Origin of the sequence: Streptomyces sp. NPDC096013 (assembly GCF_044763565.1) — a bacterium.
Taxonomy (GTDB): domain Bacteria; phylum Actinomycetota; class Actinomycetes; order Streptomycetales; family Streptomycetaceae; genus Streptomyces.
Window position 1 is genome coordinate 1 of record NZ_JBIWGK010000026.1, and the last position, 56,383, is coordinate 56,383.

The following is a 56,383-nucleotide window of genomic DNA, read 5'->3' on the forward strand; positions in this document are numbered from 1 at the left end:
TTGCGCGACGCCCACTCGGAAAGCTTCACACGATCAAAATAACAGATCAGAAAAGCTGAGATTCACTGATGAATTACGCAACAGTTGAAAGCCCCCTCCGGTCCCAGGGCTTCTTCGGCCTGGTCGCATGACGTCCGGTTCGTGATCATCCGAGACCGAGGAGTACGAGGGGGAGGCGAGGGTCGCGGGCGTTGCGGCGGAGGCCGGCCGCGATGTTCTTCACTCCAGCGACGATCAGAGTGAGGGCAACCGAAGCATCAGTCGGGGATTGGGCCAGATCCCCGAGCGGTGCAGCCTCATCCCCACAGTCGGGAATCTTGGTCGGCGCCAGGTTGAAAGACCATCGAGCTGGACGGACGGTCGGTCAGGGGTGAGTGCCGCTGCCTGAAGTCCCGCTCGACGTAGTCCTGTTGGGCCTCTGCGGGGATGGATGAACCGGAATATCTCGTGCGGGCAAAGTGGTCTGCGCTCTAGGGACGAGTTCGGCGGAGACTGGGAGCTGGCAGGCGGAGGGCTGAGACAGTGGAGAGGCCACTGCCGCCCTCGTCGGTGGGGGCGGATGGGCAGGAGGACCCTGCGCGTTTCGTCGGCGCGGGGCTCCTGCTGGTCGGTCCTCGCGCCCGTGGGCGCCTCCGGCCCTCAGGAGATTGACGTCACCCGTGCCAGTCTCTTGGCTGGTGTGCAGCCGCGGGGGCTTGCATCCCAGCCCCACGGGGGCGAGTCACCACCTGCTACAGAACTCGGCGTTCCGTCGCCTGGATAGACTGCCCCGTCGGGTGGGGCTATTTCCTCTGCCCGCGCCAAGACGGTGGCAGGCGGTTTGATGTGGAGGAATCCGAGCGTGGATGGCCCACATGCGGTGGGCGGGCCCCGGGCGGCGCTGGGGAGGACCCGGTTGGAGGTGAGCCCGTTGCCCGGTCGTTCCGGGATACGTGCCTGCGGTGAGATCAGCGTCCTCACTCGCCCGTCGTGGGAGCAGGCCCTGTCCGAGCTGGCCCGGCGGCACGCGGATGTGTCGTACGTGGAGCTGTCGGATGTGGCGTTCGTCGACGTGGCCGGGGTAACCGCGCTGGCGGTCACCGCCACGAGCCTGCCGGAGGGGAGAATTGTGGTCGAGAATCCCCCGCCACAGCTGCCGCGGGTTTTGGAGATGTTCTGGCCGGGCCTGGACCGGATCGAGGTGGCTGCGTGATGAGCACGGCGACCACCTACGAAGAGTTCGTGCACCCTGCCCTGTTCTACCGCACCGAGCAGGAGTACACGCAGCAGACGGTGGCCTTCCTGCGTGAGGGGCTGACCAAGGGCGAGCCGATGGCCGTGGCGGTGCCCGGCCCCAACCTGGAACTGATCAAGGCAGGGCTGGGCGGGGACGGTGAGGGCATTCTGTTCCTGGACATGACCGAGGCCGGCCGCAACCCGGGGCGGATCATCCCCAAGGTGCTGCGCGGATTCGCCGACGCCCACTTGAAGGGGCGTGTGCGGATCATCGGCGAGCCGATCTGGGCCGGGCGCAGCGCGGTGGAGTACCCGGCGTGCGCGCAGCACGAGGCGCTGATCAACGCCGCGTTCGAGGGCCGGGCGGTGACGATCCTGTGCCCTTACGACGAGGTGCGGCTGGACCCTGACGTGATCGCCGATGCGCGGGTTACCCACCCGACCCTCATTAGCGGGGATGGACGTGAGTCGGTCAGCGGCGTCTACGACTGGCAGGCGGTCGTCGACCGCTACAACCAGGACCTTGTGCCTGCACCGGACGCCGCAGCCTTCTCCTACGGTGCTGAGGACCTTCCGGCGGCCCGCCACTTTGCTCTCGCTCAGGCGACGCGGCTGGGCCTGGCGGGGGAGCGGCTGATGGATGTGGAGCTGGCGGTCGCGGAACTGACGACCAACAGCGTGGTCCACGGCGGAGGCCGCGGGACCCTCGCCGTCTGGACCGAGCAGGGGCAGCTGGTGTGTGAGGTCCGCGATGCGGGTCGGCTGACCGATCCGCTGGCCGGCCGCCGACCGCCGGAGCGCGGTCAACTGGGCGGCCGGGGCCTGATGCTGGTCCACTACGTGACCGACCTGGTGCGCGTGCACACCGGTGACGACGGCACGACCCTGCGCTTCTACCTCGGCTTGTGACAACGCGCGGGCGGCCCCCTGTCCGGGTGGCCGCCCGCCCCGCTTCTGCCGCAAGCAGGACTGGTTTCGTAAGCGAGAGCGGGCAACGTTTGTCGACGGGTTTGGGCAGCACTTAGCGATCATTCGGCTCGGAAATGTCGATGAGAACTGGCAACGCTGATGGGTGGCTGACCCTAGTTGGGTGACCGTCCCGCGCTCAGGTCTGGCCCGGTCGGATCGGGCAGCCCGATGGGACTGAGTGTCGACGGTGGCGGAGGCCGCGATGGCAGGTTGACCACGTCCTCGGTGGATAATGATGATCATGGATCTTCTTCTTGACCAACGGGTCGTGCTCGTACTTGGCGGAACCGGATACGTCGGCTCAGCGATCGTGGACCACCTGCGTGCCGAGCAGGCAACGGTGGTCGTCGCATCCCGTCATCCAGGCGACGACGGGATCCTCCTCGACGCGCGCGATCCCGATTCAGTTGACGCCGCGGTGGGCCAGCTGGTGGAACAGCATGGACGCATCGATGGGCTTGTCGTTGCAGCTGCTCCGAGCGCGCTGACGCTTGATCCGGACCGCAGCGACGATCCAGCGCAGGTGCTCGACGCGATCGATGCGAAAGCGATGTCGTTCTTGCGGGTCGCGAACGCCGTCACCCCGCACATGCGCGCCGCAGGCTTCGGTCGCGTCGTGGGCATCAGTGGTCAAAACGCGTTCCAGACCGGCAACGTCACAGGCTCGCTCCGGAACGCGGCGATGATCCTCGCAGCGAAGAACATCGCTGACAGCCTGAGCGGCACTGGCGTCACGGTCAACGCTGTCAACCCCGGCATCGTCTCCGACCACCCGTCACCGGATGTCGAGATCGGTCGGGCCGGCGAATCCAGCCCGCAACAGATCGCCTCAGTGGTGACGTTCCTCCTGTCCCCGCTGGCCGTGATCTCCGGCGAGTCCATCGCCGTCGGGCAGCGTATGCATGGCGTCACATACCTGTAGCGGTCAGGGCATGGGCAGCGGCCCGGGTGCTGGCGAGCCGGTAGGACTCGGTGCCGGTCTCGATGATGGTGTCGCCGAAAGTGAGGCGGTCGACGATGGCCGCGCAGAGCCGGGGGTCGGTGAACGTCTTGGTCCACGCGCCGAACGACTCGTTCGAGGCGATCGCGACGCTGTTCTTCTCCTCGCGCTCCGTCAGCACCTGGAACAGCAGCTCAGCACCACTGCAGTCCAGCTCCATGTAGCCCAGCTCATCGATCAATTCCACGACCTCCCGGGGAGCGACAGCACGACAGGCCACAACTCCCACGGGATCGCCGATCCTATGCCCGACCAGCGGAAACGCACTCCTCAAGCCCGGAAAGACAGCAATGTCTCACACTCACCGACCAGCCGACAACAACCCCAAGAGCTCAGTAGTCGTTCTTGTGAACCGCGTCGGTTGAGACGTCAGCTGCAGCACTGATCAGCTGCTGGAGGTGATGAATGAAGTCCGGGTCGTCGAGACGGGAGTCGGTGACACGGTCGCGCACATCGGTGAGGAGCCATCCCACCAGCTCCGCCGTGGCGTGGTACTCACTGTGGAACCCCAGGCTCAGGTCGGTGATCTCGTACTCGAACAGCACGTCGACCATCAGGTCCGCCAAGTGCGCGTCGGCGGCCGGGGTCCGGGTGGCGGTCCATATGTCCAGCCAGGGGCGCAGGCTGTCGGTGGCGACGGTGATGAGGCCGAGGGTGTCCCTGATGGACACTGGGCTGGGGTGGGTGTGCAATGTGGCCTGCCACCATGCGGTCCAGACATTGCGAAGAGCGTCGGCCAGGGGCGCGTCCCAGGTGCTCCAGCCTGCCTCGACCAGGCGGGTGGCGATCAGCTCCTCGGAGACGTGGAACTCACCAGCGACAAGGGGGCGGATGATGCGCGGGACGAGACGGCGGTAGAGACGCGGGAAGTCGTCCCAGTGACTGGGCACCTCTCCGGCGGCCGCGGACACCATGTCGTCGGGTATGAGGTGCAGTGGCCTGGAGAGTTCGGCGAGTCCCTCCTCGCCGTAGCAGTACGTGCAACCGACGATAGGGAACGGCTCTTCAGAGGCAAAAGCGCGGTCCAGTGCATCGAGGGCTGTCATGAGCTGCTGATGGTGTGACATGGCGACCCGCCGGGGGACTCCGTCCGGGTGACCGGCGAAGATCGCAGGCTATCAGGCAGTGCCGGAGCTGATGTTGCGGACTGAACCGTCACTACCCGACTACAACTCGACATTCTCAGTAGTGCTACCGGCCTCAGGGCGGCCTGACGGTCAGGTAGACATCACGGACGGGCGGCTACCAGTAGATCAACGATGTAGATCTCTTCCACCACCTCAGCAGGGAAAGCCTCCCGCAGTCGCCTGCGCTCCTCGGCAAGAAAGGCACGGTTTGCGGCCTGGCCGAGGACAAGGAACGCCGAGCGACTGCTGATATTGGCGAGGTGTGTGTCGAGAGAGACACTGCGCTGCCAGCGGATCTGTTGGCGCGTGACCCGCAGTCCGCTCAGCCCCGCAAGCCGGATGGCTTCGTTGTCGTCGGGACGCACCGCAGAACGCCCGGGAACTCCACAGTGGTGCGCGATGCGCTCGTGCTGGGCACGGATCCACGGTACGTCGAAGGCGGTGGTGTTCCACCAGATTGCCAGCGCGCCACCCGAACACAGAACACGCTGCGCTTCCGGGACAGAACGGCTGGTATCGGTCCACTGCCATGACTGCGCGTACGTGATGAGGTCCTGCGAGGAATCGGCAAGCGGCAGGGCATTACCGTCACCCCGGACGACTGGCACATCCGGGAGCACCTGACGAAACCCGACGGCCATCGCGTCACCGGGCTCGACGGCGATCACGTCAGCTCCCCGCTCACACAGGAGCCTGGTCGCAATTCCGGTGCCCGCACCGATGTCCGCGACGCGGACACCCGCCAGCGGACGGCTCAGGAACTTCTCAACGGCGTCGAAAAGCGCGGCCGGATACGACGGGCGGCTCGCCTCGTACTGGACGGCCGCCGAGTTGAACGAATGAGCACGTGAGCTGGCAGTCATCTCCTCATCATGGTTCACAGACCAGGCGGTGGGCACCGAGTACTAACGAGGGGCCAACTCCGCGGGTGCGGGGAGCGGGACGTCGTCCAGGACTCGGCCGGTACATGGTGGGGACCAACCCCGCGCGTGCGGGGATAGTCCCCTCAAGCTTCCTGACAGAGTCCCTCGCTGACTAACCGCCGAAAGGTAGAAAGCGGACCAGGAGAAATTACACCGCCACGAGCCGGACGCGATCGCCGCACAGCTTGGCCATGTCGTCAATGTCGGAAGTCAGCATGACCACGGGCCGGTGCTGTCGCAGCGAGGCCTCGGCGACGGCTGCATCGATCGCGTACTTGTGTGCGTGCAACCCGGCATTCATCAGCAACTTCGAGGCCGCCCTCGCCTTCTCGTCACCGACCGGGACGACCCGCAGCCCTGAAAGCACCCAGTTCAGGCGGGACTTGTTCGTACGGACGTGGACGACTTCGATGATGGTGAGCGCACTGATCACGACCTCCATGCCACGCGAGCGCGCCCCGCGATCAAAGCCACCACCGCTCGTCGTCAACGAGCAGCTTCGAGAGCCCCTCACTGTCGAGGACCAGCGTCCCCTCGTGACTCAGCCTGCGGCGGGCCACTCGGCCTCCTCGGCGAACACCTCGTCGAAGACCTGCCGCGCCCGCTGACGAGCCGGCTCGGAAACCGGCCCTTTGCGGCTCTCATAGTCCGCCAGGTACTCGTCCAAGACCTGTCCCCGCAGCTCACGCTCGACCGCCTTGGCGATGAACGCCGAGAACTCCCGCTTTCCCACCCGCGCCCGAATCGCCTCCGCGGTCCCCTCCGGTAGCGACAGGCTCACCCGCGTCGCCGGGCCTTCCCCGATGCTGTACGTCGTCTCACCCATACCGCGAGTGTGTCAAACGAGTAGGAAAAACGCCGCGCATCGAATCTGCGGGGGTCCAGAGGCGTGAGGAAGTCGTACGGATGGAGCCCCATCGGAAGCTGTTCCTCAGGGTGTGAACGACGCAGGTCTGGACGATCATTGCTATTTGTGGCGGGAACGGAGTAAGGCCAACCCCTGTGGTGCGGGGAGCAGCTGAGGACGATAGGGATGCAGTTCTCGCGCAGGGGATCAACCCCGTGGGCGCGGGGACCACTGAGTCGCCCCGGAGGGGCGTCCTAATTTATGGGCCCGGTCCCGGTCCGGGACCGCGAGGTCGGCGCCTCGACTCAGGTCATTAGCAGTGCACGGGACTGCCGTTGCCGGGCAGGACCGAGTCGAGCACCCATCCGTGCTCGTTCTCCGAGGTGTGCAGGAACGTCCAGCTGCGACCGATGGCATCCCACACGTAGCAGTTGAAGTTGACGGCTTCGCCCACCCCGACGTTGCCGATGATGCTGCATGAGGAGGTTGTTCCCGTGCGGATGTTGACGGGGCCGGAGTCGCCGACGTGGGTGTAGGTCGGGGTGACCTGGTCGATGTCGGGCTCGGTGGTCCCGCACGGCAGGTTCGGCTCGCTGATGGCCGGCGCGGCGGCCGACGCCGGAACGGCGGACAGCCCTATCGCGCAGGGTGCAGCGATCAGGGAAGCGGAGAGCAGGACTATGGCACGGTTCATGGTCGTCCTCCTGGTGACGCATGGCTGGCGCGGGGCCTGAACCACCCCGCGTGCTGAGCGGCGCCGGGCCGCAGTGCCCCGACGCACACAGACAAGAGAGCCGGCCCCGATCCAGTCGTGACATCCACAGCGTGTGACGTGCGGCACACATGCTGCCCCGGCGTCACACTTCGGCCGGGTGCCGACCCAGCCGGGTCAGCCGCACCACTGTCCGCCACCGCGTCGTTTGCCGAGGACCGCCACACCTCGGGCCAGACCCGCGCGGGGGTGCGACGGCTTGGACGGTGGCCTGGAGCTGGACGGCGGCCGCGCCGTCGAGGGCGGCGATCATCTCCGTCTTCCAGGTTGCCCAGACCCGCCCCCTCGCCAGCGCCGGTCACCGCCGCTGACGTCGACGATGCCGCTGGCACCACGGTTCCGTCGACGATGAGCACAGCGTCCTTACGGAACCGCCGTCGCTGTCGCAGCGCCAACAGTGGACCGAGGTGATCGATGACCCGTCTGCGGCCGACATGGAAATCCCGAAAAACGGTGCCAGCTGTCGTCGTCAAGTTCGTGCGCCAGTACGCCGTGACCAGCAGGACTCGGTCGTCCAACGACAGACTCCAGGGACGCCCTCGCTGTTGATCTGCAGCTTGCTCTAGGTAGAGAAGTGACCAGGCCGCAGCTGCTGGCGCCGGACCAGACGGTTCGAGGGACGGATGGACCTCCGCGTCGTGCCCCGAGCCCTTCAGCCTATGAGCCGTCTCGCCGTCCGGCGCAGAACGATCCCTGTACGGTCCGTGCACGACGTTCCGCTTTTCTGGCGGGCGTCCAGAAAGAACCGCAGCCGCACCCCTGGTTCGCCGGCCTCGTGCGTCGTACGGTCCGCTGCGGCGGTTTCCCATCGTCCGGCGAGCAGCGCCTGGATGGCGAACGCGGTCTGGTCGTCGCAGGCCGCGACTTCCACCACGGCCAGTCCCGGCTCCGCCACGTGCGCCTCGTTGATCGGTCTCATGCCCAGCGCGACGTTCCCCAGCCCGAGGAAGTTCTCCCGTCTCCCCGCTTTCACCCGACCGGGTAGGACCCTGCGGCCGGACACCCCTGACCCGTTTGACTGCGCTACCGGTCCGCCCGGGTCCTGGAGGGCGAGGACGTGGGCGTCAGGTCCGCGTACTGACGAAGCGCACGACCGTGCCCCACCCCGCCTGCACCGGGGCCATGCACCACTGGCACAGCGGGTTCTCTGGGGTAAGTAGCGTGGCGTGAGGTGGAGTTCGACGACTCGGTGCAGCTCAGCGCCGGTGTGACTGACGCTATCGGACGCAACAGGTGTGGCGCCATCACTGAATCGAGCGACAGCGCCATCCCGGTGGTTACGTCTTCAGCCCTGGCAGCCGCAGCCTGCGGCGCTCTTGGCCTTGCTCACAGTGATGGACGGGTCGGTCGCCTGCTCGGCGGGGGTGCAGCAGTCAGTCACGCCGCAGCAGGAGTCGTCTGTCGCGGAGGCGTCCGGTCCGGTGACGGTGGTGGGCTTGGTGGCGCGGACGATGGCGGAGTGCATGCCGTCGGCGACCGGGTGGGTCGCAGTGATCTCGATGTCGGTGAACCCTGCCGCCTCCAGACCCGCGCGGTATTCGGCGAAGGAGAGGGCGCCGGAGATGCAGCCGACGTAGTCGCCGCGCTCGGCGCGCTGGTCGGGCGTGAGGGTGTCGTCGGCGACGACGTCGGAGACGCCGATCCGGCCGCCGGGCTTGAGGACGCGGAAGGTCTCGGCGAACACGGAGGGCTTGTCGGTGGACAGGTTGATCACGCAGTTGGAGATCACCACGTCGATGGTGTTCGCGGGCAGGGGGACGGCTTCGATGGTGCCCTTGAGGAACTCGACGTTCGTGGCGCCGGCCTTCGCTGTGTTGGCGAGGGCCAGGGCGAGCATCTCCTCGGTCATGTCCAGCCCGTACGCCTTGCCGGTGGGGCCGACGCGGCGGGCGGAGAGGAGGACGTCGATGCCGCCGCCGGATCCGAGGTCCAACACCCTTTCGCCCTCGCGGAGTTCGGCGACGGCGGTGGGGTTGCCGCAGCCGAGCGAGGCGGCGACGGCCTCGGCAGGCAGGGCGTCGCGGTCGTCGGCGGCGTAGAGGGTGGAGCCGAAGTTCTCGTCGACCTCGACCGGCTCGGGCCCGCAACAGGCGGTGCCGCCCGCGGTGACCTTCACGGCCGCCGCTGCGTACCGCTGGCGGACGGTTTCACGCAGGTCGGTGGTCTGCTCGTTCATGTCTCACTCCCAGGTGACGGGGCACGACAAACCCCGGAACGGCCTGTATTGACGTTCATTGATGCAACCTTGCGCCTTGAATCGAAAAACGTCAACATAGAGGCATGTCGAAACAAGAGCTTGAGGTGATCGGCCAGGACGCCACCTGCTGCCCCGGCCTGTCCGCCGCACCGCTGGATGAGGACCAGGCCGCGGATCTGGCGAAGGTCTTCAAGGCCCTGGGCGACCCGGTCCGGCTGCGCCTGATGTCGATGATCGCCTCCCGCGGGGAGGGCGGGGAGGTGTGCGTGTGCGAGCTGACCCCGTCCTTCGACCTGTCCCAACCGACGATCTCCCACCACCTCAAACTGCTGCGCCAGGCCGGCCTGATCGACTGCGAGCGCCGCGGCACCTGGGTCTACTACTGGGTGCTGCCCGGCGTCCTGGACCAGCTCGCCGCGTTCCTGACCACCACGCAGCCCGCCGGAGTCACCGCGTGAACGCACCGCTGGGCCGCCGCGTCGCCGCCGAGGCGATCGGCACCGGACTGCTGGTGGCGGTGGTGGTCGGATCCGGCATCCAGGCCACCGAGCTGTCCCGCGATGTCGGTGTGCAGCTGCTCGCCAACTCCCTCGCCACGGTCTTCGGCCTGGGCGTGCTCATCCTGCTGCTCGGGCCGGTGTCCGGTGCGCACTTCAACCCGGCCGTCACGCTCGCTGCTTGGTTCACCGGCCGTCGTGATCCGGACGGCCTGGCCCTGCGGGACGTCGCCGCGTACGTACCCGCCCAGATCGGGGGCGCGATCGGCGGGGCGGTCCTGGCCGACGCGATGTTCGCCAAGCCACTGGTCACGTTCTCCGCGCACGACCGGTTGGCCGGTCACCTGCTGCTGGGCGAGATCGTCGCGACGGCCGGGCTGATCCTGCTGATCTTCGGCCTCAGCCGGATCGGCCGCGCCGCGCTCGCCCCGGCCGCGGTGGCCTCCTACATCGGGGCCGCGTACTGGTTCACCTCCTCCACGTCCTTCGCGAACCCGGCGGTGACCATCGGCCGGACGTTCACCGACACCTTCACCGGCATCGCCCCTACGTCCGTCGCCCCCTTCATCGCGGCCCAGTTGCTGGGCACCGTGCTCGGGCTGGCGGCCGTCGCCCTGGTCCACGGCCGCCCTGCTCCCGTCCCGGATGAAGTCGTCGTCCCGCACGGCGAGCCGGAACCCGCCGTCTCCTGACCCATCCGCTCTCCCGAGAAAGCCCCGCTCATGAGCTCTTCCGCCACGCCGCGTCCGTCGGTGCTGTTCGTCTGCGTCCACAACGCCGGCCGCTCCCAGATGGCCGCCGCCTTCCTCACCCATCTCGCAGGAGACCGCATCGAGGTCCGCTCCGTCGGCTCCGCTCCCGCGGACGCCGTCAACCCTGCCGTCGTGGAGGCGATGACGGAGGTCGGCATCGACATCTCCGCCGAGACCCCGAAGATCCTCACGGTCGAGGCTGTCCAGGCATCCGACGTCGTGATCACCATGGGGTGCGGCGACACCTGCCCCGTCTTCCCCGGCAAGCGGTACCTCGACTGGCAGCTCGACGACCCCGCCGGGCAGGGCGTTGATGCCGTACGCCCTATCCGCGACGCGATCGAGACCCGTGTCCGGGTGCTGATCTCGGAAGTGGCTTCCGGCTGACGGCCAGGTCACTCGCGCTGGTTCAGGGCTCTCGTCAGCTGACGGTTGGCTTCCCGGGCCGCCGCCAGTTCGGCCTCGCGCTCCTCCAGGGCCGCCTTCAGATCAACGGACTGCTGTTCCAGGCGGGTGATCGTCCGCTGGAGTTCCTCGACGTCGGCGGGGGCACCCAGGCCGGCCTCTCGCCAGACTTGTTCCCCGAGCGCGACGGAGAGGCGCTTCTCCAGCTGCTGGATGCGGGTGACGAGCCGGGTGTTGCGTGCCTGCGCGTTGGCGAGATCGGCCTGGAGCGAGGCACGGCTGACGGTAGTGGTGCCCGCCGGATCCTGCGCGGCGGGCTCGCGTTCGGCAATGTGGATCAGGGCGAGCAGGTCGCGGTGGCGGTAGAGGAACGTGCGGTCCACGCCGGCCTGCCGGGCGATGCCGGACACGGTGATGGCCGAGCCGTTGCCGACCGCCGTGGTGAGGGCGTTGGTCACCCGCTGGCGTCGGCGGTCGGTACCCGACTTTCGGCCGTCGTTCATTGCGGTCGTCACGGGGCGGTCCTGGGGGGTCGAACGTCGGGCAGGGGCTGGCCGACGCGGGGCATGCCGAGCAGGACGGTGCGGCTGCGGCGTACGAGGCTGACGGCCTGCTCGATCTGAGTGCGCTCCGCGGGCGTGAGGTCGTCGAGGTCGGACTTGACGCGGTGGATGAGGCGGCGGACGCGTCGGATCTCTTCTTCGGAGGGCATGGCCTGGGTTCGTGCCCAGTCGTCGGCCTCGAAGGCGGACATCAGGCGTTCGCGGCTGCGGAGCAGGTCGGCGAGGTGGGCTTCGAGGTCGGGCAGGTAGGAGACGTCGGTGCTGAAGTGTTCGCAGCCCAGGCAGCGGAAGCGGAGCGGGCAGGCGTGGCCGCCGGCGGCCACGTTGGAGGGTTCCCGGCAGACGCCGTAGGCGGTGGCGACCTCGCCGATCGCCCGGCGGACGTGCTCGGAGTCCAGCAGGCTCTTCGCTGTGCGCCACACCCGCTGACCGTGCCGGTCGAACTGAAGGGCGGTCACGCGGTCGACGGCCTCCCGACGCCGTTCGGCGCCGACGCGGTAGTAGCCCTGGGTGGTGGTGATGAGCCGGTGGTCCATCAGCTCTTTGAGGACGTCCGGGGCGACACCGGCGTCGGCGTGCCGCTGGGCGTAGCAGTGCCGGTAGGCGTAAGGGAAGATCTTCGCCTTGTCGAACGACGCAGGGCGGGTGACGTGCTCTGCGGCATCGAGAGTGGTCGCCGGCAGGAGGAAGTCCGGCAGGGAGTCCACCCAGGCCCGGTGGGCACTGCTGATCTCCTTGAACGTTTTGGTGCCTTCCGGATTGGTCCTCGGCCTGGGCAGAAGTGCCAGCCGCCGTGGCTCGGTTCTCGGGAAACGCTCCCGGGCACGCTGTTGTTGACGGCGGATGGTTGCCGCGGTCTCGGTACCGATCGGCAGACGGCGGCCGAGGCGGTAGGCCTTGTGGTTGTCGTAGACCAGGACGAACGAACCGTCCGGGTCCTGCTGGAGGCAGTCGTAGCCGAGGGTGAGGACCTCGTCGGGACGGCGGCCGGTGTCGATCAGCAGCTCGACGGCGACCCTCGTCTCGACGTTGCTCATCACCTCCAGCTCGTCGAGATGCGCGCACAGTTGGCGCAGCACCTCCTCGGGCAGGTCCCGGCCGGCCTCGGTGTCCTCCGGCTCGTCAGGCATGTCCTCCGGAAGGATCGTGAAGTCCGCAGGCATCCCCTCCAGCAGCTGGCCGGGGCCGGTGAGCCCCAAGGTGTGAAAGCGTGCCAGGACCCGGCGGACGAACCGGGTGAAGGCCAGTCGCCGCCTGGCACTCAGCGTTCCGGTCGCGGTCATGTGGCCCAGGCGGTTGGAGAACGCGACGATGTCGCCCCGGCCCCATTCGGCAGGCACCATCCCCCGGTCCTGTCGCTGCACGCGCAGACTCTCGGACAGCAAGGCCACGGCCGAGATGACCGCGCGCATGTGATGCACGGCCTTCTTGTTCCGGCGCCGGGGCAGGTCGTCATACACCCACACCTTCACCGCCTCCCGCAGAGGCTCCTGAACGATGCTCGTGAAAGGCAGAGAACCGGGATGGCCGAAGACGGCCATGTCCCACACGTCCTTGAGACGTTCGGCCTCCGGCGTCGTGTCCAGCCGGCGCAGCGCCGTCTGCGCTGCCCGGATCATCATGACCTGCTCCCGGCTGAACCCCGCCCCGGCCGGATCGGTCACCGCGTCCAACGTCCGGGTCCGGTGCGCGCGCAGCCGGTCGTAGAGCGGGCGCAGGCACTCCGGGCGGGTCTTGTACCCCTGCTGAACACGCGCCCACAGTCCGTAGAGAACCTCCGCGACGAGCCGGTCCGGCAGCCCGCGCAAGCTCACCTCGCGGGTGGTGCAGATCGCCTTGTCCGTCCGGCGCCACCGCGCCTCATCGAACACGGGCCTCGCCCGCGCTCTGCGCAGCCGATTGAGGTGCGCTCGGCAGTACGGATCCTGGCGGCTGACCCGGTCCAGGTAGCACGCAGCGACCTTGCACTCCCCAAGGCCAGCCAGACCGATCACCTTCGGATGGGCCAGGAACGCCTCCATGCCCAACCCGCCCAGAACCAATGCGCGCTGCCGGTGATGGCTGTCGCACAGCAGCCTCGCGACGGTCACCCGAGGCCGCTCGCACCGGTCGACCACGCACGGCTGCTGACCGACCCCACGGCTGACGGCTTTCGGGATCTGCAGGAAATCGTCCAGCAGAAAGTCGGTCGTGCGCCACCGTTCCATGCAGCCCCCGCACATCGGCCGCGTCGCAACCGTGATCGCCAGCGGGCAGTTCGGCACCGGGCAGTCCGGCAGGCCGATCACCGGATCCTCGCGCGGGAAGGTGATCACCCTTTGCTCCCAGTCCCAGCCCAGCAGGTCCAGAAACCCCTCGTCCAGAGCGCGGACGATTTCCTCCAACCGCTCATCCCCAGCCTCCGCCACCGGGCCTGCGGAAAGGGCGGCGGCCGGCACGGCCATCACCGGCCGTCTTCCGGCCCGGCCAGGCGGGGTGAGGGCACCCGCTCCACGGCCGCTCGCACCCGAGCCGGATCCGTGAACCGATACGGACCGGACGAATCCGGGCTCCGATGCCCAAGCAGTGCCTGTACCTCGTCCTCGGAACCGCCGGCATCCGCAACATTCGAGCCGAACGCTCGCCGGGCCATATGAGGGCCCACTCGCCGCGACAAACCGGCCCGCGCACTGAGCCGTTCACACAGATCCCCGACTGCCTCCGGCGACATGGGTGCGCCCAAGGGCGCCCGGAACAAGTTCACCAACAGAAAGTCACATCCGCCGGTCCCGAGCAGGCGGTGCCGCTCGTCGTAGTACAGGTCGAACGCCCCCACCGTCAGAAAGTCCAGTGGCGCCACCCACGCGTGCCGCGACTTCGACCAGGCCCCGTTCCTGTTCTCCCGCCGCCGCATGTGCACATGGGCACCCGGGTAGTTGCAGCCCAGTGCCCGGGAGTCCGGCAGTAGATGGACGTCACTGCGCCGCAGGCCCGCCACCTGACCGCGGCGCAGTCCGACTCTGCCGACCAGCAGGAGGATCAACCGGTCACGCGCGTTGTGGCAGGCGATGAACATGGCCACCAGCTCGGCGTCAGCGGCCCGATCCACCTGCGTCTCCGGTTCACGAAGCGAATGCACCGGACGCAGTCGGTAGAACAGACCGCCGTCCTCGCCCTGCGCTTCCGCCGGAAGGTCCCGGCTGTCGGCGAGCTCGTAGATCTGCCCGAGCACCGACCGCGGTGCCTCGCGCACCGACACCGCGTACGACAAAAGACCCCGCACCGCGACGAGCACCCGGTTGATCCGACGCTCACCCCGAACCGGGGCGGCACCCGGCCCCGGCTGCACCATTGACTCCATGCCGTCCCGGGGCGCCGGGGTGTACTTCAGCCAGACCATGAACAGACCGAGGTCCCGGCCCCCTGTCGTCCACTCCCGGCGCGTCGACCGGCACCACCGCAGGTAGAGCGCGACACCGCCGGCGTACGCCTTCGTCGTCAGCTCTGCCCGGTCCCGCCCGAACCGCAGATTCCGAAGCCACTGATCAGCTACAGGGACGACCTCCAGGTTGTCATCGAGGACCGTCCAGTACTTCTGCCCCGACGGCATCACCACGGGAAATGCCCGCACCATCAACTCCTGCCACGAGTCGTGCAACGACCCGCCGCAGAGCCACACCCCCTGAGAACGAGTCCCAGGAGCTCAACGGACCCGCCTCACCCCACGTCACGCCACACTCAATCCACCCTGAGAGAAAGCGGGCTGCCGCCGGATCCGTACTTGTGGGTGTTGCGCTGGCATCCGGAGCAGAGGCCGACCCGGTCCCCGGGGCAGGTCAGCGCGGACGGGTCGGGTTCGGTGATCGGTGGCGGGGGAGTCGTGGTCATCGGAAGAGGTCCTGTTCTAGGCGGTCATCACAAGTCGCCTAATAGGCACGATAGCGGGCGTGATGGAACGGTCGTTCGAGGCGGGGCCGGGGCGGTTTCGCCGGGCGGTTAAGCCGCCGATGATGCGCAGCTGGGTGTCGGGCTGGCAGACCGGGCACGCCGGTACGGCGTCGGCGGTGAGGAGGCGGCGGGCTTCGTCGCGGCTGACTGCACGGTGGCGTTTGCCTTTCATACGGCACGCGCCGTCGTGGACCTGGAGTGGCCCGCTGGTGGCTCTGCTGAGTTCGACGACCCAGTCCGGGGGCTTCGGCCGGCTGCGGCGTCCGCGTTCCTCTTCGGCCTGCCGCTTCTGGACGTAGGCGATTCTGCGGTCGATGCGCTCGAGCCACATCGCGTGCCAGACGCGCAGGGTGTGCAGGCGCTCGAGGTCGGGCGGCAGGTCGTCGGGCATGTCGTGATCCAGATTCGTGGTCCGTGGTGCGCGCACTCGCGTGCTCGAATACTAGTTCGATAGCGTGGGGTGTGAGAGGTGGGTGTGGTGAACATGGACGGAGACAGGCGCCGGGTGCCGGTGGTGATGCATGTGCGGTGCCCGGAGCGGCTGCCGGAGGAGCTGTACCGGCGGGTCCTGGAGCAGCTGGGGGAGTTGTCACCGGTGGTGCAGGCTTTGCCGCCCACGGCGGTGCTGGTCGACCTGCGGGGCGCGCTGCGCTATCACGCCGCTACTGCCGCTCACCTCGGGGACGTGATGCGGCTGCGGACGGTCTCCCGGTACGGCATTGACGTGCGCGTCGGCATCGGCCCGACCATGAATCCAACCGGTTCGTAGATTCCCGCACGCCTCAGGCCGAGAACACACCGGCCGGTCCCGCCGGATGAGGCGACGGCCCGCCGGGTTCGCCGAGTGACTGGGGAGGTGATCAAGCGTGACCGAGACCGCGACGTTGGTTCATGTCCAGCTGCGGCAGCGTGGCGGGCTATCGGAGCGGGATGACAGTACGGTCGCGGTTCACTCCGAGCTTCTGCTGCCTATCCCGGCTCTGCGGTTCAGGCGCGGGGTGGGGTTCCCAGGAACTGGTGGAGGGAGGCCATCATGCTGGTGACGAATGTGTCGCGGGTCGGGTCGTCAAGGTGGTCCAGGGACAGGTAGGGGTTCAGGTCCTCCAGCTCGACCAGGAGCAGGTCACCCTTCTCGGTACGGCAGGCGTCCACACGCTGGATGCCGTGATCGAGGGTGTTCCAGTCAATGAAGCGACGCGCGAAGTCGAGGTCGGCCTCGGTGGGCCGGTAGGGCTCAAGGACCCAGCGCCGGTCGGGGTCGGGGGCGTGAAGGGCGTACTGGAAGGTGTCGTCCACGTAGTAGAAGGACACCTCGTAGCGGAAGTCGATGCGCGGCTGGACCAGGATGTCGCCGTAGGTGAGGCCGGCGAGCTGCTCCTGAGATACGAAGCTGAGGCCGATGGAGTCCGCCCCGGCTTTCGGCTTGACCACGTACTGGCCGGCCTCGGGCAGGCTGCCGAGGTCCTGGGGCCGGTCGATGGTGGGGATGACAGGGTATTCGGCTGCGGTCAGGGCCAGCAGGTATTGCTTACCGGCCATGTCGGCCCGGCCGGACAGCGGGTTGTAGACCCGGGTGCCGCGCGCTGCGGCCTGGTCGCGGAAGGCGTCGTACTCCTTCTGGTAGTGCAGCACGGGGCCGCTGTTGCGGACGACGACCGCGTCAAAGGCGTCCATCAGGGCCGCGGCGTCCAGCGGATGGCACAAAGCGACGTCGAAGTCGCTCCGTAGCCGCGACGACAGGAAGATGTCCTCGTCGCAGTAGCGCCGCCCTCGTGCCTCGTAGGCGAGATCGGTCACGAACAGAACGCTGGGGCGGTCGGGCACGGGTATCTCCTGGGTCGGTGGCCACCAACCTACCCAGACCGCCGGGCGGCGCCCGGCGCCCGGCGGTCCTGTCAACGGCCTATGGGCCAGACCCCCGAAAGAGTCTGCTGGAGGGCCCGCCCCATGAGGCGCGTTCCGGGGCATTCTCGACGCGGGCGGGACCACTCATGGTTCGGTGAGTCCTCTGTGTGGACCCAACTCGGCGGGATGGCAGAGGCGTTGCTGTTGTCGGCGACCAACGGCGGGTTTGGTCGTGGGCGGAGTTCAGTCGTGTGTTCCCGCGCCGATGACGAGGGTGGCGAGGGCGTCCGGGTCCTGGGCAGCCGGATTTTGGGCGGTGTCGGGCCGGTTGATGGGCGATGTACACCTGCCGCGTCCACTTGAGGTCCGCGTCCGAAGCGATAAGTCCCTCGCGCCTCGCCCGGGTGAGGAAACGCAGCCTGCGGGCGGGCGTTGATGTCCTCCCAGAGGGCGGCTGCTGTTTCGGTGAACAGGCATGCTCTTGAACCTCATGACGTTCGGGGTCACCCAGTGGAGCGCGACGAGGACGGGGGCGGCGTCGGACCGGGCCTCCTCGATGCGTCGATGCGTACCCCGCCGGGTTCCGTTCCGGCGGGGTAGGGCCACCGGTCGGCGGCCAACCGTGCCTGTCGCCGTGGGCGTTGGTGACCGTCTCGCGGCGGATGCGGTGTCAGCGGTCGAGGAAGGTGTTCACCTTGGTGCCGAACTTGACGGCGTACTGGTAGAGGAACCCGTGACCGGCGTCCGGGTAGATGTACAGCTGGGCATTGGGGAGGTACTTGGCCAGCAGGTGGGAGTTCTCGGCGGGCATCAGGATGTCGCTCTCGCCGTCAGCGACCAGGACCGGCTGGAAGAGGGACTTCAGGCGGACCATCTTGGCCTTGTCGGTGATGCCCCACTCGGACCACGCGGTGAGCTGGTGGTCGCGGGTGGCCAGGCTTGTCGGGGCGTCGGGGTCGGTGGTGCGCTGCCCGAGGCGCTGCAGGAACTCCGTTCCCGCGGCCTGGCTGGTGGGCGTGTTCTTGAAGAACAGGAAGAGGTAGTCCTCGGGGCCTGGGTTGTCCTTCAGGGTGTGCTGCAGGATGTTGGGGTCGCTTGCGCGCTGGTTCACTCCGCCCTGGGGGCCGGTGGCGGCCAGGACGACGCGGCGCACCTGCCAGGGGCGACGCAGCGCGACCTCCTGGGCGACCTCGCCACCGAGGGAGAAGCCGAACAGGTCGTAGCGGGGCAGCTTGAGAGCGTCGATGAAGTCGATGGCGTCCAGGGCCATCTGCTGGTTGGTGCTGGGGGTCGTGCCGGTGGAGCCCCCGACGCCGACGTTGTCCACGAGGATGACCTCGCGCTTGGCCGCGATGGTGTCGATGAGCTTGGGGTCCCAGCCGTCGATGTTGCCGCGGAAGTGCTGGAAGAACACCAGCGGCACGGTGCCGGCGCTGGGGTGGCCGAAGCGGCGGTACTGGTAGGTGACACCGTTGGCGGCCTTGATGCGCAGGTTGGGGGCGGTGCTGGCGGTCTCTGTCTTTGGTGTCTGGGTGACCGCCTGCCGCGTGGTGCTGGAGCTGCCGCTCACGGCATTGGCCACGCTCGGGGCCGTGGCGGCGACAGCCGCGACGACCGACATGCTGGCCAGCGCCATCGCGGTACGCCGGGAGATACGGGTACGTCGGTTGGTTGAGGACATTCGAATTCCTTGAGTCGGACCGGAGTTTTTCCCCGGCGCGTTGAACTTGCCGCGTGCTCCGCGTCCGCGTGTCTGTGGGGCGCGCGGATCGATGGAGCTGTTCCTGTCCCGGCGACCTCGTCAGGCCGGGCCGCCGCCGTATGGTCTGAAGGCCCCGATAGGTTCTGTGAGCGGTCACGGTGCAGACCGGAGGTCATGATCTGCGCGAGTGTGGGGGCTGGGAGCTACGGCGCCGGTAAGCCGGGGCGGCGAAGGAACTCCCGCATGATCGACATGCCCAGAAACTAAGGAACGGCTGTGTCGTCGGGCGTCATCCTGAGCGCCCGGCGGGGTCATCCGCCAGGGCGAACCAGTCCGCTTTCGTAGGCCAGGACGACAGCCTGGATCCGGTCGCGGATGTGCAGTTTGGCGAGGATGCGGGCCACGTGTGTCTTGACCGTGGTCTCGCCGAGGAACAACTTGTCGGCGATCTCCGCGTTGTTCAGCCCGCGGCCGACCAGACCCAGTACCTCCCGCTCGCGATCGGTCAGTACGTCGAGGCGTGCGTCGGCGACGGGAGTGACGGCGCCCGTGACATACCGGTCGATCAGCCGCCGCGTCACCGAAGGGGCAACCATCGTGTCGCCGCGCAGCACGCCACGCACGGCGACGAGCATCTCGGCGGCCGGGGCGTCCTTGACGAGGAAACCACTCGCTCCCGCACGGAGCGCGGCGTAGGCGTACTCATCGCGGTCGCAGGCGGTCAGGACGAGCACCCGCGTCTCGGGCAGTGCGGCGCGCAATTTTGCGGTGGCCGCGATGCCGTCCAGGCGCGGCAGCCGCGCCTCCATGAGGACGAGGCCCGGACGCAGCAGGAGTGCCTGGGCCACGGCCGTCTCGCCATCACCGGCCTCGCCGACGACCGTCAGGTCCGGCTGACCGTCCACCAGCGTGCGCAGTCCGGCCCGCATCAACTCCTGGGCGTCGCAGATCAGTACGCTCATTTCGGCTGTGATGTCCCCGCCCCCCGGCCGTGCGCCGGCCAGGCCGTGCCCGGGCGCCGCCTGGCCGGCGTCGCGGGCACCGGCGTGGACGGCGGCGCCGCGGCCAAACGGCTCAACAGCGAGCGCCCAGCCAAGGCCCCGGTCAGCTCCGGTGACGAGGACGGTACTGGCGGGCATGCCCATGAATCCTCCTGGTGACGGGGGTCAACGTGGTCAACGGGGTGCGGGGTAAATGAGAAGGGCACGCTGATCTCGCCGAAAGGCCTGCCGATGCTTTCCGCCGGCGGGCAGGCCGGCCACAGGCGCGGTAGGTCAGATGTTCCTGTCAGCGATCTGGGGGCCTGATGGGATCGGCTTCACAGGCGCGTCACCAGCCGGACGGCGTACTTCGAACACGGCCAGTGCGACGACGATCGCGGCGGCGATGATTGCCGCCAGGTAGGCCGGGGCCCTCAACGTGACCGTGCCCGCGATGACCAGAGCGAACAGCGCGAGCAGTCGTGACGAAAGCAGGTCGTCGAAGAGGGTTGCCCCGTGCCACACCTGAGGGACGAGGTAGAGGGCCGGCCCGCCGAAGAGCAGCAGGCTCGTGGTGATGCCGACGTGGTCCAGGGGGTGGACGATGACACGTTCATCGGCCACGGCGGCGGCGATCAGCCCGGCGACGGTGGCCATGAGGCTGATGACGGCGCTGCGCCCGGCCCGCATCGGGTCCTCGGTCCGCTGGAAATGGCGTACGACGCGCTGGGAACGACTGAAGTACAGCCAGAACAACGCAACGGTGCTGGCGAGCGCGGCACTGCCGGTCAGCAGGGTCATCGGCTTGTACGGTGCCGCGGTGAGCGCCGTGCCGGTGGTCATGACCGTCTCACCCAGCGCGATGATCACGAACAGGCGACCGCGTTCCAGCAGGTGTCCGCCGGCGAAGCTGACCTGCCGGGACTCCAGGCGGCGGCCGGGCAGGGCATGCGCTGTCCAGGTGCCCGTCAACTCGATCAGGATCGCAGCTGCCCACCATGCCAGCCGCGCGCCGCCGCCGACCGCCGCGCCGGTCAGCCACAGGGGAGCGGCCGCGACGAACCAGACCAGAACACGGACGAAATGCTCCTGGTTGACCGCATCGAGGCCGACGGTGAGCAGCCATACCGTCCGCCCGATGTGGATCAGCAGGAAGGTGGCGACGAAGAGCCACCCGGCGTCGCTGAAGGCTCGCGGGATCGCGGCGTTCATGAACAGGCCCACGAGCATGACCGCCAGCAGCATCCGCCGGGTCCGCGGGTCCTCGGCCGGCACGAGGGTGACCGCCCAGGTGGTGTAGGCCCACGCCGCGTAGACGGCGAGGTAGAGCACGAGGGTCTGGCCGGCGCCGGTCCACGTCGGGTGTGCGAGCAGCTGATGCGACAGCTGGCCGATCGCGAAGACGTAGACCAGGTCGAAGAACAGTTCCAGCGGCGTGACCTCCCGGCGCGCCGGTTCGCTGGTCGACTCCACGATGGGTCTCCTCGTTCGGGGAGGCGTTCCGACTCCCGTGTTGTGGGGCTTCGCTGAGTGGTCAGTCGGCGAGGAAGACCGTCACCTGGGCGGCGAAGTCCTTGGCGTGCTGGAAGAGGAAGGCGTGGCCGGCGTCGCTGTAGGCGACGAGGGTGGCGTCGGGCAGGTGCTGGACGGCGGTGTAGGCCGCCAGGGGGGTGATCATCGCGTCCTGCATACCGGTCGCGTACAGGACGGGCTGATGGATGCTTTCCAGGGTCGCTCGCACCTGCTCGAAGGGAATCGCCGCATCCTTTCCGATGGCGGTGATCTGGCCCAGGGCCGCCGCCTCGGACACACCGGGAACACCCGTGGCCAGCCGGGTGGCCACCCTGGCGAGGTGCTCATAGCCGGCGGCGCGGCCGGTGTCCGTCTGCGGGAAGAACAGCAACACCAGGTCGTCCCCAGTGACCTCGGGCTTGGTCATGGTGGCCCGTATCTTCGGGTCCGGGTCGGGCGCGCCGGGCACCGTGCCGCCGGGGTTGGCGGCCGCGACGACCAGCTTGCGGACCAGGTCGGGCCGGGTGCGGGTGATGTGCTGGGCGACGGTGCCGCCGAGCGTCCAGCCGAGCAGGTCGACCTGGGGCAGGCCGAGGGCCTCGATGAACTCGACGGTACCGTCGGCGAGTCCTTCGACGGAGTCGGCCGGGGTGCCGGTGGTGTAGCCGGTGCCGACGTTGTCGAACACGATCACGTCGCGCTCGAAGGCCAGGTGGTCCAGGAGCTCCGGGTCCCACCAGTCGAGGGTCCCCCGGACCCGGTTCAGCAGAACCAGCGGGATGCCGCCGCGCGGGCCGAGGCGCCGGTAGGTGAAGATCGCGGAGGGACCGTCCACGGAGAGGTCCTCGGCCGTATCTGCCAGATAGGTACTCATGACGAACTTCGCTTTCCGTGCGGGGACTGGGCGTCAGGCGGCGGGCAGCTGGTTGAGTTTGCGCAGCTGCTGGTCGAACATGCGGGCCGGGACGATGCGGCGCATGGTGCGGACGCGTCCCGTCATGGCGCCGGCGGTGTAGCGCACCTTCGGCTTGGCGTCGGTCGCCGCGGCGACGATCTCCTTGGCGACGACGGCGGGGTCGTCGCCGTCCTTGACCGCGCCGGCCATGTACTCCTCGAAGACGTGGCGCTGCTTGGCGTAGACATCCAGGGGGTGGTCGGGGCGGACGCTGGCCGCGTCGAACGCGGTGTTGGTCCAGGCGGGTTCGACGAGCAGGACCCGCACGCCGTGCTCGCGGACCTCGTGGTCGACGGACTCCGAGTAACCCTCGACGGCGTGCTTGGAGGCCGCGTAGACCGCCATGTAGGGCTGCGGCATGAACCCGACGATGGACGAGATGTTGATGACGCGCCCGCTGCGCTGGGCGCGCATGTACGGCAGGACGGCGTTGGTCATCCGGATGACGCCGAAGACGTTGATGTCGAACAGGCCCTGCGCCTGCACGGCGGAGCTCTCCTCGGCCGCGCCCGCCGAGCCGATGCCGGCGTTGTTGACCAGGACGTCGATCCGCCCGAACCGGTCGATCACCTCGCCGACCGCAGCGGCCACCGACGCGTCGCTGGTCACGTCGAGGTCGAGGAAGGTCACGCCCTTGAGCGGTGTGACATGCGCGGTGTTGCGGCTGGTGCCGACCACCTCGTAGCCAGCCGCTGCCAGGGCGAGGGCGGCCGCCTTTCCGATGCCGGAGGACGCGCCCGTCACGAGGGCTGTCGGTCGTGTTGTCGTCATCGTGGACTCCTGGTTCCGGGACCGGGAAGCCCCCGATCAGTTGCATCAATGTATCAGTTAACTCTATAGAAGCAACAACAGAGAATCCATTAATGGAAGACCCGTAGCGTTCACGTATCCTCTACGTAGGGTCAAGACGTAAGCCGACGACACAGGAGACAGACATGGGCCGAGCACTGCGGGCAGATGCCGAGCGCAGTGTGCGCGCGATTCTGGAGGCGGCCGAGCGGGTCCTCGCCCAGGACCAGGGGGCTTCGATGGAGCAGATCGCCGAGGCCGCGGGACTGACCAGGATCACGGTGCACCGGCGGTTCGCGAACAGGCAGGCACTCCTGGAAGCCCTCGCCGTATCCGCGAAGCAGCAGCTCATCGACGCCATCGAAGAGGCTCGCCCCGACGCCGCCCCCGCCCTCGTCGCCCTGTATCGGGTGACCGCGAACGTGCTGCGGGTCAAGAGCACCTGGCGCTTCACCCTCAGCCACGCCACGGCTCACACCGAAGCCGCCGCCGCCCTCTGGAGCGAGATCAACGCCCACACCGTCGAACTCCTGACCCGTGCTCAACGTGAGGGACTGCTCGCCCCGGACGCGGATCTGGAATGGACTCGGCAGGTGTACTACGCCCTGCTGAGTGAGGCCATTAACCGGCCCGGCGCGGACTGTGACCCCGCCGCGCAGGACCCGGACACGCTGTCGACACTCGTCATCGACACACTCCTGCATGGCGCAGGACCACACGACTGAACTCCGGCTGCTCGACCGAGCGACCTCGATGCCTCCAACCAACGCGGGCAGCGTGCCTCTATGCCGACAGCGGGTAGCCCCAGCCCGACCCGACTCAGTGACAAAGTCCCTGCCCGCCTCACGGGCTGATCGGATCGTGGCGGTATCGCTCGGGATGAGCCGCGCGCAGATACTTCATGGCGGTGACCGGTGCGATGCCGAAGAGCCGTATCAGGTGGATGGCATCGCTGGTGTGTTTGGCCTCGTCGAGGATGCGGTCGACCCGCAGACGGGTGACCTGCAGGCCCTGGTGGCACAGCGTCTTCGTGATGGCGTTCGGGCAGACCCGGGGATGGGCGTCGTCGACGGCGGTGCGGGCGGTCACCAGGAGGTAGGGGTTGGTGCTGGTCGGCCACCACCGGTACCGCTCGGCCAGCCACGCGCTGGCCAGCCGGGAGGTGAACTCGTCGAGATAGACGGTGTGGTCGATTTTTCCGCGACGGCGGACTCGGAGACGTCCACAGCTGCGATTCAAATCCTCGATCAGCAGGCCGCGTTGGTCTTCCACGCTCAGGGCGTGTACGGCGGCGAGGGCGAAGCTGAGTCGGCTGCGTACGCCGGTGATCCTCTCCAGAACGCCGTGGAGGCGGTCATCCGGCAACGCTGCGGGCAGCGGCCGGGCGGTGGTCAGCGAGACCCGGCGGGCCAGGTCCCGGAAGATCAGCTTCTCCCGTTTGAGAGCGCGGAACAGGGAACGCAGAGCGGTGGCGAGGGTCTTGGCCGCTTCTCCTTGCACCGGATCGAGGGCCTGTTCGATGTGGTCACGTGTGACGGCCCGCAGGGTGTCGACGCCGACGTCGTGCCAGGAACGCAGGCGGGGCGAGGTGATCCGGACGTAGGCGTAGACCGTTGCTGGAGCCAGTGGCCAGCTGGGCCGTGAGGCTCGGCCGGACAGGACATCGATCCATCGGTGAACCGAAGCCCGGAACGGGCTAGGCACCGCGTCGGCGATGCGACGAGCCCGGGCCATGGCCGCGTCCGCCCGCTGGTCGGGGATGAACTGCCCGACCAGACGAAGATAGTTGATCAGGCGGGCGCCACTGAGGTTGCCCCGGCGAGCGAGCAGCCGCACGTCCTCCTCAAGCAGTGGTGCCTCGGCGCCCAGATGGGCGACCAGGATCCGCAGGGTGCGGAGGCTCGGGCCCAGATCGTGCTTCGTCCAACCACGGCTGCGGACATGAGCGTCGAAGGCGTCCAGTAGTTGTTGGGCCGGTGCGGTCAGTGCCGGAAGCTGACTGTCGGCCCGGCCGTTGGGATCCGAACGGCCGGGCCACACCACTGCCTCTCAGCCCGCTCAGTTGTAGTGGTGCTCAGGCGGCGGCGTGGTCGTGCACGTCAGGGGTCCGTCCGCCGGGACGATCCGCTCCACCGAGCCGGGGTTCATATGGACCGAGGCCAACTGCGCGGCGTTGAGGTAGCCGATGAACAGCTGCTTCCCGGCTGGCATCGCGGCCGGAAAGAAGGTGAACGTCACTCTGCCGTCTTCGTCCTTCTCGCCCTTCATCACGTTCGTGACCCCGGGCCCGGACCCGCTGGGACTCAGCTTTCCGTCGTCGTGCGGCCCCTTGCAGAACACACCCTCCTTGATCAGGACCGGGAACCCGGCCTTGCGCAGCGCCTTCTCCAGACCCGTGTGGTCGCTGAAGTACGCGGCCTTGTCCCAGGTGGCGACGAGGGTGCCGTCCTTCTTTGTGTCGACGGTGTACGCGGCCGTCTGGACGTGCACCGACCCCGCGCCGTTGCTGTCGCCGGCCGACGGTGGAGCCGTCGAAGGGTGACTCAGCGCGGGCACCCCGATCGCGAGGGCCGCGGCGGCCGCGACCCCGGCTGTGCCGACGAGGCGGCGCCGATTGCGACGGGCACGGCCGGCTGCCTCGATCCGCTCCACCGCCGTGGTCATGGTGATGTCGTCGAAGGAATCCCTCAGCGCGTTGAGCACCTCGTGCTCGCTCATGGTCCGACCTCCTGGTCATTGGCGGTGCCGTCATCGACGGTGACGAGTTGGCTGCGCAACGTCGATACGGCTCGCGACAAATGGGCGGTGACGGTGCCCTCCGCGATCCCCAGCACCTTGGCCGTGGCCCTGGTGTCCAGGTCGAGGAAGACCCGTAGCGCGATCACTTCCCGCTGTCGCTGCGGCAGTTGACGCAGCACGGCGAGCAGACCGGGGTCCAGGCCGGGCTTGCCTTCCCGCGGATCGGGTACATCGGGCGTGCCGTCCTCCAGCCCGACTTCCTTCCGTTTCCGCCTCCACCAAGACACCCGGGTGTTCAGCGCCGTGCGCACGATCCATGCGCGCGGCGCCGGGTGCCGGCTGACCTTCGGCCAGGACACCCAGGCCCGGGTGAACGCCTCGGCGACCAGATCCTCGGCGAGTTGCCGATCGCCCACACTCGCCAGGACCGCCCGCAGGCAGACGTCCTGGCTGGCTTGGTAGAACTCCTTGAACTCCAACTGCTTCACACCCCCTATACGCCGCAGCGTCCCCACACACTTACCTCCCCCCTGTGAGTGATTGGCTGGGGGCCGTCCGGCCCCGCCAGGCGGTGGTTCCGGCGGGGTGTTAGGCGGGGTGTTAGTGGTGTGGCGGGGTCTGCTGTTGGAGGAGGGCGGTGATCTGGTTGACGTCGTTGAAGATGCTGAGGAAGGTCTGGAGGTCTGGGCTGCTGGCGCCGTTGACACCGATGAAGAAGGTCAGCAGGCGGCCGTCGTCGGTCTGCAGGTAGCCGGCTTCGTTCTGGGCTGCGACCGTGAGCTGCTGATTCAGCTGGTCGTCACCCAGAATGGTGCCGGGTTTGGCGAAGACCTTGCCCTTGGCGGGGCAGTTGGTTGTGCAGGAGATCCCGTTCGAGCCGTCGACGCCGAGGATGGGGAGCAGCGTGCGGAAGGCTTTGGCGTCGGGGGTGTGCAGCCAGTAGGTGAGGAGCTCGACGAGGCCGTTGGGGGTGACCCGTTCGGGCGGTGTGCCACCGCGTCCGTCGGAGAGCTGGAACTGGGTCGGATCGATGTGCGCGGTGTTGGTGAGGAAGTCGTGCTCGATCGGGAACGCGTCGAAGCAGTTCTTGCTGCCGCGTGCGACGGCCATGTTGCACAGGGCCAGGTTGGCGCCGAGGTTGTGGCTGACCTTGAGGATCAGCTTGGCGTACTGGCTGTACGGCGGGGAGACGTACGCGGCGACGCGGGGGTCGTGGCGGTAGGAGGCGGGCAGCTGCTGGTGCGGGTTGGGGCCGGTGGGCGGCGCGGTGACGGTGACGCCGGCGCGGGCGAGGGCCTCGATCAGCGCGGTGCGGCCGAAGGCGTTGGGGTCCTGGATGCCGGAGATCTTCAGCAGTGGCTGCGAGCCGGCGGCGATGGTGCCGGAGAGGCGGATGCGGGTGCCGTCGGGCGAGGCGGTCACCTTGACGGAGGTCGTCCCGCCCGGGGAGACCGTCCGGACGCTGGAGGTGACGTGGTACGGCGCGACCTGCGGGCGCCAGAACAGGGTGGCCTTCTGCCCGGGCTTGGTCGGGGTGGTCAGCAGGTCGATCAGGTTGTCGTTGAGGATCAGCGGGGTGGGCTGCGGGTCCAGCGCCGGGAGCCTGAACAGGCGGGGGTCGATGATGACGTTGCCGTCGACCCTGGTGATGCCAGCGTCGCGGATCTGCCGGGCGATCTCGTTGATGCCGGCGAGCGGGTTCTCGGGGGTGAGGGTGGCGCCGGGAATCGCGGCCTCGGTGTGGTCGATGTCCGTGTAGTCCACCGAGCCGTCGGGCTTGGTGCGCCCGCCCATGGTCAGGTCGCCCTGGGCGACCAGAGCCAGGTTCCCGTGCAGCGTCGACCCGGTGCGGGTTCCGGTCGCCATGACGGGGGTGGTGAAGCGGTGGTCCGGGCCGAGGGTGCGCCAGGCGGTCGAGAGGGTGACCAGCTTGACCGTCGAGCCGGGGACGAAGAACTGGTCCGCGAACCGGGAGTGGATCACCCGGCCGCTCGCCGGGTCCGTCTCCAGCACGCCCCACTGCGCGTGCTCGTAGCCGGGCTTGTGCATGATCGCCTCGATGGCGGGCCCGAGGTCGTCGCCGTGCGCCGCCGCCGGGGGGCTGGCGGCGGCCGCCCCGGCCAAAACCGCGAGTGTCGCACCGGCAGCGGCCCAGGTCCGCAGCCGGCCACAGATCATTGCTCTCACGCGTTCCGCCGTTTCTGGAGTCGAAGAAGCCAGGTCGAAGAAGCCCGCATGCCGCGGGCCCGCATCGCACGGGCCCGGCGTGCCAGGGCGCTCCTGGCGGCAGCGTATGAATACGGACCGCGCACCTTCCGCTGCACGGGGCCGTGCTGACAGCGTGTGGGAGGAACTTCATCCGGTCGGTCGATCGCCGTTGGGTGTAGATCTTGCGGGGTGCCTCGGGGGGTGATGCGTGGGGGTTCGGGAGGTGCCGGTGTGGGGCGGTCTCTGCCGTCGGCGGGGTGAGCAGGCCGTGGGTGCGGGCATCGGGTGGGGTGGTGTGGTGCCGTCGTTGATGGCCGTGCTGGATGCCGGAGAGAGTGAAGGCCCGGCCGGGGTCGCGGAGTTGCGCAGGCAGATCGCGGAGCTTTCCGAAGCGGTGTCCCCGGCGGAAGCCGGACTGTCCCGGCTGCAGATCACGCGGGAGACGGTGAGGCAGGTGCTGGACGACGGAGGGTGCACTCTGGGGTGCGGGTACGGGTGCGTACCCGTATGCTGTGGGATGGCTGAAGGAGGCATCATCGTGCCCGACGCGAACATTCGTATCCCTGCCGAGGCGCGGGACCGGCTGGCCGAGATCGCGGCCGCCGAGGGACTGTCCCTGCGTGCCTACCTCGCGCGCATGGCTGACACTCTGCTCACCCCTGCCGAGCGGGCCGAACGCGCCGAACGGACGCGGGCGGTGCTGCGGGAGTGGAATGGCTACGACCCCAGCCCCGGCGAGCAGGACGCGCTGGATGCGGAACTGGACCGTCGGCTGGCGCAGGCGGATGCCGCGTGAGCAACCCCGTCCACATCGTCCTGGATGGTACGGCGATGGTGGCTGCCGGTCGCGGCAACATCCTTGCTTCCCGGCTCATCCACCGCTCCCACGCGGAGCCGGGCTGGTTCCTGTACGCCACCGCCTGCGCGCTCGTCGAGGCCGACCGCGCCCGGTCGGGCACGGCCGAACACATTGCCGCGCTGGACGGCATCACCTTCCTCGACCTCGACCTGCCCGCCGCCTTGGCCCTGACCCAGGAGACCACCTGGGGCGCCGCCCACACCCTGCACGCGGCGCAGCCCAGTCCGGACCGCCCCGATGGCGCCCTCATCGCCACCACCACACCGGAAACCTGGAAAAGCCACCCCGTGCGCACCCTCGACCTCAACCCCTGACTCAAGGGCCTGTCTACGCCCGCGTCACCGACCGCAGGCGCGACCACCTGCACAAACTCACCACTCGTCTCGTTCGTGAAAACCAAACGATCGTGATCGAGGACCTCGCCGTTCGGAACATGGTGACGAACGGCCGCCATGGCGCCGGATAGCCGCTGAACGCCTCCTTGTTCTGCGTGCTCGACATCGCCGCGCGACCGCACCGCTCCATGCCGCTCGGCCCGTTCGTAGGCGTAGCCCTGATTGAGGACCCGGGCCGCCATGATCGAGTCGTACGGATAGTCCCGTACGAGGAGCGAGACCTGCTTCTCCCACAGAGCGGCAGCTACGACTTCCCGGGCGGAACGGACCGTGCCGGCCATCGAGTTGAGGGCCAGAGAGGGGGCGATTGCTGTAGGCATGATGCCTCCGGTTGAGGGTGTCCCGCGACGCGGGGCGCTGCCTTCAGCACACTGCTCCGAACCTGCTGGATGTGATCAGTTCCCTTATCGCGCAAGGGTTTTGCACGGTGTGCAAGCAGCCTCGACGGCTCCGCGCCATGTTCGTACCGTGGAAGCCCCCGGTTGTGCGGCGTGGGAGGGGCCTGTGCCCGTTGACCCGCTCTGGAACAGCACGAGAGCTCGCCAGTTGGCCGCGCAACGGCGCCTTGGCGCGCTGTCCGCCTGGGCCGCGAACACCGGGCCTGGACCCTCGCAGCCCTCGGTGACCGCCTCGGCTGTTCACCGGCCACGGTCTCCCGGCTGGAGCGAAGCAACAGGGTCGTCGACCGGACCCTCGTCCACCGCGCCGCGCTGGAGGTCGGCGTACCGCGACACGTCCTGGTGAGTTCGGATGATGTCGTGGCGCCACGTCGAGCCGTTCGCAGCGCCGTCCCACAGTACGGCGAGCTCAGAGCTGCCTCCTTGTTCAACGCTTCGGTGATCCGGCCGCGCGTACTGACGGCCGGCTGCGACCCGTCCACCCCGTTCGTCCTGTCGTCGGCCAATGCCACCCCGGCCGACTGGACAGCGAGCGCCAAGCGCAGTGTCAGCGGCGTGTCTGCCCGCCCCGGGCTCACCTGGGGTGCGGGCTGTCCTCGTCTGCCCTCCCGGCGACTTCCGCTCCTCCTGGGGAGGCCAAGTCCCGCCCGTTGTCCGCGTCTTATCAACAATGTTGATATGGGTATCAAATTTGCTTCGCAGTGGATCGTGGACTGATCGTCTCCGAAAGTCGTACTTTCGGCGTGTCAGTTTCATCGACCTGCGGATGGGAGCAATGCGTCAGATATATCCGGCACCCTCCCGGCGTTTCATCGTCACGAGCGTGTCCTCAGACGCCCACATGTGGAATCTCGTCTTCCTTCAGTTGCTGCTGGAGGAGCGAGGTGGAGAGGTGATCAACCTTGGGGCGTGCGTCCCGGACGATGTGATCATCGCCGAGTGCCGCAGAAACCGTCCCGACGCCCTGGTGGTGAGCACGGTCAACGGTCATGGGCACCTTGACGGGCTCCGCCTCATCAGACAGATCCGGTCCGACCCTGAACTGGCCGACCTTCGTGTCGTCATCGGCGGAAAGCTCGGTATCCGAGGATCCGGAAACGCCCGGTACAGCGCCGAACTCGTGGCAGCGGGCTTCGACGCCGCATTCGAGGCGGACGCGGGACTCGCCGAATTCGACTCCTTTATCGGCTCTTTGCAAGAAGGGCCCAGCCGTGAACTCGCAATGACGGGAAAGGGAGCTTGAGATGAACAGCGCTGTCTCCGAGGGTGCTGCCCTGCGGCCCGCTCCTCCGGCGCAGTCTCCGGTCGTCCCGGCACACGGTCGGTTCTCCCGCTTCGTCCGGCACCACCACGAGCAGGGGAGGCTGGTGGTGCAGCCGCGCATGGGGTTCGCCGGCACGCAGACCATGCGGCGGGGGCTGCAAGCGGTACGAGGGGTGCGCGGAGCGTCTGTCGGCACGGTCACCGTCGACAGCTATACAAGGGTCAACGATCACGACTCCGCCCGGCGCGCTCTGGAGCGGGGTGACGACCTGAACGGGTACCCGGTGGTGGCCCACGGCGTGCAGGAGACGCGCCGCCTGTTGCGGGGCGTGGCGGATGACGACTTCCCCGTCCAGTTCCGCCACGGCTCCGCCCTGCCCCGGGAGTTGTTCACCACCCTGGCAGCCTGCGGCGCGGACGCCACCGAGGGCGGTCCGGTGTCGTACTGCCTTCCCTACAGTCGCGTGCCGCTGCCGGAGGCCACCGCGGCCTGGGCGGAGTGCTGCCGCATCCTGGCGGACCGGCCGCAGCCGGTGCACCTGGAGAGCTTCGGCGGCTGCATGCTGGGCCAATTGTGCCCACCCAGCCTGCTGATCGCCCTGAGCATCCTGGAGGGCATGTTCTTCCGCGAGCACGGCCTGCGCAGCATCTCCGTCAGCTACGCGCAGCAGACCAGCCCCGAGCAGGACCTCGAAGCACTCGCCGCGTTGCGCCGCCTGGCCGCGCAGTGGCTGGGGGACGTCGACTGGCACGTGGTGCTGTACACGTACATGGGCGTGTACCCCAGGACCCGGCTGGGCGCCTACCGGATGCTGGAGGACAGCGTGCGCCTGGCGGTGCGCAGCGGGACCGAACGGCTCATCGTGAAGACCGCCGTGGAGTCGCAGCGGATTCCGACCATCGAGGAGAACGTGGACGCCCTGGAGTTCGCCGGCGCCGTGGCGGAGGACGAACGGCGCTTCGGGCCGGGGGTGGACGCGGGGCCGCGGACCGGTGTCTACGAGGAGGCGCTGGAGCTGATCACGTCGACACTGCGCTTTGGCAACGATGTCGGATCCGCTCTGGTGGACGCCTTCGCCCGCGGCCGACTGGACGTGCCGTTCTGCCTGCACCAGGACAACGCCAACCGCTCGCGCGCGGCCATCGACCCCGCGGGCGCCCTGCGCTGGTCGGAGCCGGGCGCGATGCCTGTGGCCGCCTCGGAAGGACACGGGCGCACTGCGGTGACCGCGCGTTCTCTCATCGACATGCTGAGCTACAACGAGCGCCGGTTCGACCGCGAGGAGCTGGTCGGCGCGGCGGTGAGGGGGATGCTGTGACGATCATGACGAGTCGGACCACTGCGACTCTGGACGCGGTGCGTGCGCACGGCCGGGTGCGGGCGGCGGTCAGCCAGGGCATCCGCGGTTTGTCCCTGCGGGACGAACACGGCGCCTGGAGCGGGCTCGACGTCGATGTCGCCCGCGCGGTGGCCGCGGCGGTGCTCGGCGACGCGGGCGCGGTGCAGTGGATGCCGACGGACCCTGCCGAGCGGTTGGCACGGCTGGCCTCGGGCACGGCCGACGTGGTCACCGCCAATCTGTCCTGGACCCTGGGCCGCGAAGCCTCCCATGGCGTCCTGTTCGCAGGTGTCACCTGCTACGACGGGGAGGGTTTCCTGGTCCGGGCGGCGGAGGGCGTGTCGCGTCCTGAGCAGCTGGCCGGACGGCGCGTGGCCATCCAGGCGGGAACGACCAGCGCGGACAACCTGGCGGCGTGGTTCGGCGCGCGCGGGCTGCGGGTGGAGCCCGTCGCCCATGCCACCCCCGCCGAGGCTCTGGCCGCCTACGCGGACGGCAGTTGTGCGGCCTATGTCCTGGACCGCATAGCGCTGGCCGGCGCCCGGGCCGGCCTTCCTCGCCCGGCGGACCATGTCGTGCTGGAGGCGGCCATCTCCCGGGAGCCGATGGCCCTGGCGGTCCGGGACGACGACCCCGCCTGGTTCCGGGTGTGCCGATGGGTCCTGTACTTGCTCATCGGGGCGGAACACGCAGTCCGCGAGAGTGGTTCACGGCAGGCGGCCCTGGACGGCGCCGCCGCCCAGGCGGGCGAGCACGGGCCCGCGCTCGGCCTGGACCGGGACTGGGCCCGGCGGGTCCTGGACGCCGTCGGCACCTACGGCGACGTCTACGAGCGCAACCTGGGCCCGGCCTCCGGCCTGGACGTCAGCCGCGGCCTCAACGCCCTGTGGAACGACGGGGGTCTGCACTATCCACTGCCCCTGCACTGACCTTCCGCCGGCCCGTGTGATCCATCGACAGCATTGATGGGGGCATCGATTTCGTTCCCCGGCGGACCGTGGACCGGAACTCACCGGAAGTCGTAGCTTTTCAGCACGTCAGGTTGTCCCGGCGAGTGATGCGGACCCTCACCCGCCCCGCCGGCTGGCACCGCGCCACCCACAGCGGACTTTCCGCCCCCGCACGAGGGGGAGACGGCACTCCCCCCGGAATCAGGAGTATGACATGAGCACATCAGTCACGTCGCGTGACACGTCGCGTCAGGAGACGCGCGGCGCCATGGAGCTGACAGCGGCCATGCTGCTGTCCGGCACCATCGGCGTGTTCGTCATCGAGTCCGGCGCCTCACCGTTCAACGTGGTCTTCTACCGGTGCGTGTTCGGCAGCGCCTTCCTCGGCCTGTACTGCCTGCTCCGCGGCTTCTTCAAGAACCACGGATTCACCCCCAGGAAGCTCGGCCTGGCCGCCCTCGGTGGCGTGTTCATCGTGTTCAACTGGGCGTTCCTCTTCGAGTCCTACGACAAGACGTCCATCTCCGTGGCGACCGTCGTCTACCACACACAGCCGTTCTTCGTGGTCCTGCTCGGAGCCGTCCTGTTCAAGGACCGCATCACGGCACACAAGGCCGGCTGGCTGCTGGTCGCCTTCCTCGGTCTCGTCCTCGTCGCCGGCATCTCCTCCTCCGACCTCTCCGGCGACACCGCCTACCTGACCGGTCTCGGATACGCCCTGCTGGCCGCCCTCTTCTACGGGCTGTCGACGATCATCACCAAGCGCGTGACCGGGGTGAAGCCCCACCTCGTCGCCCTGGTCCAGGTGCTGCTGGGCATCCCCCTGCTGCTGCCCTTCACCCAGCTGGGCCAGAGCGCGCACCTCGGCTCCGGCTGGGCCTGGCTCGTCGGCCTCGGGTTCATCCACACGGGCGTCATGTACGTCCTGATGTACTCCTCGTACCAGAAGCTGCCCACCTCGAAGATCGCCGTCCTGGCCTTCGTGTACCCGGCAGCCGCCATGGTCTGCGACTGGGCCGTCTACGGGCACCACGTCACCTGGCTGCAGGCCCTGGGCATCCCCCTCATCGTCGCGGCCTCCCTCGGTATCAACCTCGGCTGGCGCCCCCGCCTGCGCCGCACCCCGGAAACCGAACCCGTCACCCAGCCCCTCTCCGCGCCCCGCCGGCGCACCACCGTCTGAAAGGAAACCCCCGGCATGCCCCGCGTCACCGACCCGACCGCACCGCGCATCGCCCTGGTGGGCGCGACCGGAGTGGTCGGCACCACCCTCCTGCAGCTCGTCGAGGAGCGCGGCTTCCGCTACCGCGACCTGCACCTGGTGGCCTCCGCCCGCTCGGCCGGGCGGGAGCTGACCGTCGAAGGTCACACCTACCGGGTGCAGGACCTGGACGGCTTCGACTTCTCCGGCGTCGACGTCGCCTTCTTCTCGGCCGGCGCCCGCGTGAGCACCACGTTCGTGCCCAAGGCCGTCGAGCAGGGCGCCCTGGTCATCGACAACACCAGTGCCTTCCGGATGGACCCCGACACTCCGCTCGTCGTCCCCCAGGTCAACGCCCACGAACTCGAGACACGCCCGGCGAGCGGAATCATCGCCAACCCGAACTGCTCCACCATCCCGCTGGTCCGGCTCCTCAAGCCCGTGCAGGAGCGCTGGGGCATACGCCAGGCCGTGGTCAGCACCTACCAGGCCGCGTCCGGCGCGGGCTACTCCGGCATCGAGGAACTGCACGCCGGCGCCCGCACCGTCCTCGACGACCCCGACAGCGCGGGGGTGACCGGGACGTTCACCCCGTCCCTCGCCTTCGACGTCATCCCCAGCATCGACCGGCTCCTGGAGGACGGCTTCACCTTCGAGGAGCAGAAGATGCTCCAGGAGTCCCGCAAGATCCTTCACCTTCCCCACCTCGACGTCACCACCACCTGTGTCCGGGTCCCCGTGGTCAACAGCCACTCCGAGGCCGCCTGGATCGAGTGCCACAACCCGGTCGACCGTGCCGAGCTGGTCCGGCTGCTCGCACAGCAGGACGAGGTCACCGTGCACGACCTGCCGGCTCCTGGGGCGTTCCCCACCCCGCGTACGGCGGGCGACCCCAACCAGGTCCACGTCGGCCGCATCCGTGTCTCCCCGCACAACCCCCGCGGTTTCTGGCTGTGGATCGTCGCCGACAACGTGCGCATCGGCGCCGCTCTCAACGCGCTGCAGATCGCCGAAGCACTCCAGCGGCGAGGTGTCCTGTGACCGCGCCGGCCGTTCTGAAATTCGGGGGCTCCACCTTCCCCGGCGTGGATGCCTATGCCGAACTCGCCGCGGCCCTGGGACGCAGGGCGGCGCAAGACCGGCGTCCGATGGCCGTCGTCGTCAGCGCGATGCCCGGCGAGACCGAGAAGCTGCGGGCTCGGCTGCACGAGGCCAACCCCCAGCCGGAGGAGGCCAGCGTCGCCGGACTCCTCACCCTCGCCGACACGGTCAGCGCCCACCTGCTGGCCTCAGCGCTCCACCGCATCGGCGTCACCGCCACCGTGCTGGCCGGCCACCAGCAAGGTCTGGTCACCGACAGCACATTCATGTGGGCCAAGGTGGAGAGCCTGGACGCCGCCCCGCTCCGACGGGCCCTGGAGGACCACCAGGTCGTCATCGTGCCCGGAGGCCAGGCGGCCGACCGGTACGGCAGGCCCACCTGGCTGGGCAAGAACAGCTCCGACCTCTCGGCCGTCCTGGTCGCCGCCGCCGTCGGCGCGCACGAGTGCGAGGTCCACTCGGACGTCGACGGCATCTACAGCGCGGACCCCCATGCGATCAGCGGTGCCCGCCTCCTGCGCGAGGTGACCTACGACACCGCCTCCCTGATGTCGCTGTACGGAGCGAAGGTCCTCCACCGCCGATCGGTGCGCACCGCCAGGCAACACGGCATCAAACTGGTATGCCGCCACAACCGGGCTCCCTTCACCGCCGGTACGGTCATCAGCGGCGACGGCGCCCCGGCCAGCGGCATCGTCCTCAACACACGGTCGCAGGTCCTCGGTTATGACACCGAGGCCCAGGCCGACCTGGCGCACAGCGTCTTCCACACCGAAGGTGTCGACACCGTCCGGCTGGAGGACGGACCGCACCTCGTGGTCGTCGGCGGCTACCTGGACATCAACCGCTTCCAGCGCCTGCACGACCTGCCCGAGGCCCGCGTGCTGGGCATCCCCGTCACAGAGATCACCGGCACCCGGGCCACCACCCACATCGCTGCCGACGCCGAACACGCCCGGCAGCTCGCGCAGAAGCTCCACGACGCACTGCCCACCCCCGTCTCCGAGACCCGACCCCGGTAAACCCTCCGTAGGAAGGAGCAGCCACCATGACGGCGACCACGATCCAGACCACGATTCAGACCACGATGCGCACGCCACAGACCCTTGGCCTCATCGAAGTGCCCGACGCCGTCCGGGATGCCATCGGACGCGACCTGGCCGCCGAGCCGGATCCCACCCTGGACATCGACCGCGCCATGGCGCGCTACCACCAGATCTTCGCCGGGCTGCCGCTCGAACTCCTCCAGCGCATCCTCGACTTCGGCCGCCACAACGACGCCCCCGGCGTCGGCTACGTCCGCAACCTGCCGGTCGACGCCGAGCTGCCCGCCACTCCCGGCGACGGGGGCCCGGCCCCCGACAAGAAGACCTTCGTCGCTGAGGGTGTCCTGCTCGGTCTGTCCGGTCTGCTGGGCGAGCCGGTCGGCTTCCTCACCGAGAAGAACGGCCAGCTCATCCACGACGTCATCCCGGTCCCCGGGGGCGCGATGACCCAGACCAACCAGGGCTCAACCGTCTTCCTCAACTTCCACAACGACATCGTCCACGACGCCATCGGCCGCTACGACGTCAGCAACCCCGACTTCCTCGTCCTCAGCTGCCTGCGAGCCGACCACGAGGGCATCGCCGCCACGCACTACGCCGACGCCCGGGACATCGTCCGCGCCCTCGACAGCCGCACCCTGGAACTGCTGCGCAGCCCGCTGTTCCGGCTCAACGCCCCCGGGAGCTACGTGCGTGACGTCGCCGGCGGGCGGGAGGTCCTCTCCGACCCGGTCGCCATGATCAACGGTCCGGAGGAATACCCGGAGATCTCCTCCTCCGCCAACGGAGTGCGCGCCATGACCACGGCAGCGGAGGCAGCCCTCGACCGGCTCCAGGCCGCCTGCCGCGAGACGGCCCACGAGGTCCACCTGCGCCCCGGGGAGGCCCTCCTGATCAACAACCGCAAGGGCCTGCACGCCCGCACCCCGTTCACCGCACGCTACGACGGCAACGACCGCTGGCTGCAGCGGACCTACGTCCGCCGCAGCCAGTGGACCATCCGCTACCGCCAGACCGCGGACAACCGCCGCGTTCACCACTGATCCCCCGAGTGGGGGCGGGGCATCCCGGTGCCCCGCCCCCACTCGGCGTGCGCGCCGACCACGTGGAGAAACCCCATGGACGTCATGACGGCCGTACTGACGCGCCGTAGTGAACACCTACTCGTCGAACCGGCTCCCAGCGACCAGGAGTTCACCTACCTGCTGCGGGCAGCCGCCACAGCCCCCGACCACGGCAGGCTCCGCCCGTGGCGCTGGATCCTGGTGCGCGGCGAAGGACGCGCCGCGCTCGGCCGATGCTTCGCCGAGGACTGCCCGGCGCCCGATCACCGACGCGATCAGGCGCAGGCCGCGCCCCGGCGCGCGCCGCTCCTCGCCACCCTCGTGTTCGCACCGGTTGCCGATCAACGGATCCCGGAGTGGGAGCAACTGGCCGCCGCCAGCGCCATGACCAGTTCTCTGACGCTGCTGCTGCACGCCCGTGGCTTCGGGAGCATCTGGCGCACCGGCAGATTCACCGAATCGGCGGGGGCCAGGCGCCTTCTGGGCCTGCAACCTGACGAGCGCCTGCTGGGCTGGCTGTACATCGGCACACCCGCGCAACTCCAGCCCCGCAGGCGTCGGATACCCGACGACGTCACCGACCGCGTCACCGTCCTCACCGACCAACTGGTGGGCGCCTCATAGCCTTTGGCCAGACCGGACGCAGCGCCGCGAGCGACCGCCGCCGAGGGCGATCAGCCGGGCTGGGCCGGCGGCGGTTCCTCGCGCATGAGCCGCACGGCGTTATCAATGAAAAGCTTCAGTTCGCGCGTCAGCCGCCGCCCCCTGCGCCACGCCAGCTGCGTGTGCACGGTGAAGGGAACCTCCCACGGCAGGGCCACCATCTCGCCCTTCTCCAGCTCCGTGGCCACGGTGACGGCCGGCAGCAAGGCGATGCCCAGCCCGGACACGACGCCCCGCTTGATCGCCTCTATGGTCCCGAACTCGAGGAACGACGTCGATTCCGTGTCCTGCAACTCACGCTCGAACAGGTCGCGATACGCGCATCCGGCCTCGGTCACCAGGACGGACGCTTCCCGCAGATCGTCGAGCGAGACCTTCTCGCGCCGCGCCAGGGGGTGCCCGTCGGCCGCGACGAGCACCAACGGCTCCTCGGCCAGCACCACCGTCTCCAGGCCCTGATGCCGCGTCTGCTCCTCTATCAGGAAGCCGATGTCGAACGTGCCCTGACGCAGCGCGTGACAGGTCTCCGCGCACAGCGTCGGCCTCAACGACAGCTGCACCTTCGGATAGCGGTGGTGAAAGAACTCCAGCAACGGCGGCATGCGATACGAGGTGACGCTCTCCATCGTGCCGATCACCAAAGACCCCGACAGGCCGTCCCCGCCGGCGACATCCGCACGCGCGGCCTCGGCGAGCGCCAGGATCTGGTCGGCGTACTCGAGTAACTTCTCGCCGGCAGGCGTCAGACGGATCCTGCCGCCGAAGCGGTGGAAGAGCTCCACCCCCAGTGAGGACTCCAGCGCACGGATCTGTGTAGTCACGCTCGACTGAGCGTAGTTGAGCTCCTTCGCGGCTCTGGTGAAACTCAGCAGCGTCGCAACCTTGTGGAACGTTGCCAGGTGACGGATTTCCACCATTTCTCCCAGACATGAACGTTCGGACGGGCTGAACATGCCTCCGGCAAGGGCGCCCAGCGGCACGATCAAAAAATAGCGACAAAACTACAGGCCGATATTCCCGAGTACCGCAGAGATAAGTGATGTTCGTCACCGATGATCGCCGGGGCGGGCCGGGCGGGTGTTCGTGCTGCGGCTCCAGTGCCGCGCAACCCCGCGAACGGACGGCGGTGGCGCGGGTGCAGGACCTCGCGAGCCGCACCGTAGGAGGAGTCCAGGGCGCCACCCCTGGTCGCGCCGGCTACTCCCCGCACCGCGTAAGCAACGCCTGGAGCTTCCCGACGGCGCAGAGGTTGTGAGCCTCGCAGCCCGACCCCTGGTAGGCGCGTCACCCTCTGAGGCTGTCAGGGAGGACGTGGCGGCGTTCGCGACGGATCTTTTCGACCTCGTGTTCTCCGTGACCCTCTACACCCGAAGCGATGACGTTGCCGAAGGCCGACCACACTCGATGAAAGGTCGTCACCGTCTCTGGACGACCTGCGGAAGTAATGCGATGACCGCGGGCACCAGCAGGTACCCGGTGATCGCGGTGATGGCCTTGCGCGTTCCGACAGGCAGCACCGACACGGACCACACCTGGGCTATCGCTGCGTCACGGTCTTTCGGAGACATGTCAGTCGTGGACAGCGAAGCGACGTACTCCTTCTTGACGTCCAGGGCCGAGTGGTAGCCGATAGAGGAGGGGTAGATGATCACGAGGGCGTCCACCATCATCACCGCCACCACTGCGAAGAGCGTCCACGGTGCGGCGGACAGCCATATCACGAACAAGACCAGCAGCCCGGCCAGATGAGCGAGGGCGGAACCGTAGCTCCACAGCATGAACTGCCTGAGGGTGCGGAGTCCTTGGAACCCGTCACTGTCGTAGGCCATGTTCGGTGTCACCCCGAAGCCGAGTTCAGAGGACCGCTTCAGGTAGATGGTGAAGACAACGCCCATCGCCAGCTGCTTCGCCAGGAAGTAGAAGGCGTACGCGCCCGCTACGCACAGCGCCATCGCCAGCTCTGGGTGGGTGTACCGGTTGGCCCACCAGCCGTCGTACACCTCGGACCGCCACACCGCGTCCGGGAGCGTCGTCGAATTCCAGCCCTCCAGGAGACCGTGGTCGTTGACGAAGATGTACAGCAGGCCGGTACCGACCGCCACGGTAATCATGATGGCTGCCGAAACATCCCTGCGCCCGAGCACCGCGAACGCCCTGTTGGTTCTGGCAGTCAGCCGATTGAGCTGTTTCATCCGGCGTACTGAAAGCTGAGAGGCACCTCCGTTGCGCTCATTCATCGGTACGAAGTCGGAGATCGCCCGCACCTGCTGGCAGTAGAACATCGGCGTGACGAAGATGACGGCCAGGATGATCAGGCCGGCAGGATCCTGAAGCAGCGACAGGCTGACCGCGCTCGGCTCGGCGTTCACGGAGAAGAGGTAGCTGAGGGCTGGCCGTGCGCTGTCGGCAGTTGGCGACACCAGCACTCCTCCGGCATCCGCCAGACCCAGCAGCGCCACCGAGGAAGACAGGCTGATCAACAGAAACCTGGTCTTGGGGGCTTTCAACTGTTGCGTAATTCGTCAGTGAATCTCAGCTTTTCTGGTCTGTTATTTTGATCGTGTGAAGCTTTCCGAGTGGGCGTCGCGCAATGGCGTGCATTACCAGACCGCGTGGACGTGGGCGAAGGAGGGCCGTATGCCGGTTCCCGTGCGCCAGACGCCGTCCGGTACATGGCTGGTCGACGAGCCCGCTTCGGAGACGTTGGGCCGGGTGGTGGTGTACTGCCGGGTCTCGTCGGCGGACCAGAAGCCGGATCTTGAGCGTCAGGTGGCCCGCGTGGTGCAGGCGGCCACGGGTCTGGGCCTGCCGGTTGCGGAGGTCGTGACCGAGGTCGGTTCGGGGCTGAACGGCAGGCGCCGCAAACTGCACCGCGTGCTGTCCGACCCGCAGGCGACGGTGATCGTGGTCGAGCACCGTGACCGGCTGGCCCGGTTCGGCGTGGAGCATCTCGAAGCCGTCCTGTCGGCGTCCGGGCGGCGCCTGGTCGTCCTCGATCCCACCGAGGCCGCCGATGACCTGGTGCGCGACATCACCGAGGTGCTGACGTCGATGTGCGCCCGCTTGTACGGGCGGCGGGCGGCGAAGGACCGGGCAGAGCGCGCTGTGGCGGTGGCGACCGGTGAGGCTGGCGAGTGAAGAGGTTCCAGGCGCAGCCCGGTTTTGTGGTGCAGGCGTTCCGGTTCGCTCTGGACCCGAACGCCGCCCAGGAGGCCGCGCTGCGTTCGCACTGCGGCGCGGCGCGTGCCGCGTACAACTGGGCTGTCGGCTGGGTGACCGCGTCGTGGTGGCAGCGCCGCGCGGAGGAGTCCTACGGCATCGCGGAGGCCGGGCTGACGCGGTGGCGGCCGTGGTCGCTGCCCGCGCTGCGGAAGGCGTTCAACGAAGGCAAGCACACCGACCCCAGGTTCGCCGCCTGGTGGGAGGAGAACTCCAAAGAGGCGTACTCCACCGGGCTGGCGAACGCCGCCGCCGCGTTCGACAACTACACGAAGTCCAAGCAGGGCAAGCGGCGTGGCCGGAAGACGGGCGCGCCGCGTTTCAAGTCGAAGCGGAAGGCGCGTCTCGCCTGCCGGTTCACGACCGGCAGGATCCGCGTGGACGCCGACGGCCGGCATGTCACGCTGCCCCGGCTCGGCACACTGCGCACCCACGAACCCACGGTGAAGCTCCTCGACCGCATCCAGGCCGGGACCGCGCGGATCCTGTCCGCGACCGTGCGGCACGAACGCGGACGCTGGTTCGTCTCCTTCCAGGCCGAGGTCAAACGCGACCTCGAACACGTGGCGCGGCCGGACGTGGCGGTCGGGATCGACCTCGGGGTGAAGAGCCTCGCGGTCATGGCCGACAGCACCGGCGAGATCAGGCAGATCCCCAACCCGGGCCACTACGACGCCGCGCGCAAGCGGCTGCGCCGCGCCTCCCGGGTCGTGTCCCGCCGCCAGGGCCCCGACCGGCGCACCGGACAGAAACCATCCCGCCGGTGGGAGAAGGCCAACGCCCAGCGGAACAAGGTCCACCACCGGGTGGCGAACCTCCGCGAGGACGCCCTGCACAAGCTCACCACCGCCGTGGCCGCCGAATACGGAACCGTCGTGGTCGAAGACCTCAACGTCGCCGGCATGCTCCGCAACCGGCGCCTGGCCCGCAGGATCGCCGACGCCGGATTCGGCGAGATCCGACGCCGGCTCACCTACAAGACCCGCCGGCGCCACGCCACCCGCCTCGTGGTCGCCGACCGCTGGTACCCCTCCTCCAAGACCTGTTCCGGGTGCGGCACAGTGAAAGCCAAGCTGCCGCTGCACGTCCGGACCTACCACTGCGACGCCTGCGGTCTGGTCATCGACCGGGACGACAACGCCGCACTCAACCTCGCCGCCCTCGCGACAGCCGCAGCCGCAGCCGCACCCGCAGCAACTGGTACCGGAGTGGCCGGAGAGCCAGGACACCACCGAGGTGGTGTCGAAGCCTCGTGGAGCCGACCACAAGACCCGCGCCACCCGCCCCCGCCGCAAGGCGGAGGCGGGGCGGGCAGGTGGCGCAACCCTGCCGCACCAGCGGCAGACAGAAACGAGAGACCGTCCTCAAACCGAAGCCCTCACGCTCTGGTGATGTGACGGACCTTCCGGGCCGCAATGCCCGGAATGCTGAGACCTGACTACAGCCTCGGCAACGGTCCAGGGCGTGTAGCACAGACGACGGACCAGCAGGCGCGCCGCGCGCCGCACGGGACGTGGCAGTCGTCGAAGCACACGCATCGCCGTGCGGATCCCGAAAGGTTCCCACGCGCGGAAGATCGCGCCGGTCAACTGCGGCTGCAGGATGTCGAGTTGTGCCATGCGCTCCCCCGATCGCAATATCGCACCGCACCCTTTTCATATCCGGCGTGACCAGCCCTAACCCAACCTTCAGCCGCAGCCAGGGGCCACCGACCTTCACCGCGCCGAGGAGCGTGCCGAGCACCGAGCCACCGTTTCGGAAAGCGGCTGGCGTCTGAGTGCTCCACTCCCGCCGGACGCCGACGGGCGGCTGCGCCGGCGTGACGGCCGCGCTCACTCCTCCGTATCCCCGAACAAGCCGCGTTGTTGGGCCAGTAGGGCTATCTGGAACCGGGTCCGTGCGCCTAGTTGTCTGCCCAGATCGCTGATATGGGTCTGCACGGTGCGGCGGCTGAGTTGCAGGGCGCGTGCGATGGCGTCGTCCTTCATGCCGGCGGCCATCAGGCGAAGGATGTTCCGCGTTCGACTGTGCAGAGCTGCCTCTTGTTTTCCGGGGCTTGCGGCGTGCGAAGCGGGGCGGCTTCCCAGTGAGAGGGGCACCGCACGCTCCCACACGCTCTCGAAGAGGGCGGTCAGTACGTCGAGCAGCGTTGAGGAGTGCACCACCAGTGAGCCTGCGGCGGGATCGTCTTTGCGTAGCGGCATGATCGCCGCGATGCGGTCAAAGATGACCAGTTTCATGGGGAGTCCGGGCAGGAGCCGCAGCTCCCCTTCCGTGGGGGCGCCCCGGAGAGCCGTTTCAAGGCACCCGTCATCGGCGATTCCGTCGCTGTCGTACACGGACCGGAGCCGGACTCCGGGACGCACCGTGGCGCCCGCAGCCGTGGACGTGTCGGTGGGGGCGATCCGTCGGGTCACATACGGCGGTCTCGCGAAATGCAGCACCTCGTGCCGACTGCTCCTCAGAAGGTGGGAGTAGCGGGCGCCGACCTGTTCATCGTTCTCGACGACCTCGAAGAGGTCCGAGGCGATGTGCCGTCCGGGAGTTGTGCGATAGACCTCGTCGAGTTGTTCCGCGTACAGCTCTGCCTTGGCCAACTCCTGTCGTTTACGGGCCAGAAGGGCGCCCAGCGAGGAGCGGGGCGGGCCGGCGCTCCAGCGCGTGGGCTGTCCTGCGATGCGTACGGCCAGGAGTTCGGCCTCCAGGGATTTTAAGGCGGTCCGGGCCGCCGCGGCTGAGACGCCGGTCCCCGCCGCGACCGCGTCCGTGTCCGCGCCCGGATTGCTGACCAGGTACTCCAGTGCCTGCCGGGCGAGGGAACCCAGACCGGTGCCTGCCCACAACGCGTCGGAGGAGGACACGTCCATCAGCGACTCCTGGGAAGATCGGAACGAGTGCCCGATGCTACGCAAGTGCGCAACTGCGCGGGTCCGCAGAGGATGGATCTTGTCAGGCCGGGCCGCCGAGGTCAGGATGATCAGAAGCCCCGATACCTGACTGCCTGCAGCCGACAGAAATTCAATTACCGTGCGGAATACGGCCCTACGCGTTTTTTGAGCGGCGGGCCCCTTTGGCGTGAGGATTTATTTCCGACCCCTGCCCGGGTTCTCTTTTGCATGGAACAGCTTTGCGACATGCACATGTAACATGCGGTCTATTGTCAATTGAGCCTCGGCGTACGCCAATTGATTGCGGCGAATGTCAACCGCCCGCATTCGCTGTCGACCGGGAACCCCGTACGAGTCGGCCCAAGCAAGGCGAACCGAGGAGTAACCTCTTGCGCATCTCACCGAGAACCGGTTCGGTTTTACGTCGAAGAGCCGCCGCCTGCCTGACCCTGTTCAGCGCCGCCGCAATGACGGTCCTGGGCATACAGATACCGGCCCACGCGGTGGCGCCCCCCGCTTCATCTGCCTCGTCGGCCAAGAAGACAATCGCCCTCGAACCCTCCTGCGCCACCCCCAAGAAGGGCGAGGCCGCATGCTTCGCCCTGCGTCGCACCGACACCAAGGCCGCCAAGGGCTTGCTGTCCGCCTCCGTCACCCCCAGCGGCTACGGCGCCGCTGACCTGCAGAGCGCCTACAGCCTTCCCGCCGACGGCGGTGCGGGGCAGACGATCGCCATCGTCGACGCGTATGACGACCCCAGCGCCGAGGCCGACCTGGCCGTCTACCGCGAGCAGTACGGGCTGCCCGCCTGCACCACGGCCACCGGTTGCTTCACCAAGGTCGACCAGCGTGGCGGCACCGACTACCCCGCGCCCGACGCCGGCTGGGCCGGCGAGATCTCACTCGACCTGGACATGGTCTCCGCGGCCGCGCCGAACGCGCACATCCTGCTCGTCGAAGCGGACCAGCCGAGCTTCGAGGACCTCGGCGCGGCCGTCGACCAGGCGGTCGCGCTCGGCGCCAAGTACGTCTCCAACTCCTACGGCACCAACTACAGCAGCACCCCGGGCAGCGGCGAGACCCCGGACGAGACCACGTACGACGCCCATTACAACCACCCCGGTGTCGCCGTGGTCGCCTCCTCGGGCGACAGCGACTACGGGGTGGCCTACCCCGCCGTCTCTCCCTACGTGACCTCCGTCGGCGGCACCGCGCTGGTCCGGGACTCCGGCACCACGCGCGGCTGGTCCGAGTCGGTCTGGAACCGCAATGGCCTGGGCCCGGGATCCGGCTGCTCCCTCTACGAGGCCAAGCCGGCCTTCCAGACGGACACCGGATGCGACAAGCGCACCGTCGCCGACGTCTCCGCCGTGGCCGACCCGGCCACCGGCGTCGCGGTCTACCAGACTTACGGCGGTGGCGGCTGGCAGGTGTACGGCGGCACCAGCGCCTCCTCACCGATCATCGCCGGCGTGTACGCGGCCGCCGGGACCCCCGTCGCGGGTACGTACCCCAACTCCTACCCGTACGCCTCCGGGACGGGTCTCAATGACGTGACCGCCGGTGACAACGGCACCTGCACCCCCGCGTACCTGTGCACCGCCGGTGCCGGCTACGACGGTCCGACCGGCCTGGGCACCCCCGACGGACTGGCCGCGTTCCGCAGCGGCCCGCACGGGAAGCTCTCCGGCACCGTCACCGACGACAGCACCGGCAAGCCGGTAGCCGGAGCTACCGTCACCACTCAGGGCGGCGGCACCGCGCACACCGCTGCCGACGGGACCTACTCGCTCGTCCTGCCGGTCGGCAGCTACGACATCACTGTCGAGGCCTACGGCTACGCCCCCCGCACCGCCTCTGGTGTGTCCCTCGGCAACGGCGACACCCTCACGAAGGACTTCGCCCTGACCCCGGTCCCCAGCCGGACGGTCTCCGGCAAGGTCACCGACGGCTCCGGCCACGGCTGGCCGCTCTACGCCAAGATCACCGCGGACGGCGTCCCCGGCGGCCCGGTGTGGACCGACCCCCTGACCGGCGCCTTCGACCTGAAGCTGCCCCAGGGCCACGACTACACCCTGCACGTGGTCAGCGCCTATCCCGGCTACACATCGCCCACCAAGAAGATCACCGTCGCGGACTCCGACCAGAGTCTGAACGTCGCGGTTCCGGCCGATCCGTGGGCGGCCACCGTGCCCGCCGGCTACTCGGTACGGGACGAAGGCACCACCGAGCCGTTCGACTCGGCCGAATCCGCCCCGAAGGACTGGAGCGTGGTCAACGCCGACGGGACGACCGGCGGCTGGACCTTCGACGACCCGGGCTCGCGCTCCAACACCACCGGCGGCGACGGCGGGTTCGCCATCGTCGACAGCGACCACTACGGCGGCGGGGTGCACCAGGACTCTCAACTGCTCAGCCCCGTATACGACTTCACCGACGACTCCGCACCCGAGATCGCCTTCGCCAACGACTACTGGGCCAGCGGGGGCCAGAGCGCGGACGTCGATGCGACCACCGACGGCGGCGCGACCTGGACCACGCTCTGGTCCGCCACCGGCACCACCTTCGGCGCGCAGAAGGTCGAGCTCCCGCTGACCGACTACGCCGGCAAGGCAGCGGTGCAACTCCGCTTCCACTTCACCGGCTCCTTCGGCTGGTGGTGGAAGGTCGACAACGTTTTTATCGGTGATCGCCACGTCACGTCCCTCCCCGGCGGTCTGCTCACCGGCACCGTGACGGATGCCAACACCTCCACGGGGCTGGTCGGAGCCACCGTGACGAACAAGGACGACAGCAAGCAGGGCGCCGTCACGTTCGCCACCCCCGACGACCCCGCCCTGGGCGACGGCGTCTACGCCCTGTTCTCCTCCCTCGGCAGCCACGGCTTCACCGCGGTGAAGCCGCATTACACCGGGCTCGACAAGACGGTGAAGGTGCGGGCCGACAGCGCGGTCGGCGCGGACTTCGCACTCGGCGCCGGGCAGGTGACGCTGGACAAGACCTCCATCACCGCGTCGGTCGGATGGGGCGAGCAGGCCACCAAGACCCTGACCGTCAAGAACACCGGCTCGGCACCCGCCACAGTCAAACTGGGAGAACAATCCGGCGGGTTCAGGGTCGAGTCCGCGGCCGGTGCCCCGCTGACACTGGTCAAGGGCACCTACTCCCCACTGTCGACCAAGGCCGCCGCGTCCGCCGCGGGCACCAGCGCCAAGGTGGTCCCGGGAGCCGCCGGTGACGCCTGGCAGGCGGCCCCCGACCTGCCGGTCAAGCTGATGGACAACGCTGTCGCCACCGACGACGGGAAGATCTACTCCGCCTTCGGCTTCAACGGCAGCGCCGACACCAAGGACATGTACGTCCTCGACCCGGTCGCCGGCACCTGGACCAAGCGGGCCGCCGCGACGGACACCCGGGAGGATCCCGCCCACGGCTTCATCGACGGCAAGTTCTACGCCGTCGGCGGCTGGGGACCCAGCGGCGCCCCCGACTCCAAGCTGGAAATCTACGACCCGGGAAGCGACACCTGGACCACCGGCGCCGCCTCACCCAGGCCCTCCGCGGGCTCCGGCAGCGCCGTGCTCGACGGCAGGCTCTACGTGGTCGGCGGCTGCGGGGCGGACTCCTGCGGCTCCACGGATGTCACCGTCTACGACGCGGCAGCCGACAGCTGGTCCACACTGGCCGCCTACCCGGAGCAGATCTCCTGGAGTTCCTGCGCCGCCATCGGCGGCAAGCTCTACTGCGCCGGCGGATACAACGGCAGCAGCGAGGTCAAGCACTCCTACGTCTACGACCCCGCCGCCAACGCCTGGTCACAGGTCGCCGACCTGCCGGTCGGCCTCTGGGGCGGCGCGTACACCTCCGCCAACGGACTGCTCGTCACCGCGGGTGGCGTGACGGGGAACAGCATCACCAACCAGGGCTTCTCCTTCGACCCGAAGGCCGGCACCTGGACCGCCCTGCCCAACGCCGACACCGCCACCTACCGTGGTGGAGGCGGACTGGGCTTCTTCAAGGTCGGTGGAGGCGTCGCGCAGGCGACCCCCGCAACGACCGTGGAAGTGCTGCCGGGTTACGACCAGGGAGAGTCGAGTGAGGTCAGCTGGCTGAGCGAGAGCACGCAGCAGTTGACTCTTCAGCCCGGTAAGAACTCAAAGGTGACCATCACGCTGGACGCCTCCGTCGCCGAGGTGACCCAGCCCGGAGACTTCACCGCCCAGCTCTCCTTCAGCACCGACACTCCCTACTCCGTGCCCAGGCTCCCCGTGGAGATGCACGTCGCCCCGCCCAGCACCTGGGGCAAGATCACCGGGACGGTGCTGGGGGTGACCACCGCCGGCGGCACCGCGCCGATCGCCGGGGCCACCATCCAGATCGACACCTGGGCCACGAGCTACACGCTCACGACGGACGCCACCGGCGGGTACGCCCTGTGGCTTGACGTCCGCAACAACCCGCTCACCGTCATAGCCGCCAAGGACGGTTTCCAGCCGACCGTCGCGACGGTGACGATCAAGAAGAAGTCCACCGTCATCAAGAACTTCACCCTCAAGAGAAAGTAGGCAGGACTGGCCGAAGGCCGGGGATGTGCGCTCCCGAACGGGGCCTGCCCACCCCGGCCTTCCGGCCGTCGGCGTTCACGGTCCCGGCGGTCCAGGAGGGTTGGCCGCTTGCCGTCGACCGCAACGCCCACGGTCAGCTCCACGACCACCGTGCGGCCGGATCCTGCCACCCGCGGCACTCTGGGGTTTTGAACCGACGGCGGATCACGGTCACGGCCACCACTCGGCGACGAGCGCGTCCAGTTCGGCAGGGGTGGCCACGGACCGGACCGGGACGTGCGGAGGCAGCAGGCGGCGGGCGAGGCCGGTCAGCGTCCTGCCGGGGCCGAGTTCGACCAGACGCAGGGGGCCGTCGGCCGTGGCGGTGCGGCCTGGTCCGGTCATCGCCGTGAGTGTCCGCATGGTGTCCGACCAGCGGACCGGCATGACCAGCTGGCGGATCATCAGGTCCCGCCAGGTCGCCGGGTCACCGCGACGGGCACGGGCGTCGACGTTGGCGATCACCGGGCACCGCGCGCGGCGCAGTGGGGCGCTCTTCGCGGCAGCGGCGAGACGAGGCTCGGCCGCCGCCATCATCGGGGTGTGGAACGCTCCGTCCACCGGGATGCGCACCGCCCGTACGCCGGCCTCGGCCGCTTGTCCGGCCAGTGTCGCGACATCCTCTGCGGTACCGGAGACCACCGCCTGGTCGGGGCTGTTGACACCCGCGATCCATACCTCCGCCCGGTGTTCGGAGCGCAGTCGGGCGGCGAGGCGCCCGGCGGTCCGCGCGGCGCCCGGAGCGATCAGGACCGTCATCGTTCCCGGCGCGAGCCGGATCGTCTGCGCCATCGCCGCGCCGCGCTCGGCGACGAGCCGTCCGGCGTCCGCCGGAGCCAGCACGCCGGCGGCGGTCAGCGCCGCGTACTCGCCGAGGCTGTGTCCCGCGCACACCGCGGGCCGCAGCGGGCCCACGGCCGCGTGCAACGCGTCGAGGACCACCATTTCCAGGGTGAAGGTGGCGGTCTGCGCGTTGTCCGTACGGGTCAGCAGGCGGGTGTCGGCGTGCAGCAGCAGCGCGCCGAGGTCGCGACCGCAGGCCTCGGAGAGGTGGTCGACCACCTGCCAGTGCGGGGTGTCGCGCCATGGCTCACCCATGCCGGGCCGTTGGGCCCCCTGCCCCGGAAAGAGCAGGCCCGTGCGGGGCGGGGCGGAGGTCTGCGGGAGGGAGATCCTCGGGGGCGAGGTCGGGGAGGCTGGTGAGGTCGACAAGGCTGGTGAGGTCGGTGCTGACAAAGTTCCAGTCCTTTCCCAGAACGCAGACGGCGGCGTATCCGTCGCCCGGACGCGGGCGGAGCAGGGTCCACCGGCCCGGCAGCCCGCGGGGTGTCCCGGTGCCCTCGGGCACGATGAGTTGGCGGGCGGCGGACAGCGTCACTCCGCGGCCGGTCGCCTTCAGGACGGCTTCTTTGCCGGTCCAGCGCCGCAGCAGGGCGGCACGGCGGCCGGCGGCGGGGAGTTGGAGGTAGGCACGCAGCTCGGCCGGGGCGAGCACGGCGGCGGCCAGGTCGTCCAGGTCCCGGCCGTCGGCCGGTCCGGCGGCGGGGTGTTCGAGGTCCGCGCCGACCGGGGCGCCCCGGCATACGGCCAGCAGCGCACGGTCGTGGCTGTGACTGAGACTGAACCGCAGCCCGTCGGGGGCCCGGCCGGCCAGACGTGGCTTGCCGTGGCGGCCGTACGCCAGAGTGATCCGGGCCGCCTCGGTGCCGGTGTACCCGGACAGTACGGTGCGCAGGGCGACGCGTGCCGCCGTCCAGCGCCGCCGGTCCTCCGCGAGCCGGAGCCGTCCGGCGCGGGCCCGTTCCCCGGCGGCGAGGACACGAGCCGCCGCCACCAGGGCCGCGTCGGCCGGTGGCCCGGCCAACGGGATCCGCCAGACGTGCACGAGCCCGGGGTCCGGCACAGCGAGTACCGGTTCCGTACGGACGAGCAGAGCTGGGTGTGCCACGGCCGCCCCCTCAGCCCGCCCGGCGCGCCGGCCCGGTTTTGGGCCCGGTCGCTCGCGGCGCGGAGGCCCCTGGCGTGGGGATGCCGGGCGCGGTGGCTGCCGACACCGAGGTGTCCGGTGCGGTGGTTGTCGGCACGGAAGCGCCCGGCACAGGCGTGTCCAGAACCCTGGCGAGGAAGTCCGGCAGGGAGGCTTTGACGCCGGCGAACGGTTCGTGGCCGCCCGGGTAGCGCTGCCAGGTCACCGGGTGGCCCCAGTCGGTGAGCAGGTCACGCAGTCCGGCGCCGCTGCGCTCCGGGACGATCCAGTCCCGGGCCCCGTGGCCGATCCACACCGGCAGCCGGGCGTTGGCCGCCCCCGGGCGGCCGCCGGGCAGCGTCGCGGTCAGGTCGGAGGGCAGATACGGCGCGTACAGTGCCGTTCCGGCCAGCGGTTCGGGGTGCCCCAGCGCGAGGCTCAGGGCGACCGTGGCACCCTGGGAGAAGCCGGCCACCACGGTGCGCCCGGCACCGATCCGCTCCGTCTCCGCCGTGAGGAGGGCGCCGAGCGGGCCGAGCGCGGCGAACAGGCCCTCGGTGTCGATCCGGTCGAGCGCGAGGACGCTCTGCGGGAACCAGCACGGCACCGGCAGCCCGGTCAGCAGGCTCGGTGCCGTGACGGGCGCGCGCGGGAACACCCCGCGCACACCCGCCTCGGCGAGCCGGAGCCGCTCGGCGACGGCCGTCAGGTCCCCGGGCACCTGGCCGATGCCATGCAGCCACACGACGGTGGCGCGGTGCGGGCCCTGGGGGGCGATCTCCTCGTACTCCAGGGGCTTCACGTGTTCCGAGTGCTCCCATTCTCGCCGGTTCACGGCACGTTCACACCGCCCGGGGCGCCGGCCGCGGCGCGTCGGGGCGGCGGAACAGCATCGAGGCGTACTGGCCGCCGAAGCCGAAGGAGTTCTTCAGGACGGTCCCGACGGGCCGTTCCACGGGGGTGAGCGAGGTGCGGACCGCGCACGCCGGGTCCGGTTCGGTGCAGGTCACCACCGGCGGCACGATCCCGCGGCTCATGGTGAGGGCCGAGGCCACCGTCTCGACGACTCCGGAGGCCGCCGAACCGTGCCCGGTCAGCGACTTCACCGCGCTGACCGGCAGTTCGGCCATCCGCTCGCCGAAGACCTGGTGCAGGGCCCGCGCCTCGGTGACGTCGTTGAGGCGGGTGGAGGTGCCGTGGGCGTTGATGACGTCGACGTCGTCGGGCCGGGCACCGGCCTCGGCGAGGGCGGTGCGCACGACGCGTTCGATCATCTCCGCGCGGGGTGCCGTCATGTGGCTGGTGTCCACGGCGAGACCCCAGCCCCCGATGACGGCGTGCGGCTCGCGCACACCGCGCCCCGCGGCGTGCGCGGCGGTCTCCAGGACCAGCGCGCCCGCCGACTCGTTGATGACCATGCCCGTACGGCGCTTGTCGAAGGGCATGGACGCCTGGGCCGGGTCGCCCTTCCAGCGGGACAGCGCCATCAACTGGCCGTACTGGGACAGGACGTAGGGCGTGTTCCGCGACACGGACGCCGACACCACGGCGTAGCGCGCGCGTCCCGACCGCAGCAGCCGCGCCGCCTCGGCGATGGCGCGCAGCCCCCCGGAGCAGGTGGCTTCCAGGCGGACGGGGAGCACGGCCGTGCCCAGGCGTTCGGCGATCTCCCTTGGGTAGGCGGACAGGTCGCGCGTCTCCAGCGGGAGGTTCTTGGTGCGCAGATGACGCAGGACGGCCGCCGGGGCGTTGCCGATGGTGTCGTAGCGTTCGGCGAGGTCCTCCATGTGTGTGACGTAGTCCTCGGGGAACGATCCGGTGGGCCCCGGCCACACCCTGGCGTACACCAGACCGGCCGGGCCCGCGGCGGCCGGCCGGGCGTCGAGCTGGGCGTCGGTGAGTGCCTGTTCGACGGCCGCGTGCATGAGGGCGTCGCCCCAGGAGCGGCCTGGTGCGCCGTGGTCGGCGGCGATTTTGTCCTTGACGTCCTGCGGGATCAGTCCGGCGGTCCAGCCGCAGGGCAGTCCCGTCGTGTCCATCCGCTCCTCCTTGACGATCCCGGAGCGGCCTTCGAGGTTGGCCGACCAGAAGGTCTCCACGTCGCCCCCGATGGGGGTGACCACCCCCATGCCGGTGATGACGATGTCGTCGCTCATGCCTGTTCCCTCTCTGGCTGCCTCGTAGGTCCCCCGGCCGCGGCGAGGACCAGCGCGCCCGCCGTCGTCGCCTCGGTGCCCTGGTTGAGCGCCGTCAGCAGCACCGTCGCGGCCGGCGGGAGGGGGCGGGGTTCGCCGATGACCGGGTCGAGAGCGCCGAGCCCGGGGTCGGGGCGGCCCAGCAGGCCCACCGGCGGCACCTCGCCGCGCGTGAGGCTCTCCACGGCGAGGGCGGTGTCGATGAGCGCCGAGCACTCGAAGGCGTTGCCGACGGTGCCCTTGGAGCCGGTGACGGGCACGGTGCCCAGGCGTGACAGCACGGTCTCCGCCTCGACACGGTCCAGGCGGACCGAGCCGGCCCCGTGCGCCCACCATGCGCCGGGCGTGGTGTCGGCGGTGGTGAGGACGGCGTCGACGGCGAGCCCCGCAGCCGTCGGCAGGTCGGCGGCGGCCAGCACCTCGCAGCCGAGGAACCGGGCCAGGGCGGACCCGACCGCGGCGTCGGCCCGCTCCAGCAGGACGGCGGCGGCGCCCTGCCCGGCCAGCGTGCCGGAACGTTCGGCATCGAAGGGCCCTGAGCCGGTCGTGGCGCGCGTGCCGAACGGCTCGTCCTGGTCGAAGGCGGCCATGCCGGTGACCGTGAGCGGCGCGCCGACGCCGACGACCAGGACCCGGTCGAGTTCGCCGGTCTCCAGCAGCCGCGCGGCCAGCGCGAGCGCACCAGTGCCGCCGGCTGCGGCCTCGCCGTAGGCTGCGACGTTGGAGCCGCGGAATCCGCTCGCCATGGACACGAACTGGCCGAGTTGGGAGGGGATGCCGCGGATGTAGGAGTAGTCGGGTACCTCATCGTGCAGGAACTTCACCAGCGGCCGGGAGTCGTGGCGGAACTTCGACGCCAGCTGCGGGATGACGTCGCTCAGCTCGTCACCGCTGCTGGCCACGGCCATGATCGTGCCGCCCCGCACGTCGTCGGCCTCGCCGGATATCCCGGCCTGTTCCAGGGCCTGGCGGGAGACGGCGACGGCCCAACGGGCGGACTGGTTGGCGTATTTGCTCGCGTTCGCCCAGGAGCGGCCGGCGGGCCAGCTGATCTCCGAGGAGTCCACCGCGGCCGTGGGCCACGGCAGCCCGTCGCTCTCCGGCTGGTCGAAGTAGGTCTTGCCGGCGGCCATGGCCTCCCACAGCCGGGCTGTGCCCAGCCCGGCCGGGGAGATCACGCCGACGCCGGTGACGATGATGCCGGGCCGCTCACTCGCCACGGCTGCCTCCGCCGCCGATGCCGCCCCACAGGACATGACCGCCGTCGACGGTGATGGTCTGTCCGGCGATCCAGGACGCCTCCTCCAGGCAGAGCAGGGCGACCACGTCGGCGCTGTTCTCCGGGGTCGTCATGCGGTCGTCCGGCCACGGGGAGACGGCCAGCTCCTTGGCGACGCCGTGCTTGAAGTCGGGGCGCACCTTGAAGACGCCGGTCTGCACGAGGCCGGGGCGCACGCAGTTGGCGACGATGCCGTACGGCGCCAGCTCGTAGGAGAGATAGTCGGTCAGCGCCTCCAGACCGGCCTTGGCCGCCGCGAAGAGGCCGGCCCGCGGGATGATGCGCGTGGTGGTGGAGTTGGTGATGGTGATGAAACGGGCGCCTTCGCGTTCGCGCATCAGCGGGATCGCGTGCTTGGCGAGCAGCCAGGTGGCGCGGGCGTTGGTGTCCTGGACGAACTGCCAGTCGCCGAGGCTGGCCTGCTCAAGCCGGGTGAACTTGGTCGCGGCGGCGTTCTGGACGAGGATGTGCAGGTCGTGGTGGATCTCGCCGATCTCCGCGAGCAGGTTCTCGATCTGCGCCGGATCGCCCAGGTCCGCGCGGTGCAGCGTGACCTCCGTGCCCTGCTCGCCCAGTTCCGCGGCGAGTTCCTTGGCGGGGCCCTCCCGGTCGACGTAGTTGAGGGCCAGGGTGGCTCCCCAGGCGGCGAGTTTGCGGCTGATGCCCGCTCCGATACCGCGCGAGCCGCCGGTCACCAGGGCCACCCGGCCCTTGAGCGGCTGGTACTGACTGCCCATCAGTGGTTCCTTCCTGTTACGGCTGCGGGCCGGGCGGTCCGCCGCAGCAGCACGACGCTCATCCGTCCGATGGCGTAGGTCCGGTTGTTGTCGTCGAGCACCCGGCGGGTGGTCTCGATCAGGCCCAGCCGGTCGTCGATCTCCGCGGCTCGGTCCGTGTGGGTCGTGAACCAGAACGGCGTGTCCGGGTAGAGCGGCCGGACGAAGTCCCAGCTCATCCGCCGCATGCCGACGATGGCGGCCGGGGAGCCGTGCTGGACCACCCAGCCGGAGGTGATCGAGTGGATGAACCCGCCGGGCACGATGCGCTGTCTGCGGTCGGTGCCGTGGGCGAAGCTGTCGCTGTCGTGCACCGGATGCTTCTCGCCCATCAGGTCGAGGAGCTGGTCCAGGAGCGCGCCGCTGAACACGAGCGGCCCGAAGCGTCGTACGGGTGCCTCGGCCAGGTCCTCCCAGTACTTCACGCCGCCCACGACGATCCCCTCCCCGCCTCGCTCACCGCGCCGCTCACCGGGACCGCCGGGAGCCGCTGCGCATCACCATGCGGCCGCCGTCCACGGTGAACGTCTGGCCCTGGATGTAGTCCGCCTCGTCGCCGGCGAGGAAGGCCACCAGACCGCTGATGTCCTCGGGCAGACCCCACCGGGTGCCGTCACCGTCCGAGCCGAGCCGGTCGGCGACGGCCGCCGTCATCTCGGTGCGCACCTTGCCGGGTGCCACGCAGTTGACCCGGATGCCCTTGCGTCCGACCTCCACGGCCAGGGCACGGGTGAGCGACTCGATGCCGCCCTTGGACGCGGCGTAGGCGCTCTGGCCGGGGCCGGGAGTGCGGGCCGAGTTGGAGGAGATGTTGATGACGCGGCCCCAGCCCTGGTCGAGCATCGCCGGCAGTACGGCTCTGCTGGTGAGGAAGGGACCGGTGAGGTTCGTCCGCAGGACACGCTCCCAGCGGTGGGTGGGGGTCACGGCGAGCAACTGGTCGTCGATCACGGCGGCGTTGTTGACCAGGACGTGCAGCGCGCCCTCCTGCTCGGTCACCCCCTCCACCAGGTCCTCGACCTCGGCCTCGTCGCCGACGTCCGCACGGTGCAGGACGGCACGCCCGCCGTCGTCCTCGATCTCCTTCACCACACGGCGTCCGGCGTCCTGCGCGCTGTGACAGACCAGGTGCACGGTCAGTCCGTCCGCGGCGAGCCTGCGCGCGATGGCCGCGCCGATGCCGCGCGACCCGCCGGTCACCAGGGCGACCCGGGCGGGCGTGGCCGCGTCAGGCACGGTTGCCGGCGGCCAC

Annotated in this window: 54 protein-coding genes and 4 pseudogenes (1 of these 58 cut by a window edge); 23 read left to right on the forward strand and 35 right to left on the reverse strand. The window is 69.3% G+C overall.

What is annotated here, in order from left to right; all coding sequences use genetic code 11:
- Positions 1 to 823: 823 nt before the first annotated feature.
- The 3 genes from ACIRB1_RS44250 (at position 824) to ACIRB1_RS44260 (ending at position 3,106) form a co-directional block, all read left to right on the forward strand.
- Entirely contained in the window at positions 824 to 1,192 is a 369-nt protein-coding gene (locus ACIRB1_RS44250; RefSeq protein WP_403469725.1) for an STAS domain-containing protein, read from the forward strand.
- A complete protein-coding gene (locus ACIRB1_RS44255) occupies positions 1,192 to 2,124 on the forward strand; it encodes an anti-sigma factor RsbA family regulatory protein (RefSeq protein ID WP_403469655.1) in 933 nt (310 codons plus the stop codon). Before ACIRB1_RS44250 ends, ACIRB1_RS44255 begins: the two co-directional genes overlap by 1 nt.
- A 301-nt stretch (positions 2,125 to 2,425) precedes the next feature.
- Positions 2,426 to 3,106, forward strand: coding sequence for an SDR family NAD(P)-dependent oxidoreductase (locus ACIRB1_RS44260; RefSeq protein ID WP_403469656.1), 681 nt, complete (start codon positions 2,426 to 2,428; stop codon positions 3,104 to 3,106).
- Here ACIRB1_RS44260 and ACIRB1_RS44265 read toward each other — a convergent pair.
- The 9 genes and pseudogenes from ACIRB1_RS44265 to arsM all read right to left on the reverse strand — a co-directional run.
- Positions 3,093 to 3,365, reverse strand: a pseudogene (locus tag ACIRB1_RS44265) (ATP-binding protein); the annotation flags it as partial. The gene ACIRB1_RS44260 and the pseudogene ACIRB1_RS44265 overlap by 14 nt on opposite strands.
- A gap of 151 nt (positions 3,366 to 3,516) precedes the next feature.
- Entirely contained in the window at positions 3,517 to 4,251 is a 735-nt protein-coding gene (locus ACIRB1_RS44270) for a hypothetical protein (RefSeq protein WP_403469657.1), read from the reverse strand.
- Positions 4,252 to 4,412: 161 nt separating this feature from the next.
- Entirely contained in the window at positions 4,413 to 5,174 is a 762-nt protein-coding gene (locus tag ACIRB1_RS44275; RefSeq protein WP_403469658.1) for a class I SAM-dependent methyltransferase, read from the reverse strand.
- A 208-nt stretch (positions 5,175 to 5,382) separates the two neighbouring features.
- Positions 5,383 to 5,794 (reverse strand): annotated as a pseudogene (locus ACIRB1_RS44280) (DNA-binding protein).
- On the reverse strand, positions 5,776 to 6,060 hold the full coding sequence (locus tag ACIRB1_RS44285; RefSeq protein ID WP_403469659.1) for a hypothetical protein: 285 nt from the start codon (positions 6,058 to 6,060) through the stop codon (positions 5,776 to 5,778). The pseudogene ACIRB1_RS44280 and the gene ACIRB1_RS44285 overlap by 19 nt, the downstream one beginning before the upstream one ends.
- A gap of 334 nt (positions 6,061 to 6,394) precedes the next feature.
- Positions 6,395 to 6,775: a hypothetical protein gene (locus ACIRB1_RS44290; protein WP_403469660.1), complete on the reverse strand. Its 381-nt coding sequence runs from the start codon at positions 6,773 to 6,775 to the stop codon at positions 6,395 to 6,397.
- A 380-nt stretch (positions 6,776 to 7,155) separates the two neighbouring features.
- Positions 7,156 to 7,401: pseudogene (locus tag ACIRB1_RS44295) on the reverse strand (transposase family protein); the annotation flags it as partial.
- A gap of 104 nt (positions 7,402 to 7,505) precedes the next feature.
- Positions 7,506 to 7,772, reverse strand: coding sequence for a DUF6207 family protein (locus tag ACIRB1_RS44300; RefSeq protein ID WP_403469661.1), 267 nt, complete (start codon positions 7,770 to 7,772; stop codon positions 7,506 to 7,508).
- A gap of 366 nt (positions 7,773 to 8,138) precedes the next feature.
- Entirely contained in the window at positions 8,139 to 9,029 is an 891-nt protein-coding gene (arsM, locus tag ACIRB1_RS44305; protein WP_403469662.1) for an arsenite methyltransferase, read from the reverse strand.
- A gap of 104 nt (positions 9,030 to 9,133) precedes the next feature.
- Here arsM and ACIRB1_RS44310 point away from each other — a divergent pair, with 104 nt between their 5' ends.
- Genes ACIRB1_RS44310 through ACIRB1_RS44320 form a run of 3 tightly spaced genes read left to right on the forward strand, consistent with a single transcriptional unit; the run spans position 9,134 to position 10,686 of the window.
- The gene (locus ACIRB1_RS44310; protein ID WP_403469663.1) at positions 9,134 to 9,508 is read left to right on the forward strand and encodes an ArsR/SmtB family transcription factor; all 375 of its coding nucleotides are present in this window, start codon (positions 9,134 to 9,136) and stop codon (positions 9,506 to 9,508) included.
- Positions 9,505 to 10,239, forward strand: coding sequence for an aquaporin (locus ACIRB1_RS44315; RefSeq protein ID WP_403469664.1), 735 nt, complete (start codon positions 9,505 to 9,507; stop codon positions 10,237 to 10,239). Before ACIRB1_RS44310 ends, ACIRB1_RS44315 begins: the two co-directional genes overlap by 4 nt.
- 30 nt (positions 10,240 to 10,269) lie before the next feature.
- Positions 10,270 to 10,686, forward strand: a complete 417-nt coding sequence (locus ACIRB1_RS44320; RefSeq protein WP_403469665.1) for an arsenate reductase ArsC — start codon at positions 10,270 to 10,272, stop codon at positions 10,684 to 10,686.
- 8 nt (positions 10,687 to 10,694) lie between these two features.
- On the opposite strand, the gene ACIRB1_RS44325 is transcribed toward ACIRB1_RS44320, so the two are convergent.
- From ACIRB1_RS44325 to ACIRB1_RS44340, 4 genes are all read right to left on the reverse strand, one after another.
- Positions 10,695 to 11,219, reverse strand: coding sequence for a DUF6262 family protein (locus ACIRB1_RS44325; RefSeq protein ID WP_403469666.1), 525 nt, complete (start codon positions 11,217 to 11,219; stop codon positions 10,695 to 10,697).
- Complete coding sequence (locus ACIRB1_RS44330) at positions 11,216 to 13,651, reverse strand: tyrosine-type recombinase/integrase (RefSeq protein ID WP_403469667.1); 2,436 nt, start codon at positions 13,649 to 13,651, stop codon at positions 11,216 to 11,218. Before ACIRB1_RS44330 ends, ACIRB1_RS44325 begins: the two co-directional genes overlap by 4 nt.
- Before the next feature lie 59 nt (positions 13,652 to 13,710).
- Complete coding sequence (locus ACIRB1_RS44335; RefSeq protein ID WP_403469726.1) at positions 13,711 to 14,856, reverse strand: tyrosine-type recombinase/integrase; 1,146 nt, start codon at positions 14,854 to 14,856, stop codon at positions 13,711 to 13,713.
- Positions 14,857 to 15,150: 294 nt separating this feature from the next.
- Complete coding sequence (locus ACIRB1_RS44340; RefSeq protein ID WP_403469668.1) at positions 15,151 to 15,585, reverse strand: DUF6233 domain-containing protein; 435 nt, start codon at positions 15,583 to 15,585, stop codon at positions 15,151 to 15,153.
- A 93-nt stretch (positions 15,586 to 15,678) separates the two neighbouring features.
- On the opposite strand from ACIRB1_RS44340, the gene ACIRB1_RS44345 reads away from it, so the two are divergent.
- Positions 15,679 to 15,963: a hypothetical protein gene (locus ACIRB1_RS44345; RefSeq protein WP_403469669.1), complete on the forward strand. Its 285-nt coding sequence runs from the start codon at positions 15,679 to 15,681 to the stop codon at positions 15,961 to 15,963.
- 218 nt (positions 15,964 to 16,181) lie between these two features.
- Here the strand turns inward: ACIRB1_RS44345 and ACIRB1_RS44350 are convergent, their stop codons facing one another.
- The 6 genes from ACIRB1_RS44350 to ACIRB1_RS44375 all read right to left on the reverse strand — a co-directional run bounded on the left by ACIRB1_RS44350 (position 16,182) and on the right by ACIRB1_RS44375 (position 22,959).
- Positions 16,182 to 17,018, reverse strand: coding sequence for a hypothetical protein (locus tag ACIRB1_RS44350; RefSeq protein WP_403469670.1), 837 nt, complete (start codon positions 17,016 to 17,018; stop codon positions 16,182 to 16,184).
- 691 nt (positions 17,019 to 17,709) lie between these two features.
- Positions 17,710 to 18,720: an alpha/beta fold hydrolase gene (locus ACIRB1_RS44355; RefSeq protein ID WP_403469671.1), complete on the reverse strand. Its 1,011-nt coding sequence runs from the start codon at positions 18,718 to 18,720 to the stop codon at positions 17,710 to 17,712.
- Positions 18,721 to 19,052: 332 nt separating this feature from the next.
- A complete protein-coding gene (locus ACIRB1_RS44360) occupies positions 19,053 to 19,703 on the reverse strand; it encodes a response regulator (protein WP_403469727.1) in 651 nt (216 codons plus the stop codon).
- 312 nt (positions 19,704 to 20,015) lie between these two features.
- Positions 20,016 to 21,194, reverse strand: coding sequence for a low temperature requirement protein A (locus ACIRB1_RS44365; RefSeq protein WP_403469672.1), 1,179 nt, complete (start codon positions 21,192 to 21,194; stop codon positions 20,016 to 20,018).
- A 61-nt stretch (positions 21,195 to 21,255) separates the two neighbouring features.
- Complete coding sequence (locus tag ACIRB1_RS44370) at positions 21,256 to 22,107, reverse strand: alpha/beta fold hydrolase (RefSeq protein WP_403469673.1); 852 nt, start codon at positions 22,105 to 22,107, stop codon at positions 21,256 to 21,258.
- 33 nt (positions 22,108 to 22,140) lie between these two features.
- Complete coding sequence (locus tag ACIRB1_RS44375; protein WP_403469674.1) at positions 22,141 to 22,959, reverse strand: oxidoreductase; 819 nt, start codon at positions 22,957 to 22,959, stop codon at positions 22,141 to 22,143.
- A gap of 164 nt (positions 22,960 to 23,123) precedes the next feature.
- On the opposite strand from ACIRB1_RS44375, the gene ACIRB1_RS44380 reads away from it, so the two are divergent.
- The gene (locus ACIRB1_RS44380; protein ID WP_403469675.1) at positions 23,124 to 23,702 is read left to right on the forward strand and encodes a TetR/AcrR family transcriptional regulator; all 579 of its coding nucleotides are present in this window, start codon (positions 23,124 to 23,126) and stop codon (positions 23,700 to 23,702) included.
- Between the two features lie 118 nt (positions 23,703 to 23,820).
- Here ACIRB1_RS44380 and ACIRB1_RS44385 read toward each other — a convergent pair whose 3' ends face one another.
- The 4 genes from ACIRB1_RS44385 to dacB all read right to left on the reverse strand — a co-directional run bounded on the left by ACIRB1_RS44385 (position 23,821) and on the right by dacB (position 27,894).
- Complete coding sequence (locus ACIRB1_RS44385; protein ID WP_403469676.1) at positions 23,821 to 25,020, reverse strand: hypothetical protein; 1,200 nt, start codon at positions 25,018 to 25,020, stop codon at positions 23,821 to 23,823.
- 15 nt (positions 25,021 to 25,035) lie between these two features.
- The gene (locus ACIRB1_RS44390; protein WP_403469677.1) at positions 25,036 to 25,695 is read right to left on the reverse strand and encodes a hypothetical protein; all 660 of its coding nucleotides are present in this window, start codon (positions 25,693 to 25,695) and stop codon (positions 25,036 to 25,038) included.
- Positions 25,692 to 26,231 (reverse strand): SigE family RNA polymerase sigma factor, encoded by a 540-nt coding sequence (locus tag ACIRB1_RS44395; protein WP_403469678.1) that lies wholly within the window; start codon positions 26,229 to 26,231, stop codon positions 25,692 to 25,694. Before ACIRB1_RS44395 ends, ACIRB1_RS44390 begins: the two co-directional genes overlap by 4 nt.
- Before the next feature lie 85 nt (positions 26,232 to 26,316).
- Positions 26,317 to 27,894, reverse strand: coding sequence for a D-alanyl-D-alanine carboxypeptidase/D-alanyl-D-alanine-endopeptidase (gene dacB, locus ACIRB1_RS44400; RefSeq protein WP_403469728.1), 1,578 nt, complete (start codon positions 27,892 to 27,894; stop codon positions 26,317 to 26,319).
- A gap of 568 nt (positions 27,895 to 28,462) precedes the next feature.
- On the opposite strand from dacB, the gene ACIRB1_RS44405 reads away from it, so the two are divergent.
- From ACIRB1_RS44405 to ACIRB1_RS44460, 12 genes and pseudogenes are all read left to right on the forward strand, one after another.
- On the forward strand, positions 28,463 to 28,720 hold the full coding sequence (locus ACIRB1_RS44405; RefSeq protein ID WP_403469729.1) for a hypothetical protein: 258 nt from the start codon (positions 28,463 to 28,465) through the stop codon (positions 28,718 to 28,720).
- Positions 28,717 to 29,097, forward strand: a complete 381-nt coding sequence (locus ACIRB1_RS44410; protein WP_403469679.1) for a hypothetical protein — start codon at positions 28,717 to 28,719, stop codon at positions 29,095 to 29,097. The genes ACIRB1_RS44405 and ACIRB1_RS44410 overlap by 4 nt, the downstream gene beginning before the upstream one ends.
- 11 nt (positions 29,098 to 29,108) lie before the next feature.
- A pseudogene (locus tag ACIRB1_RS44415) lies at positions 29,109 to 29,231 on the forward strand (transposase); the annotation flags it as partial.
- 528 nt (positions 29,232 to 29,759) lie between these two features.
- Positions 29,760 to 30,293: a helix-turn-helix domain-containing protein gene (locus ACIRB1_RS44420; RefSeq protein ID WP_403469730.1), complete on the forward strand. Its 534-nt coding sequence runs from the start codon at positions 29,760 to 29,762 to the stop codon at positions 30,291 to 30,293.
- A gap of 106 nt (positions 30,294 to 30,399) precedes the next feature.
- On the forward strand, positions 30,400 to 30,819 hold the full coding sequence (locus ACIRB1_RS44425) for a cobalamin B12-binding domain-containing protein (RefSeq protein WP_403469680.1): 420 nt from the start codon (positions 30,400 to 30,402) through the stop codon (positions 30,817 to 30,819).
- 1 nt (position 30,820) lies between these two features.
- Positions 30,821 to 32,158, forward strand: a complete 1,338-nt coding sequence (locus tag ACIRB1_RS44430) for a methylaspartate mutase (RefSeq protein WP_403469681.1) — start codon at positions 30,821 to 30,823, stop codon at positions 32,156 to 32,158.
- A 5-nt stretch (positions 32,159 to 32,163) separates the two neighbouring features.
- Positions 32,164 to 33,108 carry a transporter substrate-binding domain-containing protein gene (locus tag ACIRB1_RS44435; RefSeq protein WP_403469682.1) on the forward strand — a complete coding sequence of 315 codons (945 nt, stop codon included), beginning with the start codon at positions 32,164 to 32,166 and terminating at the stop codon, positions 33,106 to 33,108.
- A gap of 235 nt (positions 33,109 to 33,343) precedes the next feature.
- Positions 33,344 to 34,312 carry a DMT family transporter gene (locus tag ACIRB1_RS44440; protein WP_403469683.1) on the forward strand — a complete coding sequence of 323 codons (969 nt, stop codon included), beginning with the start codon at positions 33,344 to 33,346 and terminating at the stop codon, positions 34,310 to 34,312.
- Between the two features lie 15 nt (positions 34,313 to 34,327).
- The gene (locus ACIRB1_RS44445) at positions 34,328 to 35,371 is read left to right on the forward strand and encodes an aspartate-semialdehyde dehydrogenase (protein WP_403469684.1); all 1,044 of its coding nucleotides are present in this window, start codon (positions 34,328 to 34,330) and stop codon (positions 35,369 to 35,371) included.
- Complete coding sequence (locus ACIRB1_RS44450; protein WP_403469685.1) at positions 35,368 to 36,453, forward strand: aspartate kinase; 1,086 nt, start codon at positions 35,368 to 35,370, stop codon at positions 36,451 to 36,453. The genes ACIRB1_RS44445 and ACIRB1_RS44450 overlap by 4 nt, the downstream gene beginning before the upstream one ends.
- A 26-nt stretch (positions 36,454 to 36,479) precedes the next feature.
- On the forward strand, positions 36,480 to 37,520 hold the full coding sequence (locus ACIRB1_RS44455) for a TauD/TfdA family dioxygenase (protein WP_403469686.1): 1,041 nt from the start codon (positions 36,480 to 36,482) through the stop codon (positions 37,518 to 37,520).
- 75 nt (positions 37,521 to 37,595) lie between these two features.
- Complete coding sequence (locus tag ACIRB1_RS44460) at positions 37,596 to 38,165, forward strand: nitroreductase (RefSeq protein ID WP_403469687.1); 570 nt, start codon at positions 37,596 to 37,598, stop codon at positions 38,163 to 38,165.
- Between the two features lie 50 nt (positions 38,166 to 38,215).
- Here ACIRB1_RS44460 and ACIRB1_RS44465 read toward each other — a convergent pair whose 3' ends face one another.
- Positions 38,216 to 39,184: a LysR family transcriptional regulator gene (locus ACIRB1_RS44465; RefSeq protein WP_403469688.1), complete on the reverse strand. Its 969-nt coding sequence runs from the start codon at positions 39,182 to 39,184 to the stop codon at positions 38,216 to 38,218.
- A gap of 435 nt (positions 39,185 to 39,619) precedes the next feature.
- Positions 39,620 to 40,711 carry a hypothetical protein gene (locus ACIRB1_RS44470; protein WP_403469689.1) on the reverse strand — a complete coding sequence of 364 codons (1,092 nt, stop codon included), beginning with the start codon at positions 40,709 to 40,711 and terminating at the stop codon, positions 39,620 to 39,622.
- Between the two features lie 55 nt (positions 40,712 to 40,766).
- On the opposite strand from ACIRB1_RS44470, the gene ACIRB1_RS44475 reads away from it, so the two are divergent.
- Positions 40,767 to 41,342, forward strand: coding sequence for an IS607 family transposase (locus ACIRB1_RS44475; protein ID WP_403469690.1), 576 nt, complete (start codon positions 40,767 to 40,769; stop codon positions 41,340 to 41,342).
- On the forward strand, positions 41,339 to 42,820 hold the full coding sequence (tnpB, locus tag ACIRB1_RS44480; protein ID WP_403469691.1) for an IS607 family element RNA-guided endonuclease TnpB: 1,482 nt from the start codon (positions 41,339 to 41,341) through the stop codon (positions 42,818 to 42,820). Before ACIRB1_RS44475 ends, tnpB begins: the two co-directional genes overlap by 4 nt.
- 435 nt (positions 42,821 to 43,255) lie before the next feature.
- On the opposite strand, the gene ACIRB1_RS44485 is transcribed toward tnpB, so the two are convergent.
- Positions 43,256 to 44,290, reverse strand: coding sequence for a LuxR C-terminal-related transcriptional regulator (locus tag ACIRB1_RS44485; RefSeq protein WP_403469692.1), 1,035 nt, complete (start codon positions 44,288 to 44,290; stop codon positions 43,256 to 43,258).
- Positions 44,291 to 44,778: 488 nt separating this feature from the next.
- Here ACIRB1_RS44485 and ACIRB1_RS44490 point away from each other — a divergent pair, with 488 nt between their 5' ends.
- Positions 44,779 to 48,876, forward strand: a complete 4,098-nt coding sequence (locus ACIRB1_RS44490) for a carboxypeptidase regulatory-like domain-containing protein (protein ID WP_403469693.1) — start codon at positions 44,779 to 44,781, stop codon at positions 48,874 to 48,876.
- 210 nt (positions 48,877 to 49,086) lie between these two features.
- On the opposite strand, the gene ACIRB1_RS44495 is transcribed toward ACIRB1_RS44490, so the two are convergent.
- The 9 genes in view from ACIRB1_RS44495 to ACIRB1_RS44535 are tightly spaced (at most 40 nt apart) and all read right to left on the reverse strand, a layout consistent with a single transcriptional unit that may run on beyond the window.
- Positions 49,087 to 50,013, reverse strand: a complete 927-nt coding sequence (locus ACIRB1_RS44495; RefSeq protein WP_403469694.1) for an ACP S-malonyltransferase — start codon at positions 50,011 to 50,013, stop codon at positions 49,087 to 49,089.
- The gene (locus ACIRB1_RS44500) at positions 50,006 to 50,863 is read right to left on the reverse strand and encodes a 4'-phosphopantetheinyl transferase family protein (protein WP_403469695.1); all 858 of its coding nucleotides are present in this window, start codon (positions 50,861 to 50,863) and stop codon (positions 50,006 to 50,008) included. Before ACIRB1_RS44500 ends, ACIRB1_RS44495 begins: the two co-directional genes overlap by 8 nt.
- A 10-nt stretch (positions 50,864 to 50,873) precedes the next feature.
- Positions 50,874 to 51,683, reverse strand: a complete 810-nt coding sequence (locus ACIRB1_RS44505) for an alpha/beta hydrolase (protein WP_403469696.1) — start codon at positions 51,681 to 51,683, stop codon at positions 50,874 to 50,876.
- 40 nt (positions 51,684 to 51,723) lie between these two features.
- On the reverse strand, positions 51,724 to 53,037 hold the full coding sequence (locus tag ACIRB1_RS44510) for a beta-ketoacyl-[acyl-carrier-protein] synthase family protein (RefSeq protein WP_403469697.1): 1,314 nt from the start codon (positions 53,035 to 53,037) through the stop codon (positions 51,724 to 51,726).
- Positions 53,034 to 54,296 (reverse strand): beta-ketoacyl synthase N-terminal-like domain-containing protein, encoded by a 1,263-nt coding sequence (locus tag ACIRB1_RS44515; protein WP_403469698.1) that lies wholly within the window; start codon positions 54,294 to 54,296, stop codon positions 53,034 to 53,036. Before ACIRB1_RS44515 ends, ACIRB1_RS44510 begins: the two co-directional genes overlap by 4 nt.
- Positions 54,286 to 55,092 carry an SDR family NAD(P)-dependent oxidoreductase gene (locus ACIRB1_RS44520; RefSeq protein ID WP_403469699.1) on the reverse strand — a complete coding sequence of 269 codons (807 nt, stop codon included), beginning with the start codon at positions 55,090 to 55,092 and terminating at the stop codon, positions 54,286 to 54,288. The genes ACIRB1_RS44515 and ACIRB1_RS44520 overlap by 11 nt, the downstream gene beginning before the upstream one ends.
- Positions 55,092 to 55,565, reverse strand: a complete 474-nt coding sequence (locus ACIRB1_RS44525) for a hypothetical protein (RefSeq protein ID WP_403469700.1) — start codon at positions 55,563 to 55,565, stop codon at positions 55,092 to 55,094. Before ACIRB1_RS44525 ends, ACIRB1_RS44520 begins: the two co-directional genes overlap by 1 nt.
- Positions 55,566 to 55,599: 34 nt before the next feature.
- A complete protein-coding gene (locus ACIRB1_RS44530) occupies positions 55,600 to 56,367 on the reverse strand; it encodes an SDR family NAD(P)-dependent oxidoreductase (RefSeq protein ID WP_403469701.1) in 768 nt (255 codons plus the stop codon).
- Positions 56,360 to 56,383: the end of a phosphopantetheine-binding protein gene (locus tag ACIRB1_RS44535; RefSeq protein ID WP_403469702.1), read on the reverse strand. It continues 246 nt past the right edge of the window; the window shows 24 of its 270 coding nt (coding positions 247–270); the start codon falls outside the window, past its right edge — the gene reads right to left on this strand; its stop codon occupies positions 56,360 to 56,362. Before ACIRB1_RS44535 ends, ACIRB1_RS44530 begins: the two co-directional genes overlap by 8 nt.

Coding starts and splice junctions, on each gene's coding strand:
- ACIRB1_RS44250 (WP_403469725.1), top strand. CDS start 824: ATGTGGAGGAATCCGAGCGTGGATGGCCCACATGCGGTGGGCGGGCCC.
- ACIRB1_RS44255 (WP_403469655.1), top strand. CDS start 1,192: ATGAGCACGGCGACCACCTACGAAGAGTTCGTGCACCCTGCCCTGTTC.
- ACIRB1_RS44260 (WP_403469656.1), top strand. CDS start 2,426: ATGGATCTTCTTCTTGACCAACGGGTCGTGCTCGTACTTGGCGGAACC.
- ACIRB1_RS44270 (WP_403469657.1), bottom strand. CDS start 4,251: ATGTCACACCATCAGCAGCTCATGACAGCCCTCGATGCACTGGACCGC.
- ACIRB1_RS44275 (WP_403469658.1), bottom strand. CDS start 5,174: ATGACTGCCAGCTCACGTGCTCATTCGTTCAACTCGGCGGCCGTCCAG.
- ACIRB1_RS44285 (WP_403469659.1), bottom strand. CDS start 6,060: ATGGGTGAGACGACGTACAGCATCGGGGAAGGCCCGGCGACGCGGGTG.
- ACIRB1_RS44290 (WP_403469660.1), bottom strand. CDS start 6,775: ATGAACCGTGCCATAGTCCTGCTCTCCGCTTCCCTGATCGCTGCACCC.
- ACIRB1_RS44300 (WP_403469661.1), bottom strand. CDS start 7,772: ATGAGACCGATCAACGAGGCGCACGTGGCGGAGCCGGGACTGGCCGTG.
- arsM (WP_403469662.1), bottom strand. CDS start 9,029: ATGAACGAGCAGACCACCGACCTGCGTGAAACCGTCCGCCAGCGGTAC.
- ACIRB1_RS44310 (WP_403469663.1), top strand. CDS start 9,134: ATGTCGAAACAAGAGCTTGAGGTGATCGGCCAGGACGCCACCTGCTGC.
- ACIRB1_RS44320 (WP_403469665.1), top strand. CDS start 10,270: ATGAGCTCTTCCGCCACGCCGCGTCCGTCGGTGCTGTTCGTCTGCGTC.
- ACIRB1_RS44335 (WP_403469726.1), bottom strand. CDS start 14,856: ATGCCGTCGGGGCAGAAGTACTGGACGGTCCTCGATGACAACCTGGAG.
- ACIRB1_RS44340 (WP_403469668.1), bottom strand. CDS start 15,585: ATGCCCGACGACCTGCCGCCCGACCTCGAGCGCCTGCACACCCTGCGC.
- ACIRB1_RS44345 (WP_403469669.1), top strand. CDS start 15,679: ATGGACGGAGACAGGCGCCGGGTGCCGGTGGTGATGCATGTGCGGTGC.
- ACIRB1_RS44355 (WP_403469671.1), bottom strand. CDS start 18,720: ATGTCCTCAACCAACCGACGTACCCGTATCTCCCGGCGTACCGCGATG.
- ACIRB1_RS44360 (WP_403469727.1), bottom strand. CDS start 19,703: ATGAGCGTACTGATCTGCGACGCCCAGGAGTTGATGCGGGCCGGACTG.
- ACIRB1_RS44370 (WP_403469673.1), bottom strand. CDS start 22,107: ATGAGTACCTATCTGGCAGATACGGCCGAGGACCTCTCCGTGGACGGT.
- ACIRB1_RS44375 (WP_403469674.1), bottom strand. CDS start 22,959: ATGACGACAACACGACCGACAGCCCTCGTGACGGGCGCGTCCTCCGGC.
- ACIRB1_RS44380 (WP_403469675.1), top strand. CDS start 23,124: ATGGGCCGAGCACTGCGGGCAGATGCCGAGCGCAGTGTGCGCGCGATT.
- ACIRB1_RS44390 (WP_403469677.1), bottom strand. CDS start 25,695: ATGAGCGAGCACGAGGTGCTCAACGCGCTGAGGGATTCCTTCGACGAC.
- dacB (WP_403469728.1), bottom strand. CDS start 27,894: ATGATCTGTGGCCGGCTGCGGACCTGGGCCGCTGCCGGTGCGACACTC.
- ACIRB1_RS44430 (WP_403469681.1), top strand. CDS start 30,821: ATGAACAGCGCTGTCTCCGAGGGTGCTGCCCTGCGGCCCGCTCCTCCG.
- ACIRB1_RS44435 (WP_403469682.1), top strand. CDS start 32,164: ATGACGAGTCGGACCACTGCGACTCTGGACGCGGTGCGTGCGCACGGC.
- ACIRB1_RS44440 (WP_403469683.1), top strand. CDS start 33,344: ATGAGCACATCAGTCACGTCGCGTGACACGTCGCGTCAGGAGACGCGC.
- ACIRB1_RS44445 (WP_403469684.1), top strand. CDS start 34,328: ATGCCCCGCGTCACCGACCCGACCGCACCGCGCATCGCCCTGGTGGGC.
- ACIRB1_RS44455 (WP_403469686.1), top strand. CDS start 36,480: ATGACGGCGACCACGATCCAGACCACGATTCAGACCACGATGCGCACG.
- ACIRB1_RS44460 (WP_403469687.1), top strand. CDS start 37,596: ATGGACGTCATGACGGCCGTACTGACGCGCCGTAGTGAACACCTACTC.
- ACIRB1_RS44485 (WP_403469692.1), bottom strand. CDS start 44,290: ATGGACGTGTCCTCCTCCGACGCGTTGTGGGCAGGCACCGGTCTGGGT.
- ACIRB1_RS44490 (WP_403469693.1), top strand. CDS start 44,779: ATGACGGTCCTGGGCATACAGATACCGGCCCACGCGGTGGCGCCCCCC.
- ACIRB1_RS44495 (WP_403469694.1), bottom strand. CDS start 50,013: ATGGGTGAGCCATGGCGCGACACCCCGCACTGGCAGGTGGTCGACCAC.
- ACIRB1_RS44510 (WP_403469697.1), bottom strand. CDS start 53,037: ATGAGCGACGACATCGTCATCACCGGCATGGGGGTGGTCACCCCCATC.
- ACIRB1_RS44520 (WP_403469699.1), bottom strand. CDS start 55,092: ATGGGCAGTCAGTACCAGCCGCTCAAGGGCCGGGTGGCCCTGGTGACC.